This window comes from Ochrobactrum sp. AN78 (assembly GCF_029909885.1).
GTDB classification, from domain to species: Bacteria; Pseudomonadota; Alphaproteobacteria; order Rhizobiales; family Rhizobiaceae; genus Brucella; species Brucella quorumnocens.
Genome location: NZ_JASAMU010000007.1, coordinates 57,672 through 115,342, shown reverse-complemented (window position 1 = coordinate 115,342; position 57,671 = coordinate 57,672). Strand labels below are relative to the sequence as shown.

The following is a 57,671-nucleotide window of genomic DNA, read 5'->3' as shown; positions in this document are numbered from 1 at the left end:
GAAACCGTGGATCGGTTTACAAGGGCACAATGTCCCCTAGCAATGGAACGGCTGGTCATCAAGGGAATGGTGGACAGGGCGTCTGGCTGAATTCCGGGAACAGACTTCGCGTTGAGGTGGGGACTGGCGCAGTCATTCAAGGTGGTGATGGAGCCGTTGGCGGCGTTGGTATTGACGGGGCTGCTTCTCTATCGCTCACAAGTGTTGCGGGTACCGTATCGGGCGGGCTTGGCTCGGGTGGAGCACGCGCAGCAGCGGTCTCCATAAATGGCACGAGCAACGTGCTTCAGCTTCTCAATGGATTCAAGTTTATCGGTGGCGTTAATTTGGGTGCGGACGCCACGTTATCCTTAGCCGGTGTGGAGAATTCAGCGTTTGATCTTTCGCAGATCGGCGGGCAGTTTCAAGGTTTGAGCCACCTTCTTAAGATCGACCAGAGTACATGGACACTGAGTGGAAGAGCCAATGCACGTTTTAAAGATGTTGGTGTCTCAGGCGGTGTTGTAGCACTTGGCCCCGACCAATCAGAATTGCAATCTGATAATGGCTTTATCGACGGCGGAAAAGTCACTGTAACGGGTAACGGCACTCCCAGCTCTGCAAAATGGGCCGTAGAAAAGTCTCTCGTTGTTGGTAACATTAATACGGGCAGTTTAGAGATATCCAATGGCGGAATCGTAAAGGTCGGCAAAGATTTGGTCATCGGTGGCCAGAACTCAGTTTCAGGCACTGTAAATCTGACTGGTCCGCAATCAAACCTGACTGCGGATGGAATACTGGCCGTTGGCGATTCCGGCCAAGGTACCCTGACCATTACCAATGGTGCCCAAGTCCAGTCCGGAAAAGTGGCAATCGGGCGAAATACGGGTTCGACGGGATCGGTTTTTGTCACTGGAGCAGGTACGAAATGGACTGCGCGTGATATTTATATCAGTGGTGGCAATGCCGATAACGATGGAGGCCGGGGCTCGTTGACCATCGCGGATGGCGCAGTTGTTGGCGCGCCGCGTGGTATGATCAATATTGGCGATAATGGCGCTTATGGTATTCTAAATATAGGCGCTGCAGAAGGCGAAAGCGCTGTTGCCCCAGGCATATTTGTTGGCCGGGATCTGATGCTTTCGCCATTTACCGATGCAGTGTTCAATCATAATGCCATCGATTACAGCTTCGACGCTTCAATATCTGGCTTTGCGAACCTCAAGTTTCTTTCGGGCAAGACAAAACTGACAGGCGATAGCTCATTTTTTAACGGTAACGCGACTGTAACCAACAGCACGCTGGACGTAGCTGAAAGAGCAAAACTCAACGGCACATTGACTGTCAACAACGCAGGGCGGCTGGAAGGGTCAGGGCAGGTTGGTACGACCATCATAAATGCAGGTGGTGTCCTTGCTCCAACTGGCACGCGTTCATTGACACTTAATGGTGGGCTTACGTTGAATGGGGGCGGCTCCGTTTCGCCCAGCGACGCGGCTTCACTTATTGTCAACGGCAAGGTTACGTTCAACAGTGGCGGGCTTTATACGTACAATCTTGCTACGGGCGGTTCTGGTACGACGGCAGCGACCATTGTGAATGGTGACGTTGCGCTTAATGGAACGATGTTGAACGTAACGGGCTCACCTTCAATCGGCTATCATCGTATCATCTCATATACGGGTAATCTGACACAGACGAATGGCGGTCTGAATGTTGGTCAAACTCCCGATACGACTCCGTTCGGCTTCAACTATATGGTTGATACGACGCAGGCGCGGGCTGTTGATCTTCTCGTCAGTCCTCAAGGCTTAAATATTCTTCAGCAATGGGATGGTGGCGCGCCGGGTAGCAACAATCAGAATGGCGTATGGAATAACACGAACCAGAATTGGTTAAACCCTGTCGGCGGAACCGCTGACACTACATGGGGTCATGGCTACGCTATTTTCCGTGGGTTGGGTGGTACAGTTACAATTGATAGTACGCAGTCAGCTGTTGGATTGCAGTTTGCTGGCGGAAATTTCAGAATTGAAGGTAACCCCGGTGCGACGCTAAATCTGACTGGCTATAGTGGTTCTGGTATTGATATAGATGTCCCTGAAATACGTGTCCTTAATAACGAGGGAGCCCTGATAAGTGCCTCAATCAGCGGCACCTCGGGTTTTGAAAAGACCGGAGATGGGTTGCTGGTTCTATGGGGAGATAACACTTACTCCGGTAACACCTATCTCAGTGGCGGCATTCTTCAGATCGCGTCAATGCAAAATCTAGGTTCTGCAAGCAACACGCTGAATATCAACAATGCCACTTTGAGAACCGCTGATAGTTTCGATCTGACGCAGGCCGTAACTCTGGGCGGCGTGTCGACGATCAATGTTCTTTTTGATCAGGAGATGAAACTTACCGGCGGTGTTTCCGGTGATGGTATGCTGTTCAAGGATGGTGGCGGCACACTGTTGCTCAGCGGATCTAATAGCTGGTCGGGCGGCACCTGGGTAAATGAAGGCACACTACGCCTCGAAGCGAATAATTCTTCGGCGATAGCCCATAACTCCGATTATGTTCTTACAGGCGGAATTCTTGATCTCAACGGCAATAACCTGCAAATGCGTTCTTTGATCGGAACTAGTGGTGAAATATCGATTGATGGAGCGACGCTTACAATTGCGCAGGGCACCGATACGATTTATGCTGGCACAATAACTGGCAATAATTTCAACAGTAATTTGGTTAAAACAGGCAGCGGGATGCTGGTGCTTTCCGGCGCCAATAGTTATTGGGGAAACACCACCATCAATGGTGGATCACTGGCTATTTTTGATGCGGCAAATCTCGGGATCAATTCAAGTGCTGGAGCGCTTGAAATTCGCAATGCGGCGCTTTTGACGCTCGGCGATATTGATCTCAATCATCGTGTTAATCTGATTGGAACAGGAACAATCAATACGTTGTCTGGAACGACGCTTGAGTTGAGCGGCGCAATTTCTGGACCAGCGGGAGCATTGTATAAGGACGGTGCTGGACGGCTCATTATTTCCGGAAATGGTACCTATGCTGGTGGTACGAAGATTGCGGGTGGCATTCTACAGATAGGTGATGGCGGAACGACTGGCTCAATTACTGGTAACATTAGCAATGACGGTTTGCTGGCGTTCAACCGCTCAGATACTTTTAGTTATGACGGTTCCATATCCGGTGCCGGTGCATTGCTTCAGGCCGGCACCGGAACGACTGTTTTGACTGGCAATCACAGCTATACCGGCAATACATTCATCACAGATGGCACATTGCAGATCGGGAATGGCGGTGCAGCGGGATCGATTGGCGGTTACGTCCTCAACAAGGGTAAGCTCGCATTCAATCGCAGCGATGACTATACCTTTTCAGGTTTGATCATTGGTACGGGCGCGCTGGTAAAGGCCGGTTCTGGCACGCTTATTCTGGATGCTGACAACTATTATACGAGCGGGACCAACATCGAGAACGGCACACTCCAGATCGGCAGTGGCGGCACATCAGGCTGGATCACAGGCAATGTTGCCAACAATGGAACACTGGCCTTTAATCGCTCGGACGCGTTTGAATTTTCAGGCAAGATCAGCGGATCAGGCGGCTTTCAGCAGAAGGGTGAGGGCGCTGTTATTCTGACGGGCGACAGCAGCTATACGGGTGCCACCGATGTTTTGTCGGGACGGCTTGCAGTCAACGGTTCAATCGGCTCTTCGATGCTCACAACGGTCTACGAAGGCGCAGAGCTTGGCGGCGCCGGTATCGTGGGGCAGACATTCATTAATGGCGGCACGCTGGCGCCGGGCAATTCCATCGGCACGCTCAATGTAGCTGGAGATTTGCGATTCACAGCATCATCCCTCTATGAGGTCGAAGTTTCTCCTTCAGGTTCTGACCGCGTGAATGTTGCAGGGCAGGCTGATTTGGGCGGTGCCACAGTCCATGCGTCTTTTGATCCCGGCGCCTATGTGATGAAGCGCTATAACATTCTCAATGCACAGGGCGGCTTGGCTGGGAGTGCATTCGGCGAAGAGGTGACGACAAATCTACCAGAGAATTTCGTCTCACTCTTGCGGTACGATGCCAGTAACGCCTTCCTTGATCTTGAAATGAATATTGGTGGCTTGAATGTGAACCAGCAGAATGTGTCTGCAGCGCTGGTCGGCTACTTCGACGAGAATGGTCAAATCCCATTTGCTTTCGGTGCATTGGATGCCGATGGTTTGACTGCTGCTTCAGGCGAATTAGCAACGGCGGCACAACAAACGACCATCGATGCCATGAGCCAGTTCATGAACATGCTCGCGGATCCTTTGGTTATAGGCCAGGCAGGACGTATCACACAAGCGCCAGCATCCGACACAGGCTTGTTTGAGAACCGCTGGAGCGTATGGGGCGCAGGCTACGGCAGCTCGCGCACAACAGATGGCGATACGATTATTGGATCACATGACGCGCGTGGACGTGTTTATGGCGTTGCTGTCGGCGCGGACTATCACGCATCGACCGATACAATTCTTGGCTTTGCCGTTGCCGGTGGCGGCACCAAGTTCGGGCTCGCTGATGGTATGGGCAATGGTGAATCCGATCTGTTTCAGGCGGGTATCTATGGCAGGCAAAATGTGGGCAATGCCTATATTACTGGCGCGCTTGCTTATGGTTGGCAGAGTATCGATACTGAACGCACGGTGTCGTTTTACGAAACTGATCAACTCAATGGCAGCTATCGGGCAAATTCCTGGTCGGGGCGGCTTGAGGCGGGCTATCGTTTTGAAACGCCTTGGCTGGGTGTAACGCCTTATGCAGCAGGGCAGTTTGTAAGCTTTGATCTGCCATCCTATTCGGAAAAAGCCTATGCGGGCAGCGACACTTATGCGCTCAGCTATGCATCACAGCACGAAACTGTGGGGCGTAGCGAATTAGGCTTTAGTCTCGACAAATCTCTGACACTCTCGGACGGCGTATTCACGACGCGCGGACGCCTTGCCTGGGCTCGCAACATCAACAATGACCGCAGTGTCTTTGCCGCCATTAATGCATTGCCGGGAGCGGGCTTTATCGTCAATGGCGCATCGCAACCGAAGGACGTTGGCCTGGCCAGCGTCTCGGCTGAGATGAGCTGGAACCATGGCCTGTCGCTGGGTGCTGCTTTTGACGCTGAGTTTTCTGGCGCTAGCACCAGTTACGCTGGTAAGGGCGTGCTGCGCTACAAATGGTAAAATGAAAGCTTGGGCTATCGTGGCCCAAGCTCTGCAGCAAGTTCATGAACGCTCGCCCGAATGTCATTGAACATTCCGAAATTTACGCGGTTGGCGACGACGAAGATTCCAAGCTTGCGATTGGGTGAGAGAACCACATAGGTCATAAAACCACCAAGGCCGCCGCTTTTGCCAAGAAGCATTGGAACGCCGTTGCGCGGCATGGTTATAACCCAGCCCAATCCCATGCCTTCACCCCCCGTTACTTCTGTGCCGACGATACGCTCAAGGCCGTCATAGGGAAGCCACATCGTATGATCCAGGGTATGTGCTTCTTGTGTTGAGGCCGTTGGAGTGAGATGCCATTGCATCCACTTCACCATGTCGTCGGCCGTCGAATACACGCCGGCACTGGCGTACATAATGTCTGGAACGACATTATTCGGGTCGTTCTTGTCGAATGGATCAAACCCGGTCATCAGTCGTTTTTTCTGCTCATCGCTCAGTGTCGTGGTAGTATCGTTCATCCCGGCAGGTTCAAATACACGGCTCTTTAAGAGCTCGGCAAAGCTGCTTTTGCCGGCCTTGGCAAGCGCATCGCCCATCAGTCCGTAACCGAAGTTTGAATAAAGCGTGGTGGTGCCGGGCGCATAGGCTGGAACGTTTGATCCGATCCACTTCCAGTAATAATCGCGATCAAAGGCATTGAAGGGATTGTCCGACGGTTTCACATTGGGATCGGGAAGTTCGCGTGGTAGGCCTGCCGAATGGGTTGCCAGATCGAGAAGGCTAATCGGTCTGCCTGTTTGCTTAACGCTAACACCGTCAGGCGCATAGCGTTCAAGCGGATCTGTCAGGTTCACTATGCCTTCCGCCGCCAGAGAGGTGAGGACATCGGTTGCAAAGACCTTGGAGATCGAGCCGAGGCGGAAAATTGATTTGCTGTTCGGTTCGGTGTCGTTACCGGGCACTGTTTCTCCAAAGCCCTGCACGACACTTTCATCACCACGGACGACGGCAATTGTCAGGGCTGGCGCACCAGAACTCAGGAACAATGCCATGCCGGTCATGGAGACAGCATCTTTTAAAGCCAGATCTTCTGCGCTTGCTTGTTGCGCCATCACCAAAGGCAGACTGCTGGCTATCAACAAGGCGCAGATGAAATTTGTGGGGCGATATTCAGGCGAATGGCTCGAACGCATGTTGATCCCTCAGTGCTTGATTTGGCGCGATTGTTATGTTGCCGAGAGCATTGAGAACAAGCCTTACACTGAGCAATAACAGAAGGATGAATCAACCAGCCGGTTGGATGAATGAACATGGGGTTTGGCTTGCGGGAAGTTGGACTGTCTTACACACCCAATCTTTCGCGCAAGGGTTTGCGATAGACGCGGGAAACCGGCCAGGACTGCTGTATGGCGCGCATCTTAATAAGCCATTTGTCCGGCTTGCTTCGATCCACATCGGAAACATGCAAAGCATTCACGAACGCTGTACGATGGACGCGGAAAAAATAACTTTCCGGTAAAATGCTTATCCAGATGCCGAGCGGCCGTGAATCAAGCAGCATCGAGCCGTCATTCAGCCAGATCTCGCTATAATTTCCTGCTGAACGCACACCGACGATTGTCTCGGGTACTACGCCTCGTACGACGCCGCGTTTGCGCAGATAAACGACCGGTTCAGTCTCTTCTTCTGGGTTGATGGTTATATGATTGTTGTTGCTGCCATATTGGGCTTGAGCAATCAGGTTGGCGCATTGAAACATCGCTTTGATTTCGGCACCGGACCACTGGTGATATTCGCGCGTTGTGTCGAAACCGATGATACCACGCAACCGTTCACCGTAAAACATCGGGATGCTCAGGATGCTTTTATTGCCCTGACGGACGAACTCGACCTGTATCGCACGAGCAGCGCGAGGCAAGCTATGCACATTGTTTACCGCTACGGCTTTTCCCGCAATCAAGTACCGATGCAGCCAGCCGATAAGCGTCGTTGGGGCTTCCTGCAATTCTTCAAGGAAGGAAGTCGTTCCGCCTTGGCACCATTCATATGTATTGCGAAAGCGAAGTAGGTCTTGGCCGTATTCAATTATCCATGCGCGGTCTGAGTTGGATGCATTGCCGACAAAATCAAGATAATTGGAAATGCCAGTATTGAGCGGATGCTTGAGCAAATCCATTGCGCAAACATACGGCCAGTCCATTGACGGCTCATCTGCGCAATCCTGTTCAGAACAAATCTGATAGGCTTCAACGATACGGTCCAAACCCCACTCCGAGTTTGTCTGAATTGGCTTTAGGTTGGATTTTACTAGCAGGTCTGGCCGGAACATTTCGGTATCTTGACCAAAATGCAAGTTAAAGAATTGGTTTCATATTATCCATTTCTGATGCCGAAGCACCAGAAAATAATGTGAGAAACTGAAGGTTTTTGCTGAAATTTAATCGAAAAGCGTGGGTTTCACGCCCGATCGAATATTTAGGACGGGATTTCTCATATTATCTCTTGCGGTACCATTATTTAATGTAATAACATTACATACGGAGATGATTTCCCGATCAATTTCGATCAATAAAAGCGCTGGAATCTATGACTGATGCATGTCTGACTTTTCGTGACCTGACGCTTGGCTATCACAGCCATCCGGCGGTCCATCATCTCAGTGGTGCTGTTCGCGCCGGCTCGCTGACGGCGGTTGTTGGTTTAAATGGTTCGGGCAAATCGACATTGATGAAAGGCATTGCGGGAATTTTGCGCCCTATGTCGGGTGCATGCATTGCGAATAAGACGCAAAGCCTCGCCTACTTGCCCCAGCAATCGGAACTGGACCATTCTTTTCCAGCGCGTGTCATTGATCTTGTCGGCTTGGGGCTGTGGCCAAGACGTGGATTGTTGGGTCGGCACAATGCCGGTGATCGGCAAACGCTGACTGATGCCCTCATAGCCGTTGGGTTGGAAGATTTTGAGAAGCGTCCCCTCGATAGCCTGTCGGGCGGACAACTCCAGCGCACATTATTTGCGCGCGTGATTGTTCAGAATGCAAATCTGATCCTGCTTGATGAACCGTTCAATGCGGTGGATGAGAAGACCGTTGTCGACCTGATTGGACTTATCAAGGACTGGCACGGCGAGAAGCGCACAGTGATGGTTGTTGCGCACGATCTTGATCTCGTCAGGGAACACTTTCCGGAAGCATTGTTGCTGGCGCGTCGTGCGGTTGCCTGGGGCAGCGTTAATAATGTGCTCACATCCGAGAATCTGGCACGTGCTCGGCACTTCCATGAAGCTTGGGATGAAGCTGCGCCCTGGTGCGAGACGGGACATAGTCTTCAGCATCCATCTGCAATTTTGCCAGCATTCGGTAAGGATGCAGCATGATGATGGATCTGCATCAATTCTTTGTCGCCCCATTTGCCGAATTTGCTTTCATGCAAAGGGCGTTGTTGGGGGCGATCTTCCTTTCGATCAGTGCCTGCCCTGTAGGGGTATTTCTGATGCTGCGTCGCATGAGCCTGACTGGTGATGCCATGTCCCATGCCATTCTGCCGGGCGCGGCTGCCGGGTTCCTGTTTTATGGGCTTGAAATCATTCCAATGACCATTGGTGGAATGCTTGCAGGCATAGTGGTGGCTCTGGGCGCAGGCGCAGTCTCACGTCTGACGATCCAGAAAGAAGACGCCTCAATGGCCGCTTTCTATCTGATATCACTGGCAATTGGTGTGCTGCTGGTCTCAATGCGAGGATCGAGTGTTGATCTGATGCATGTGTTGTTCGGAACCGTTCTGGCGCTCAACAATGATGCGCTATTCCTGATCGGGCTCACCACAATTCTCACATTGGTAACGCTGGCAGTATTTTGGCGTGCGCTGATTACCGAATGTCTTGATCCCCTATTTCTGCGTTCGGTGTCGAAGCTCGGTTCGCCGGTGCATTTCATCTTCCTTGGCCTTGTGGTCCTTAACCTCGTTGCTGGTTTTCAGGCGCTTGGCACGCTTTTGTCCGTGGGGTTGATGATCCTGCCTGCCACATCTGCGCGCTTCTGGACAAACCGTGTTGAAACCATGTGCGTTCTGGCAACGGTGTTTGGTCTTGGCTCCTCGCTGTCAGGCTTGTTGTTGTCCTATCACCTGTCGTTGCCGTCAGGACCGGCCATTATTCTCTCTGCGGGAGCGATTTATTTCATCTCGGTACTCGCGGGAACGCGCGGTGTGTTTGTGACACGCAGACCTAGAAGATCTCATAAAGTTGCCTAACAATCAGAAGGACTTATTGAAATGATGAGGCAATTTAAACTTGCCCTTGCATTGAGTGCCGCAACATTGGCTGTCAGTTCGCACGCAGGTGCGGCAGAACAAAAGCTCGATGTCATTGCCAGTTTTTCCATATTGGGTGACATGGCGCAGAAAGTGGGTGGCGATAGAATTACATTGCGCACGCTGGTCGGCCCAAATGGCGACGCACATGTCTACGAACCGAAACCATCGGACGCAATCGCAATGGCGAAAGCTGATGTTGTTCTGGTGAATGGTCTGCAATTGGAAGGCTTCTTGTCCCGGCTTGTCGAAGCTAGTGGGACCGAGGCCGAGATTGTCGAGGCGACTGAGGGGGCCGGGATTTTGCGCGACCCGCATGGCGGTCATTACCACTATTACGGCACCAAAGCAGTGTTCCATGAAGCGCCGTTTGATCCCCATGCCTGGCAATCTGTTGGGAATGCGAAGGTGTATGTACAGAATATCGTATCGGCTTTCTGCAAAGCCGATACGAAGGGATGCGACGCATACAAGCAGAACGCGGCTATCTATCAGCAGCAATTGGACAAGCTCGACGCTGATATAAGAAGCACGATTGCATCCATTCCGCAGGATCGGCGCGTCGTGGTCGTCGCCCATAATGCATTTCGCTATTTTGAAAATGCCTACGGCGTGAAGTTTTTGTCACCTCAGGGCGTTTCAACGGAATCTGAAGCATCTGCTGCTGATGTCGCTGGCGTCGTACGCGATATCAAGGAAAACCGTGCTGCAGCTGTTTTCGCCGAAAATATTGCCGATGCGCGGCTTGTCCAGCAGATCGCGTCTGAATCTGGGCTCAAGCTTGGCGGTGTTCTGTATTCCGATGCGCTGTCTGCGGCTGATGGCCCTGCCGCCTCTTATATCGACATGATGCGCCACAATACTGAAACCATCCGCGCTGCTGTCGCCCCCCACTAAGCGCGGTGCATATCACTGCCGCTGTGACTTTGAATGTTATGTAATATCATTAATAGGAGAGTATGATGAAAAGATTGATGCTGACTGCTTCGGCCCTTGCTATGGCCGTTTGCATGACAGGCGGAAGTGCATTGGCAGATGAAGACAATGTGACCGCATGGCGGTTATTTGTGTCGGATCATGCAGAGCCAGTCGTCAATGTCATCGACGCTCTTGATGGCGATAAGCTCGACACTTTCAAGATCAAGGGACCTGCATCGCTTTATCGTAGTGAAAGTGGAAAGACCGTGTTTGCAGTGCAGGGCTCTGCTGGCGCAGTGTCGGCCATTTCTTCCGGCATTTCATTTCATGACCATGGCGATCATGCTGATATTGATGTTGATGACTCCAAAATTCTCAATGTAGAATGGACCGGTGCAAAGCCCGCACACTTTGTCGAACGTCAAGGCAATATCGCACAATGGTTTGATGGTGAAGATGCGGCGCGGTTCATCACTGAAAAAGCCGCGCTTGACGGGAAGTCCGACGTGAAGACAGCCAATGTTGTGGCAGCACATCACGGCGTCGCTGTTCCCTTTGATAATTATGCAGTCGTGACGATTCCAAACCCGGACGACGCCTCCAAACGGCCAATAGGCGCGCGCATCGTTGACTTCAAGGGCAATAAGTTTGGCGACGATGTTGCATGCCCCGGCCTGCATGGTTCTGCGGGATCAGGCAGCATTTATGCGCTTGCCTGCGATACAGGCTTGCTGCTCATCACGCAGGACGGCGACAAGCCTGTTATTAAGCATCTTCCTTACGGAAAATCTTTGCCAGAAGGTAGTTCTTCCACTCTAATCGGTGGCAAAGGGCTGCAGTATTTCATCGGCAATTATGGCCCGGATCGTGTTGTTCTGGTCGATCCTTCAGAAGCGGATGGTGGCTTCCGTTTGGTGCAGCTTCCGACGAGACGAGTGCATTTTGCCGTTGATCCAGTGCGGCCGAAATTCGCCTATGTCTTTACTGAAGACGGCCAGCTTCATCAGCTCGATGTTCTAAAGGGTGAAATCGTCAAGTCGATCAAGTTGACCGAGCCGTATTCGATGGACGGTCACTGGAGCGATCCGCGTCCGCGTATTGCAGTTGCAGGCGACAATGTCGTTGTGAGTGATCCGCTGAAAGGTCAGCTGCATCTCGTCAATGCGGTTTCATTTGAAAAAGCGGGCGATATCGAAGTCGCTGGCAAGCCTTTTAACATTGTTGCAGTTGGCGGCTCCGGTAAGGTCCATGCGGACGAAGCTGGTCATAGTCATGAGGGACACAAACACGAGGAGCATAAGCGCGACTGATAATACTTCTATCTCCATCCGTCGTGAAACTTGGCCCGATCTTTTTAGGTCGGGCTTTTTTAACGAGTTCTAGTAATTGATGGTTACGACAACTGTATCCGTATAGGTGCCTGAAGCGGGAGTGGGTTGTGGTGCAACACGGCCATAAACCGGTACATTTTCTATTGATCCAGTGCCGGTTCTGGACACAATCTGACCGGCCGTATTGCCCCATGGGACGGTGCGTGTGCTGTTGGAATAAAGCCCGTAAATAATCGCGGTTGTGCCCAGTGTCATTCGGCGTTGGGTCGGTTGAGTATTACTGAGGCCACCATTTAGCGAAATGCTGTATGGCAGACCCAAGGTGCAGTTGATTGTTAGGGTGCCATTAGCGTCAATATTCGAGGTCATCGCGCTGTGGGTGCCAAAATTGACTGCGCTCGCCGAGACCGTGCAGCTGCGGTTGACAATTGCCTGCACGTTGAAGCTTGGCTGGATCGGATTGTCGGCGATTGTCGAGCAGTCAGGTGGTAGGAGGAGATAGCGAATGTAATTTATGCGCGCCTGCCCACCAGAAAAGACTGACAAATAGGTTCCTGCGAGTTTTGATGCTTGGGAACCGAGTATGCGACCATAAATGGTGCGGGTTGCAGTACCTGGTCCCAGAATAGGCGCTATTACATCAATTGGTTGTACGGTGCCCAATGTTGCGTTTGTTGACGATCCCCATGGGACTGTGCGGTTTGCGTCCTGATAAAACTGGTAGGATAAAGTATTAGCGCCGCTTGTCATCAGGCGGGTGCTGCCAGAGCTTCCCCCGCTACCCGCCTCGAGATTAGGGCATACCCGCATAAGCAACTGAAGATTGAGAGAGCTTGAACAGGTAACACTGAGTGTTGCGGTAGTGTCGATAGCCCCACCCGCTTGAAGGTTTACCGTACCAAAATTCATGTCTGTAATGCTGGCAGTGCAGGTTTGAGCAATAGCCAAACTCGCGCCGGTGAGACTCAAGAAGATTGCAGCGATGAAACTTAAAAAATGTTTTGTCATTGGTGTTTCCGGCATATGGCATCAGGTATCGTTGTGCGTTCGTGGGTATGAGCAGGAGCGGTGAACGTGACGGTGCAGCTTTCACCGTTTGATTGCTGTATGATCAGTAAATTCCTGTCGGCAATCTTCTCAGCATAGACCTGACCGTCATAGCCAACGATCATATTTTCACTACCATTGAGCTGAGCTGTGGCACCTGTTTCAACATAGTCACCCACTTCAGTGCGAATGGTTATCAATGCGGGCCTGGTTTCGGCTAAGACATTGAAATCGACAACCGCGCCACTGCGATCACCCGGGCGTACAATCTGGCGGGTAGTGCTTACACTTGCATCAAGCGGCAGGTTTGAAGGATCAATGGAAATGGAGTTGCTTTCATAAGAGCGAAGATCAGATACAAGCAGCTTGCCGCGCGTGTTGGTCTTGCCAATTGGGCGATTTTCATAAAACACTTCGACATTAGGCGCGCCAACATCCACCACGCTAAAGGCATCATCGACACGATTAGCGAGAAATGCGCCACCACCCGCCACGATAAGTGAGCCCTCAAATTGTGCGGTCCCGCGAACATTATCATTGAACTTTTCGACGCCTGCCTCAATACGTCCGATTGAACTGCGGTAGCTGCCACTGGCGGCAACGATATCATTTTGTCCATAAGAGCCGCGGATACGCCATCCGGTGCCGCCCACAACTGGCTGCTCGGATTTCATGATATCTGCGGTGATACTCGTGCCTGTATCATCAGAAGAGATGCCGCTGGATGCAGTGATATTGCCATCCATCATCCAAGACAGACCAGCGAAAACACCAAACGAACCTTTGCGCTCAAGATCGGTGAAGGTTGAAAAAAACACATTGCCCTTCTGTCCGATGGGCTTTGTTGCAGTCATGCTGACAATGCGGGATGTTTCGAAATTCGCCGTTTCTAATTGTGCATATGAGAAGTTGAGATTGAGATTTTCAAGTATGGGCGGCAGGGAAATGGAGGCTTGATCAAGCGACCGTGGGGGCTTTGCGTTGTAGATCGTTGAAGGAAGTCCGAATTTGGCGATGTCGGCGGTTACAGAAGCCATGTCGTTAAAATCGCCGAAAGTCCGCTGCGTTCTTGCGAAAAACTTGATGTTCCAGAGCTCAGCTTCGAGACTGGCTGCAACTTGATAGCCAGTCTCATCGCCAAAGCGGCTGTTAGATGCCGCCACGGAGCCAACGCCGAAAGAGCCAATATTGAAGACGCTGCCAGCGCCTGCATTGTAGAAATTTTCGGCACCTTCGGCATGGGCTTCGAGGGTGAGGTTATTCGTCAGACCATAGCGAAGTGTGGCGGAGCCTATCGGACGCTCATCATAGTTATTCGATTCAACGCCATAATAGCGCCGGGCAAAGCCCATCTCAGCCGAAAAATCGGCAAGTCCCTTAGCCAAAAGATTAGACGATGCGTAAAAGGGTGTCTCAGACACTGTTTCTCTGCCAAGCGCATCGCGAACCACCAGACGCGCTGTGCCAGCGCCGGTGACTATCGGCAGATTGGTGATCGAGAACGGTCCAGACGGAACCGAACGCGAGGCGCGTTGAGCGTTATCGACATAGACATCGACGGTAGAAGGTACTGCAGCCGAACCAGAAAGCTCTGGCAACGGCATCGTAACCAGATCGGGGCGCAGGTTGAAATTGCGGCGTATTTGTATGCCACCCAAACGAGTTGGGCGCGTCCACGATAGGCCGCCAGAAATTATATCGCCAACATTATATGTCATCAGGCGGGTCGGATCGGAATAGGACCACCGGGTATCAAGTCGCGTTGAACCAAAGTTGTCTGCATCCGAGGAACTTAAAATCTGCGATGAAGTCAGTACTCCATATGGACCAAACAGACGCCCTTCGAGCAAGCTGGAAACACCTTGGAATGAAGTCAAATCGTCCCATTTCGGACCGCCGGTCGAGCCGTAGACCGTATAATTGATCAACCCTCCCAGATTGCTCGTTACGACAGGTTCCTCCTCTTCAGTGTCTTGTGGTGTTTCATCGGCTTGCGCATCAATGACACGAGCCGCGCGGCTATCCTCCACAGCATCGAAACCTACAGTCTGGTTTTCTTCATCATAGGTTGCCACCACACCGGGCAGTCGGCCGATATCGACCCAGCCATCCTCCCTTGTCGCTTCCTTTGCAGGCTTGATGCCTACATTTTTCAGTTGCTCGGGCTCTATCAACAGAAGCCCGTCGGATGTTTGACGAAAGGCAGCAATCAACTCCGAAGATGAACCATTCACGAAGACTTCGAGTTGCAGCTCTTGAAATTCATCGTCAGGACTAGTTATTCCTGCCGACGGGGGTGGCAAATCTTGAGCTGCAGCCTTCGGAAAGGCTGAGAAGATCGTCAGACAAGCAATCGTCAAAACAGCAAGGTCAACCGCCCCTGACGTTCGCTTGCGCATTAATCGGGCCAGCTTCGCTTTGTGCTGAGATCATCAGCGAGCCACCACCTCGATTATTGCGTGTACCGGGGATGAACCAGGAAACACTCGATTTCCCAAGAACATAGCCCACAAGCCCTTTCTGTTGTGCGACTGGCGCTCCACCTTTACTTTGCAAAGCCAGATCGGAGACGCGCATACGCTTGTCGCCGCGATTATTGACAGTGACTTGATAGCCTCCGGATTTTTTCTGCACGTTCCAGGCCACATCCGCGCCGCTGTTGTCCTCGGGCGAGAAGAAGACGGGGATAGAATGTCTGATGATGAGATTTACAGTCCCTGACTTTTGCTGCGAAGAACTTGGCAGTTCATCCACGATCAAGCGATAGCTTTCCTCTGCTTTGACAGGACGCTTGGATGTTCGCACGACACGAACCATATTTTCGCCACCAGGCTTCAGTTGCGAGATCGGCGGACTTACTGCGACATCTGTGGCCGGAGTATAGCTATCAACGCCATTACTTTGGCTCCAACGGAAAATTCTAACCTGTACGTTGATGGGGCGTTTTGCATCGTTCCAGATCCGAACGCTGGATGCAGCGGCTGGGGCACTAAGGTCTATAAGAACCGGAGACACTCTCAATGATGCTGCGTTTGATTGCGCAGAAGAAATATGCAGACCAGCAACGACGAGCGCTGCGAGTATGAGAATACGCATGCAATTCTCCCTTTACGTTCAATACGTTATTGTCGCAGTAACCGTATCGGTATAAACGCCCGGGGCTGGCGTGTTCTGAGGGAGGGCGCGACCATATACAGTATACTGTTGAGCCGCGCCTGTGCCCGTTCCTGAAACAGTGTCGGTTCCAACCGTGGTGCCCCAAACTGTGTCACGTGCGGCTGTCTGATATAGAGAATAGGCAACGGTTGCGCCGCCGGTTCCTGTCATCAGACGGTTGGCGACAGTTGCGCTTGAGCCGGAACCCGCACTCAAGCCAATATTAAAAGGGGTAGTGTTAGTGCATTGAACTGTGATGACGCTGGTGGCATCGCTGTTCGTAGCTAGCACTCCGTGGAGGCCAAAATCCATATTCGTTGCGGAGTTGATCTGGCATGCACCCGCGATCGTTATCTGAACTGTGAACTGTGCTGAAGGCGTCTGTGCGTTCACGACGGAGGGTATCAACAACCCGACCGAAACAACGCCTACAATCATACTAAACTTAATACACATAGTCCCTCCTGAATGCTTAAAGCGGGCCGATTATCAGTCGCCTTTCAAGGTGTTTTGCATTGCAAGTATATGTATTTGTTTTTCTTATTAGAAATTCAGTTTATGGGAATTCTCAATTCATATCAACGTCCATGGCGATTTTTTCCACCAAACTCGCACAATGTATAAATATAGATCAATATTTGTTCAGTTTTCGTTAAGTCGGAATAGGAGATATGATGACTTTATGAAATAAATAGTCAATTTTAAACAAAAAAAATCGATATTATACTATTTGTTGTGTTCGATATTAATTTGCAGATTCCTGAATCTAATGATTCTTTTGTTTCGTTTGTTGGCTTTTCCTCAAGTCCTTAAACGGTGCAGTTCCTGGCCATCTGAGTTGTGTCATCCCCTTGTCACGCACCCGGAATAAAAGCGCGCAAACCATACAGATTGCGCGCTTATGTTACATGAAACTAAAATACACGTAGACATTGCCGTTAGGGCTGAAGGGTTAAGTCTCGCCTATGGCAGCAGCACGATCCTCAAGAGCATCGATTTGACTCTGCAAAAGGGGCAGACGCTTGCGTTGCTTGGGCCTTCAGGATGTGGAAAGACAACGCTTCTCAGGCTGGTAGCAGGGCTGCTTGTCCCAACCAAGGGCTCCATAACGATCAACGGTATAAAAGTAGCTGATGCGACGAGTGGCACATTTGCGCCGCCGGAAAAGCGTCACCTTGGCATGGTATTTCAGGATTATGCGCTTTGGCCGCATATGTCGGTCTATGGAAATGTTTCGTTTCCGTTGGAGATGCGTGGCATCGGACGTGCGGAACGCGAAAAGCGGGTTAAATCGGCGCTTGATCGCGTTGGTCTTACAGGTTTCGGGGATCGCTCCATCAGCGATATGTCCGGGGGACAGCAGCAGCGTGTCGCCATTGCGCGTGCTATCGTTGCCGAACCGGGTCTGGTGCTTTTCGATGAACCGCTATCCAATCTTGATCGTGAGCTGCGAGAAAACATGGTTAGTGAGATTGGGCAGCTTGTCGCAAATCTCGGTCTGACAGCAATCTATGTAACACATGATCAGAGCGAGGCATTCTCGCTCGCCCATCAGGTGGCTATCATGCGGGCAGGGGTTATCGAACAGCTTGCGGCGCCCGAACTGCTCGTCTCACATCCCACAACACCGGCAGTAGCGGATTTCTTGCGTCTTGGCTGTGTTATGCCAGTAGAACGCGAAGATAGCTTCTACCGCATTTCGCAAACCGAAGTCCGGCTGAGCCACGCTGCCATGCCTGCCGATGCAACGCACGTCCTTCTGCCGTCTCGTTCGGTGCGAAGTGTTGCGATCGATGAGGCGGCAATTCCGGCAACGGTCTTGCGGACCCATTTTCGTGGGGACGGTCACCTGACGACAGTTCGCATTGGGGCACAGCATGTTGGCCATGAGCTGACCTATCTCGATCATAGCAAGCTTTCGCCTGGTATGCCGGTTGGCATTGCCATCGATACAGATCAGCTGCGCTGGTTCTCGTAACAATCACTTCACGTCACTGCATCTCAGGAGAGATTTATGAAGAAGTCCCTTATCGGTGCCACAATGGCATTCGCAGCAGTACTGCTGACCAGCACTGCAGCTTTTGCTGACATCACCGTTTATTCGGCAGGTCCGGGCAAGTTGATCGAAGGCCTTGCTGCAGGCTTTACCGCCAAGACCGGCACGAAAGTCAATGTCTTTCAGGCAACGACTGGCAAGGTTATGGCGCGTATTGAAGCCGAAGCTGCCAATCCTGTCGTAGATGTGCTGATTTCGGCTTCATGGGATACCGCAACCGACTTTGCAAAGCGCGACTGGCTCGTGGCTTACACAAGCCCGAACGCCGAAAAGGTTCCTGACTTCTTGAAGAATGAAACCGCTGTTGCACAGGGCGTTTCGGCTTTAGGCATCGCATGGAACCCGAACAACAAGACCCCGAAGCCAACCGAGTGGGCCGATTTGGCCAAGCCGGAATACAAGGATCTGGTCAATTTGCCTGATCCATCGCAGTCAGGAGCAACATTTGAGCTTGTTGCAGCGCTTGCAGAGACGCAGGGCTGGGATCTGTTCAAACATCTGCATGAAAACGGCGCAACTGCTGCTGGTGCCAATGCCGAAGCATTGAATCCTGTGCTTCAGGGTGCTAAGGCCGCAGTATTTGGTGCAGTCGATTACATCTCGCTCGCAGGCAAGGCAAAGGGCGAAGCCATCGATGTCATCTTCCCGGCATCTGGCACTGTTATCGCACCGCGCCCGGCCATGATCCTCAAGTGGTCGAAGAACCAGGACGAAGCCAAGCAGTTCGTCGACTACATGCTGTCGGATGAAGGTCAGAAGATGGTGGCTGACACCTATCTGATGCCTGCGCGTTCTGACGTTGCTGCAAACCGCCCGCTGATTAACGATCTGAAGATTTTGAAGATCGACGCCGCAGCTGTTTACGGCAAGCGCAATGAAACACTGAAAGAATTCAACGCGGTCTTTGGCGCGAAGAAATAATCAGATTGCGGCTCTTCCTGATTGTCAGGGAGAGCCGCTTACTTATTCTATTCAATAGATTATGAGCTGGCGGCTATATTGCGGTCGTTGCTCGACGACCACAGAGGCAATCATGAGTGCAAAGACCGCTAATGCTGCAAATCCCCTGGGCTTTGTGGCTGTCATCGGACTCGCGATTGTCGTTGCAGTTCCATTTATTTTCATTGTTCTGCAGGCAATTTTCCCGCAGATCGGCCAGGGTGTGCTGACCGCACCGTTTGTGCATCTGCCGGCACTTTTTGAAGATCCAAAACTCTTACGCATGACTGGGAACACTGTGTTGCTCGGCGTTTGCGTCGTCGCTTTGTCTGCGCTGATCGCTGTGCCTCTAGCGGTGTTCCGAGCGCTTTATAAGGTGCCGTTCGCGCTGGTCTGGGATGTGTTGATGCTGGTGCCTTTCATGATCCCGCCCTATATCGCGACGCTTGGCTGGATCATGACATTGCAGCCACGGGGTTATCTCGAACAGCTCGCAGGCTTCAACCTTGCACCATTCCTGTTTTCGCTTGCGGGCATGACATTCGTCATGGCGCTCAACACATTCCCGCTGGTCTATTTCGCTGTGTCCCGCACTATTGAAGCGGTCGGCGCGCGCTATTCGGATGTAGGGCGTGTTTTCGGTGCGTCGCCCTGGCGCTCGTTCTTCCGAATCACGTTGCCACTGGCAACACCGGGGCTAGCGGCAAGCCTGTTGCTCGTTTTTGCTTCAGCCATTGAGGAATACGGAACCCCGGCGGCACTCGGTAGCCGTTCTGGCTTTGAAGTTCTGGTTACGGAAATCGATCTTAGAATCTCCGATTGGCCGATTGACCTTTCGGGAGCTGCGGTCTTTTCGTTGGCTTTGGTCTGCCTTTCGCTTGCAGCGTTCATGTTTCAGCGCTGGATTTTGACGCGCAGGTCTTATGTTACGACCGGTGGAAAACCTCAGAACAAAGACAAGCGCGAACTTGGTACGCTCAAAATCCCGGTCGTGATCTTGTTTGCTGTGATAGCTTTCGCAGCAACAGGTGTGCCGCTTCTTGCAATTCTTGCGACCGCACTGTCAAAGACCATTTCTGGTGGTCTGACACCATCAAATCTTGGTTTCGACAATTTTGCTGATATCGCAGATAACAGCGCGGGAGCCATGCGCGCTTTGTTCAATAGCCTGTCGCTGGGCGTGGTAAGTGCTTTGCTGACTGGTTTTCTTGGTGCTGTTGCCGCCTATGCGGTGGTAAAAATGCGCTTCCGCGGACGCTTTTGGCTTGATGTGCTTACTGTTTTGCCCAATTCGCTGCCGGGTGTTGTGGTTGCTGTTGGCCTTATCCTCGCATGGAACCAGCCATCGCTGCTGATCTCGCCTTATAATACGCCGCTTATTCTGCTGCTTGCTTATTGCTGCATTCTTCTGCCGCAGCCAATACGCTATGCAACAGCCGCATTTCATCAGATCGGCGATAATCTCGAAGCTGCGGCACGCGTATGCGGTGCAAGCAGTTTCACGACTTTCCGTCGCATCATGCTACCGCTGATTGCGCCAAGCCTGATCACAGCGATGTTGCTGGTATTTGCTGTTGCGACACGCGAGTTGGTCGCATCAATTCTTGTTGCGCCTGTTGGTATGCAGACCATATCGATTTTCATATGGCGGCAGTTTGAGCAGGGCTCAGTTGGTCTTGGTATGGCGATGGCATTTATTGCGATTCTGCTGACAACACTGCTGCCATTGCTCTTGATGGGGCTCCTGAAACAGACGGGTTTGGTAAAAGTCTGACCCTGTCGACAAATTGCGTACAGAGTTTTATTCTTTCGGTGTGCCACAGAGTCTGTGGCAGAGGCTGAAAGGATTAAGCAATGTCTCTCACTACCCAACCGCCACGCATTTCCAATGAAGAGCGGCTGCAGCGTATCAATGTCTTGCGCCGTAATCTGAGCGAAAAAAAGATTGACGCTTTGTTGCTTGGGTCGACCGAGAGCCTGCTTTATTACACTGGTCTTGTCTGGCATTCGAGCGAACGCCTGCTGGGTGCCGTCATTACGCAAAACGAAATCGTCTATATCGTACCGGGTTTTGAGCAGAGCCGCGTAGCAAGCCTTCCTCATTTGCCGGGTGAAATCCGCACCTGGCAGGAAGAAGAGAACAGCGCCGCACTTGTCGCCACGCTGCTGTGCGCCGGTGAAACACTTGCCGTGGACGATGCAGTGCCGCTCTTCGTCTATAATGCCTTGCGCAGAGAGATCGATGCAGATCGCCTGGTTGACGCTGGCCCGATCATTCGCGAACAGCGCATAGCCAAATCGCAAGCCGAAATCAACATTATCAAATATGCCATGGGGCTGACACTTGAAGTGCATCGCCGTGCACATCAATTCATCCGTCCGGGCATTGCTGCATCTGATGTTGTGCGCTTTATTGATGAGCAGCATCGTGAACTGGGCGCAGGCCGAGGCTCGACATTCTGCATTGTATCGTTTGGTGAAGCAACGTCGCTGCCGCACGGCGCAGATGGCGAGCAGTATTATAACAACGGCGATGTCATTCTTGTTGATACAGGCTGCCGGATCGATGGCTACCATTCCGATTTGACCCGCACCTATATGCTGGATGAACCAACAGCTGAATTTGAACGTATCTGGACGATTGAGCGGCAGGCGCAACAGGCTGTGTTTGATGCAGCAAAAATCGGTGCTGCCTGTTCAAGCCTTGATGACGCCGCCCGCGCGGTCATGATGAAGCATGGTCTCGGACCAGACTATCAACTGCCTGGTCTGCCGCATCGCGCGGGCCATGGTCTGGGTCTGGAAATCCACGAGGCACCTTACATCGTTCGTGGCAATCACTTGCCGCTCGCGCCAGGCATGTGCTTTTCCAATGAGCCGATGATCGTCGTGCCGGGGCAGTTTGGTGTCCGTCTTGAAGACCATATTTACATGACGGCTCAAGGTCCTGATTGGTTTACGCAACCTGCAAAAGGGCCAACTGAGCCTTTCGTGTAATTTCCGACAGAAGGATAGGCTGATGACGGACAGTGAAACTACTCTTACGAATGAGCGCAAGCGCGGTTCAGGCGTTAAATTGGTCTATGATCTGCTGCGTGATGAGATTCTCGATCTGGTGCTGCCGCCCGGCAGCCCGATCGATGAAGTACAGCTTGCCGAACGGTTCAAAATGTCTCGTACACCGATCCGCGAGGCTTTGGTAAGGCTGGCAGGTGAGGGGCTTATTGATACATTGCCCAATCGCTCAACGATGGTGTCGAATATCGACTTCCTCAACATGCATACGTATTTCGACGCGCTGACGCTGATGTATCGCGTGACGACCCAACTTGCGGCCAAGAATCATCGACCGGAAGATCTGGAGATCATTGCCGCGCATCAGAAAGAGTTCGCAGTAGCGGTTGAAGCACAGGATGCGCTTGGCATGATCGCCACCAATGCGGCATTGCATCTCGCTATCGCGGAAGCAGGCCGCAATCCCTATTTCACCACGCTCTTCAAGCGTCTTCTTGATGAGGGGCGTCGCATTCTGCGGCTTTACTACCAGTCCTATAATGATCGCCTGCCCAGATGTTTTGTCGAAGAGCACGACGAAATGATCGCAGCAATTGCTGCGCGCGACATGAAATTGGCCGAGCAATTGGCGCATGAACATGCAGAGCAGATTGTGCGGCAGGTACAAAAACTGGTGATGCGTGACGACCGTTTGGAAATAAGTTTGTAGGCCTGTCTAATTTCTGTCGACAAATAAAATACAGACTGATATATCAGTTATAGAGAGCTGATACGAGGCAATACGCCACGACAGTTTCAACCGCGCTGTTTTTTGTTTTGTTGCATTGTCCTTCGCAAAGCTGCTCTGCAGTTTTACTGGAAATGCTCTGAGAGGAGTTTTAGATGGCTGCCAATATTTTCTCCGGCGTGATCCCGGCTCTGATGACCCCATGCAATGACGATCGCACGCCCGATTTCGATGCGCTGGTGCGCAAGGGCAAAGAACTGATCGCTGCTGGCATGTCGGCTGTCGTTTATTGCGGTTCGATGGGCGATTGGCCTCTGCTGACCGATGAACAGCGCATGGAAGGCGTGGCGCGTCTGACCGCGGCTGGTATTCCAGTTATCGTGGGAACAGGGGCAGTGAATACTGCCGTTGCTGCTGCTCACGCTGCGCATGCACAGAAGGTGGGGGCAAAGGGCTTGATGGTCATTCCGCGCGTTCTGTCGCGTGGTTCGGTGATTGCAGCACAGAAGGCTCATTTCAAAGCCATTTTATCTGCTGCTCCCGATCTTCCTGCTGTTATCTACAACAGCCCATATTATGGCTTCGCAACCCGCGCAGATCTGTTTTTTGCGCTGCGTGCAGAACATTCCAATCTCGTTGGTTTCAAGGAATTCGGCGGTCCGGCAGATATGCGTTATGCGGCTGAAAACATCACCAGCCGCGACGATGAAGTCACGCTGATGATCGGTGTTGATACGGCTGTAGTCCACGGCTTTGTAAACTGTGGAGCAACCGGTGCGATTACTGGCATCGGCAACGTTCTGCCGAAGGAAGTCATCCAGCTCTGCAAGCTTTCGCAGGCCGCAGCTGCAGGCGACGCCGATGCGCGCCAGCGTGCGCTTGAACTCGAACAGGCACTCGCTGTACTTTCGTCCTTCGATGAAGGTCCAGATCTGGTGCTCTATTTCAAGCATATGATGGTTTTGAAGGGCGATAAGGAGTATGCGCTGCACTTCAATGAGACCGACGCTCTTTCTGATAGCCAGCGCGGTTATGTCGAAGCGCAGTTCAAACTTTTCAATAGCTGGTATGCCGAATGGAGCAAGCTCCCAGGCGCAGTGCAGAAGTACAAGGCTTAACTTAGCTATAAATTAAAAGGCCCTCCGTTTGGAGGGCCTTTCTCTTTTAAAGACCAATCAATTGATCCGAGCATCATGGCGATATCGCTAATTTAAAATCCTTTTACATTGAAACGCTGCCCTCTTTGCGGCTATTAACAGATGCGTTGAAAGTTTGCGGAGTGGTGGGGTGATACGAATACTGTTTCTACTGCTGGGCCGCGAAATTATTCAGCGGCACTGGAGAACCTTGCTGGTAATCTCTGCGCTCTGGATTATCGGTGGCGCACTGATCGTTATCGATGCACTTGACGGAAAAACCGTCTTACCCGCTCGTGTTTTTGGTTATTTCCTCTTGCCTGAAGCCGCATTGTGCCTCTTTGCAGCCATCGCGAGCTATGGCACGGCGCGCAGAATGCGCATCGTACAAGGCGTGGCGCTTCTTGGCGTAAGTATTCTGATCATCAGTTCGACACCTGCGAGCAACTTCGCGCTTGCTGTCCTGTTCGGCCTATGTTTCCTCATCGACGGCATTGTACGCATCGGCAGCGCCTGGGTGGTGCGATATCCCCGCTGGAAAGTCGGTATGGTTGGCGGCATCGTCGAAGTCTTGCTCGCAATCGCGACACTGCAGCCTTGGCCCACATGGTATGAGGGGACAGTCGGTACAAATGTCGGTGCTGTTCTCATTCTAACTGGCGTTGGCCTGCTCAGCATAGCGTTTCGAATAAAGCGGTTGGGAGCAGATGCCTCTCTGACGAGTATTCTCAGCAGAAATCCCTTCAACCAACGCGCGGCAAAACTCTATCGAAAGCGAAGTGCCAGAAACCGCAAAAAGCTTATCGTTCATGTCTGGACGCCCACCGGCACAGCGATGACTTCGCTCCGGCAAAGAGCGATCAATCGCTATATTGCGGCGGTTGACAGCAATGGAGTTATCTCGACAGGACATGCGGCGCTGGAAATGGCTCCCGATATTTATATCAGTCATTACCCCGCAGCCGAAATCGACCGCAACCCAGATGAATTTAGTCGCACCTTGCGTGCCACAGCCGACAACAATGTTGCTGGTCGTTTTTTGCCGAGTTATGAGGTCGAGTCTGGCGAATGGTGTCCATCCACGGTGCAAGTCGAAATCAACAATATTGATGCAGCACGCCTCAAAACATTCTGGAAGCATTATCGTGCAAACGACACTTACAACCTGACCAACAGGAACTGTTCAAGTGCCGTCGCCGATGCATTGGATGCAGCACTTGAAGGCGTTTATCGCGAACACAGATGGCCTGTCTTCAAGGCACTTCAGGCTATCGTATTCCCTGAGCTTTGGGCTGCAGGCCTTATGCGCAAGCGCGCAGAATCTATGGCGTGGACGCCGGGACTTGTACTTGATTACGCACGCGCGCTATCAGCGTTGGTGGACTCCAACGGTCGCCCAACAACAAAACAGAGTTTCCGTCTTGTGAAGAAATATTCCCCTCGCAAGTCAAAAGCGACCATAAGCTAGAAATTCAGGTGCTCCGATAAGGCATCTGAATTAACTTGATTATTATACTCATATTAATTAGGCCTTCTTGATCAGTTCATGCCATCGAATGGATCAAGCAACCGTGTATTTCTCAAACGCTATCGGGGTCTACCCTCTTCGCAGCATCGAAAAAACCGTGCTCGCACTGATGCTATTTATTGGTCTCCAGCTTACAGCTCAATCGGCAGCCTTTGCGGAGAGCAGAAATGCACAACGCATTGTCTCGCTTGGCCCTGACGTCACTGAAATCATATTCGCGCTTGGTGCGGGCGATAAGGTTATCGCGGTTGATCGGAGCAGCAAATATCCTGCCGAAACCGCCAACAAGGCCAATGTCGGCTATCGTCGAAGCCTATCTCCTGAAGGCATACTTACGCTTAATACAGACCTGATCATTGCGTCTGAAGATATCGGCCCACCGGAAACGACTGATGTACTCAACCAGTCGGTAATCGAAATTCTCTATGTGCCGGTCGATAACAGCCGTGCGGGTCTGATCAAAAAGATTGAGCTCATCGCAAAGAGGCTTGATCTCGAGAAGCAAGGCCGCGCCCTAACGCAGAAAGTCGTAGAAGACTTCGATGTGGCAACAGCCTTTGCCAGCAAGATATCAGCGGATAAACAAAAGAAGGTGGTATTTTTCCACGGGCTGGCGCGTCTGAGCGGTGCCGGAAGCGACACGGCAGCCGATGCATTCATCCGCTATGCCGGCGGGATCAATCCTCTGTCGGTTTATTCAGGCTATAAGCCCGTATCCGAAGAATGGCTGGTCAAAGCTGAGCCCGATGTCGTGCTGATGTTATCTGATGGCAACGGCGGACCAACCCGCGAAGAGGTTTTCTCTGTAAAAGCCCTACAGGGAACTCCCGCCGCCAAATATAAGGCGCTGATCGTTCTGGAAGGACCTTACATGCTGGGATTTGGCCCAAGGACTGCGGAAGCAATCCGAAAATTAGCTGCAGCACTTTACGAATAATATAAAAAACCCCTCCGATGGAGGGGCTTTCTGTTTTCATCTGCAAGAAAGACTATTCAAAATCTTCCGGCAGCAGACCTTTCGGGAAGTTCTGGTAAGAAACAGGCCGCAGGAAGCGACGAATGGACATGGTGCCCACGCTTGTCGCGCCAAAGTTTGTCGATGCCGGATACGGTCCACCATGAACCATTGAATCAACAACTTCTACGCCGGTTGGGAAGCCATTCACCAGCACACGGCCTGCCTTGCGTTCCAACACTGGAAGAAGACGGCGTGCGTCGTCGAGGTCGCCAGCATCCATATGAATAGTGGTCGTCAGCTGACCTTCAAAGCCGCGAGCGAGCTTTTCCATTTCGTCAACAGAACCAACACGAATGACCAGACCGAGAGGACCGAACACTTCTTCACCCAGTGCATGATCAGACAAGAAGCGTTCGCCAGTCGTTTCAAACAGATTTGGTGAAGCCTGGCGACCCGATGACTCGGTTTCGTAAAGAGGCTTAACGGCATTGCGCGTATCAAAACGCTCCTTACCGTCGTGATACGCCTGTGCGATACCATCGGTCAGCATAGTCTGCGGACCAACCTTCTTGAGGCCTTCAACAGTCGCTTCCGTAAAGCGATCAGCGTCAGCACCGTCGAGAACAACGGCAATGCCCGGATTAGTGCAGAACTGGCCTGCGCCCATGGTCAGCGAACCGGCCCAGCCCTGTCCGAGCGTTTCGGCACGTACCTTCATTGCCTCTGGCAACAGGAACATCGGATTAACCGAACCAAGCTCACCGAAGAACGGAATTGGTTCCGGACGCGCTGCGCAAAGATCAAACAATGCACGGCCACCACCGAGAGAACCTGTAAAGCCTACAGCCTTGATGTTTGGATGCTGCACAAGCGCATGACCAACATTGCGACGACCGCCCTGAATGAGCGAGAACACACCCGGATGAACCCCGGTCTTGGCGATTGCAGCTTCAACGGCCTGAGCTACGATTTCGCCCGTGCCTGGATGAGCGGAGTGGCCTTTCACGACAACTGGGCAACCGGCTGCAAGGGCCGCTGCGGTGTCGCCACCTGCTGTCGAAAATGCCATCGGAAAGTTGGAGGCACCGAAAACGGCTACAGGTCCGATTGGACGTTGAACAAGGCGAATCTCAGGGCGCGGAGCAGGCTGACGATCAGGAAGCGCTGCATCAAAACGACGATCAAGGTAATCGCCTTTTTCGATATGATCAGCGAACAGACGAAGCTGACCAGTCGTGCGCCCAGTTTCGCCCTGAAGGCGTGCTTCCGGCAGGCCGGTTTCTTGCGATCCGATGACGACGATATCGGCAATGCGTGCTTCAATTTCGTCAGCGATTGCGCGCAGGAATGCTGCACGTTCGGCGCGAGTCGAATAGCCATAAGTCCAGAAAGCATCTTCCGCAGCTTCACAAGCGCGGTTCACCAGATCAACAGTTCCAACTGCGAAAGAATGGGCAGGCCCACTTGCTGGTACAGACTGAAATGTGCCGGCTCCGTCGAGCCATTCGCCAGCAACAAGGTGTTTTCCTTTGGGCGTGAATGCCATTCGTTCATCCTCCTGTAGAAATCGGCGTGCAATTAAGCCAGTATCCCACCGCATCTAGATTGCACTTGCCTAATGTTTGTATACATTATGTGCGCAGATATCAATTGCCTGTGGGCCCTCCCGTCAGGCATAGCCATGAAAGACGCATGATGAGCGAGACCACTATCCTGAGCATTGCAACGCTTCACGACCGCGTAGAAGCGATTTTTCGTAAAGCAGGTCTCAACGCTATACAGGCTGGAGCCGTCGCTCGTGTGATTGTTGCGGGTGAACGCGATCACTGCAAATCTCACGGCATATACCGTATCGAGGGTGCGCTTCGCACAGTCAAGGCCGGTAAGGTAAAAGCGGACGCAATTCCTGAAATCGTTACTCAGGAAGCCTCCAGTATTGTGCGCGTGAACGCAAATTACGGCTTCGCAAACCCTGCCTTCGAAATGGGTGTCCCAGCTCTGGCCGAACGTGCGCGCAAAAATGGCATTGCGGCACTCGTCATCAATGACTGCACGCATTTTTCTGCACTCTGGCCTGAAGTCGAAGCGCTGACAGCCGAAGGACTGGCCGCACTAGTCATGTGTCCGAGCTATGCAACCGTAGCACCAACTGGTGGGAACAAGCCGTTGCTCGGGACCAATCCTTTCGCATTTGGCTGGCCGCGTAAAGAAACATCGCCTTACGTTTTCGATTTTGCCACATCCGTTGCAGCGCGCGGCGAAATCGAACTGCATCGCCGTGCGGGCAAGCAACTACCTGAAGGCTGGGCGCTTGATGCTGAAGGCAATCCGACCACCGATCCTGAAACAGCGTTGGGTGGTGCCATGTTGCCATTTGGCGGTCATAAGGGTTCTGCGATCAGCACCATGGTTGAGTTGCTTGCCGCCATCATGATTGGCGACCTGACCAGCCCGGAAGTGCTTGACTTCCTCGGCACTACAACGCTTTCGCCAGTACACGGGGAACTTATTATAGCATTTTCACCTGAAGCATTCGCAAAAGGCCGCCCCGGCGACCCATTTGCCCGCGCGGAAAGCTTCTTCGAAGCAATTGTCGGTCAGGGCGCACGTCTGCCTTCGCAGCGCCGGTTCAAAGCGCGCGTTGAATCTGAAAGCGAGGGCATCAAGCTCACCAAGGCGGAAATCGATCAGCTTGATGTTCTCCTTGAAAAAGGCCTGGACGCAATTTCGTAACAAAGAAAAGCCCCGCTGAGCGGGGCTTTTCTTAACTGCTACGTCGGCGCTAACTTATCGCTCGCCCGACCCAGATCAAGATACATGCGCCGATGAAACCGGCCACCAGATAGCCGAGCCAGCCACCGAACGAGATGCCCAGAAAGCCAAAGATAAAGCTGGCAATTGCTGCGCCGATAATACCCAGAATGATGTTCATGAATATGCCAGTGTTGCTATTCATGAAGTTGGATGCAATCCAGCCCGCAAGACCGCCAATAATGATTGCAGCAATCCAGCCTACACCTGCTTCACCCATTTTAGTCTCCCTATCTAATTTGATGTATAAGGATATGTATCAGGCTACGGTTTCGACAAGGGGCTAGATCGCCGTACAACCGACTTCTCAGCCAGCCAGCCGATTTGTAAGCGCTTGTTCTACACTTGCGCGTTCAGAGGGGGGTAAATCCAGTCTTTCGAACCGATCGTCAATCAGCACAGGCAACGTATTATCAGCGCGCACCGCGACAAGGCCGAAGGTCTCATCGCTTTTCTCATCATAATGAAGATAAGGCACTTCATGTTTTGCAAAGCTGGCAAGGACCGTTCTCCTCTTTGGGTGTGTCACCAAAGGCGTGTAGCCAAGTTTTACCCGCCCCATGCTCTCGTTGCGTGAGGTAATTTTTGCCCAGCATAGTTGCAGCATTGAGGCCGCTTTTGAGGCGGAGATGGAGCTTGCAATCAGAACAAAACGCTTGATGAAGAGGATGCAGGTGCCAATCATGATGCCAACAAGTAAGACGCCGACCGAAAGACGGTTCCAAAACTCATCCAGCGCAAGTGTGAGGGTTGCATTATTTGGGTTCGATTTTTGAACCACAACATCAGTTTCATAATCGCTGCTGGAGAGGTTGAAGAAGGAAAATTCTACGGACTTGAGTTTGTTTTCACCTTCATATCGGTAGGAGAGGGTCGCTTTGCACTCGGTGATCATTTTCTTGGTACGGCAGTTTCCGTCGAAAATAGTAGCATCCTCAATGATCAGTGGATCATTCTTGATGAGGTAATCAGCGTATAAGCCTGGTCCCCACGCAACGATGACAACAACAGATATGAGCGCGAAGATTATTGCCAGAAACAGCAGTTTCCATTTATCCGCAAAACCATGCTTTTTTACTTTGATCGGGCGGACAGGAAGGACACCAGACAAATCTGGCAATGTGTAATGATCACTCATAGATTTAACATCTTTAGTTATTGATAGGGGAGGATGTGTCATCTAGCGGAGCATTAGGTGGTACTTAAATAGAATTATCGTCTTTCCAGTAACGTAAGGTTACGGCCCGTATATTTGAGAGAGTGGCCCCTCTTTCTAATAGGTGGTCAGTTGAGTCTTGTTCTCATAACAACACGCATATGTCGTCTGGTAAGCAGTTTTATCGGAACCAATATTCGACCGAACGCATTTTGATGGTGACAACCACGTCATAATGCCGTTCTGGAGAATCAATAATGCGTCGTATTATTCTAACTGCCGCTGCTGGTCTCGCAATGATTTCCTTTGCCAATGCACAAACCGCGACGATGACAGAGGAAACGCAAACGGAAGTATTTGTTACGGCGAAGCCCACCGATGTGCTCAGCTACAATCTGATTGGTCTTTGTATCCTGAATGGCGACAATACGAACATCGGCGAAATTAAAGATCTGATTATCTCGGAGGGCCAGCTAGCAGGATATATCGTGTCCGTAGGAGGGTTTTTGGGCGTGGGCGAGAAGTATGTTGTGGTGAGCCCTGAAGCTGTAGATATCACCTACTTCGATGATGAGAAAAAATGGTCTGCTGTGATGAACTCCACCAAGGAAGAAATTCAAAAAGCTCCAGAGTTCAAATATGAAGGCCGCTGGGCCAAGTAGCAATTCGCTCGGCCTGCGCAAAACACTAAGCTTATTATGCTGAAAAACGAGTGGAACGGTTCTCTGTTTCGCTTGTTTTCTTCAGGGAGTGGCGGTTGTGTGAACCGAACACGACGGTACTAGAAAACACGGGGATTTTTTAGGTTTCTTCCCGTCGCCAACGAATTAGCAGCTGAGTTTTTGTCCCGCCAGACTGTCGCTTTTTTTGTATTGATTCTTGATAAATTAATTATCGCCAACTCACAGTTTGACTAACGGATTGCGACGACCTACTGCGGAATTTTACTCATGGAATCTGCAATGAAATCCTATTTGATAAATCTTGATCGAAGTCAGGATAGGCTGGAGTTTATGGCCTCGGAGTTTGAGAGACATGGGATACTGTTCGAGCGTGTTTCTGCTGTCGATGGCAGGCAGCTGTCTGATGTCGAGCGTAAATCTCTTGCTTCATTAAGTGAGCGATGGCCTGCACCCTTGTCGCCTGTTGAGATCGGGTGTTTTCTTTCGCATCGCCGTTGCTTAGAGCGAATCGCTACTGGAGAGGATGAGTTTGCAGTTATTTTTGAAGACGATGTCAGGCTGAGCCAAGGAGCAGCCCGGCTGTTATCGACGTCTGATTGGATTCCTGACGATGCGGATATCGTGAAAATTGAATCACATGGAGCGCAGGTGCTGATTTCGCGGACGGTAAAGCTAGAAGGACCGTATTCGATTGCGCGCCTGCTTTCGCGACATTTGCTATCTGCGGGCTACATCATTTCGCGAAAAGCAGCGCAGCGCCTACTCCCGCTGATGGAGAAGACGCCAGCACCTCTGGACCATTTTCTTTTTGATCCAGATGACGGGCCGTTTAGCAATATGATTGTCTATCAGTGTTCGCCCGCGATATGCAGACAAGCGGGCCTTGAAAGCACTCTTGGAGTAAGAGGGAAATCTAAAAAACGTCCAACTTTATTCAAGCTGATCGGGCGTGAATTGCAGCGATCCATAAAGCGCAGCAAACGCAACGTTTTAGGCGCTTGGACCAATATCACAGCCAATGGGAAATGGGGACCAGTTCCTGTCGACACTGATATCATATGATTCATGTGCGCTGGGCTTAAATCTCGCGCAACCTATTTCCGAAATTCACGAATATGAATTGACCCACATAGGCTGCGATAGCTGCTTTGAGCAGATCACCAGGCACGAACACTAGGTCTCCGACGAGAGCTGCCAACGGAGATAAGCCAACATAGACGATGAGCCAAGCGACACCGAATAGATGGTCGATGAGGACGCCTATTGTCGCTGCAAAGAAAAAGCCTGCAAACGTTTTCCAGTCACCATTGGTACCTCGAGCTACTTTGTCGGAAATCCAGCCTGTCACAAATGCAGCTGGCAGGAAACCAACGAGATATCCAGCTGTTGGGCTTAGGAAAATACCGGGACCGCCTCGGCCTCCAGCCAGAACCGGTAGACCGATTGCAACGAGTGCGATCAGCAACAAGATCGAAAGTGCGCCTCCGCGTGCGCCAAGTACGACACCAGCGAGCAAGACACCCAGGCTCTGTGCATGGATAGGGACAGGAACGAAGGTGAGCATAATCGGTGGTATCAAACCTAGCACCACGATGATTGCTGTAAATAGCGCGATCATAACCAAAGATCTCGTTTGCACGTCTTGCACCTTCTTGTTGCCGCATATTGTTGTCTAAGCGGTTATGCGTTTTTCGTGTCTGTGCTTAATTTTGTTTGCGCTGTTCATTGCGAATGCACCTGGCATCAATGGCATTCGCAATTTCGTCTGCACTTTGTAAGGTGCCAATTACCATTGGTACAATCACCGTGGATAGCCGCATTTTCAGCCCCCGTGCGCGATGTGCCTCCGCCACTGATCTGTAGCGGGCGTTCACTTCGGGAACAAAGCGGATCACCAGCCCGATTGCCAGTCCGATATCGCGGGCATTACCTATGCCGATCGCCTCAAACGGTCGAGCGGCTTTGGTTATCGTGTCAATAAACTGACCAATCGACGTAGTGGCGGTAATCACGGCGGCGAAGAGGGTCAATGAGCCTAGCCGCATCAGAACAATGGAAGCTGCTTGAACACTATCTGCATAGGCGGTCCAAACGACAACCACACCAATCGTCAGGAGAAGCGGCCATGACTTAAGCCATTGGATAACAGCGGTTCGGCTCGAGACTAGCGAGCCAGCGACGACAAGTGAAGTTACAACTCCGAGATTTGCAGGAGATTTAAGGATAAACAGAACGACACTTAACCCGAAAAGGGCAATGAGCTTGACCGCTGGCGGTATTCGATGAACCGGCCCATCGCCGCGAACTTCATAAAAGTTCATGACGCGAGTGCCAGATAATGGGCAATCGTCTCGTCAGCTGGGCCGTCATCGATCAGCTTGCCTTGATGGAAGAGCAATACGCGGTCGAAGCCTGAAAGCAGGGTTAGATCATGGCTGACCACGATAACGTTCTCTTGAAGATCACGAATAGTGTGCTCGACGATATTCCTGTTTCTCAAATCGAGCTGATTGGTTGGCTCGTCCATAATGACAATATCGGGAGATGTAACGAGAACTGAGGCGAGCGCTGCAAGCTGGAGTTCGCCACCGGATAGCTCATGTGCCCTGCGTTCTGCCAGATGCGTAATTCCGACACGGTCCAGTACGCTTGAGACTGCGACGGCTGTTTCCTGCTTGCTGAACCCACGCGATTGAAGACCCAATGCAATATCGTCTTTTATCAGCGGTAGCACGATTTGGTTGGCGGGGTTCTGGAAGATATAGCCAACAGCAGCGCGAACCTTCGCCCCATCACTCGCGGTATCGTGGCCATTTGTCACGACGCGGCCTGACGACGGAAGAACAAGCCCATTTACCATGCGCGAAAAGGTGCTCTTTCCTGAACCATTCAAGCCGATGATGCCGATACGTCGTTCCGAGAGCTCGAGCGAAAGCGGCTCCAGCACTACCTTATCGGCAAATTTCGCTTCAGCTCTATCAAACAGAATGTTCAACTTTTGATCCCACACAATGCGACTTTGCTTTGCCCTTCGCAGAAGTGGCGGTCAAGGCATTCTATGCAAAAACACATGGCTAAAGCTGGCTATAGAGTGTTGTAATAAAGGCCTTTAGGTATTCAGCTTTCCATTTCTGAGTTGAGCTACCTTTGCAAAAGTTTCAACAAAACGACGGTGGTGTCGTCGATTTGAATAAAATACCCCCACAAAATTTGTCACATCAAAGGCTTGAACGGTTGATCCATCAGTGGAACTCTGATCATCTTCTATGAAGGCGTGACTTAGGGAGGGGATCGCTGAATGTCTGTTGTAATGCCCGAATTGCGTGCTGATACCATTATTTATAACGGCACGATCTGGTGTGGATACGAAGAGGGCACGGTTGAAGCCCTGGCAATCTGGCAAGGCAAGGTACTTGCCGCTGGTAACAAAGATCAAATCTGGTCTCTCAAAGGCGACAAGACACAATTGATCGATCTGAAGGGGCGCTTTGCTACCCCGGGATTAAATGATTCTCACCTTCACCTGATATCAGTTGGGCTTACACTCAAATGGCTTGATGCGACGCCGAAGGCTGCGCCCACATTGGAAAGCCTGCTTGCTGCGATACGCGATATGGCCGCCTCCGTACCCCCAGGGACATGGATCAGGGCGCGTGGCTATGATCAGACCAAGCTCGATATAGGTCGTCATCCTCATAAATCAGAACTTGATGCTGTCGCTCCAAACCATCCAGTCATGCTGGTGCGTGCCTGCGGACACGTTTCGATCTTCAATTCGAAAGCTTTTGAACTGGCGGGTATTGATGAAAAATCACCTGTGCCAGATGGTGGTTTGATCGAACAGCAAAATGGCGTACTGACCGGGATGGTCGCCGAAAACGCACAGGGTGCGGTTCGAAAAGCGATCCCCAAAGCCACTACGGAAGAGATGATCGAGGCCATTGAGGCTGCTGGCAATCTGCTGCTTTCATATGGCATTACAAGCGTTATGGATGCAGCCGTCGGACAGGTTGCGGGCTTTGATGAAATTCGCGCTTACAATTTAGCGAAACTTCAGAAACGATTGCCGGTACGCACTTGGCTGGTGTTGCTGGGCGATCCTGGGCCGTCGATCGTACAAAAATGCTACGAGGCAGGACTGGTATCTGGCGCTGGCGACGATATGCTGACAGTTGGTGCTGTCAAAATATTCCTTGATGGTTCGGCAGGTGGCCGCACAGCATGGATGAGCAAGCCTTATCTGGGTGACGATAACAATATCGGCGTACAGATATTGCCTGATGCAGAACTGGAAGCGCTTGTTCTGGATGCCCATAAAAAAGGTTATCAGCTTGCATGTCACGCGATTGGCGATGCCGCCATCGGTCAGCTCATCACAGCCTATGAAAAGGCGCTTGCCGCTCATCCTGATCCTGATCGCCGCCACCGTATCGAGCATTGCGGCTTCTCTACGCCTGAACAGCATGAACGGATGAAAAAGGCCGGCATCTATCCGTGTCCGCAGCAGGTTTTCATCTACGACTTTGGCGATGCCTATATTTCAGTGCTCGGGGAAGAAAAGGCGTTGTCGAGCTATCCGCTCAAGACGTGGAAGGACCTCGGGTTCAAACCAGCAACAGGCAGCGATGCGCCGGTTTGCCATCCCAACCCTTACCCTAATATCTATTCGATGCTGACGCGCGAAACAGGTAAGGGAACGGTCATGGATGCGCGTGAGCGCGTTTCCATTGAAGAGGCACTCCAGGTCTATACCGAGTATGGTGCATTTTCGCAGAAGCTCGAGAAGGTGAAGGGTAAACTTATACCGGGGCAGGTGGCTGATATCGCAGTCTTTTCGCGCAATATGCTCACGGCAAAACCAGCGGAAATTCTCAACGATACGCATTGCGTGCTCACCATTCGTGAAGGCGAAGTGGTGTTCGAACGTTCGTAGGGAGGCCAGGCAGCGAAGCTTTGGCCAATCTGCCTGAAACGTTCATTCGATAACAAAAACAAAGTAAAAAAGGGGACAACTATGAGAAAATTTACATTGCTTGCAGCGATGTCCGTTGCATTGATGGCGGGAACCGCAACTTACGCTGCTGACGAGCCACGTTCTGGAGGCGTCATCAATTTTGTTGCGCCTTATGGGGACAGCTTCTCGACGCTGGATGTTCAATCGTCGCCAGCGACACAGGACGAATTTTACGCGAAAGCCATTCATCGCACGCTTTATGATTGGGATGCGGATCAGAACAAGCCTGTTTTGGGCCTCGCAACAGATGTGAGCGTTTCGGAAGATAAGCTCGTCTATACTTACAAGCTGCGTCAGGATGCATTTTTCCATGACGGTAAACCGCTGACAGCAGATGATATTATCTGGAGCTATACCCGGATAATGGACCCAAAGAAGGCATTCCCACCCGCGCGGTACATTGCGGAGATCAAGGGAGCGGAAGAATACACGCAGGGTAAGGCCAAGGAAATTTCCGGCCTGAAGAAGATCGATGATCATACGCTGGAAATCACACTCAAGCAGCCAATTGATCCCGGCTATCAGTTCATGCGCAACAATACTGCAATCTATCCAGCGGGTCAGGGCGACAGCGACGAATTCCAGCGGCATCCGATTGGTCTAGGACCTTACAAGTTTGCTCAGTATGTGCCGGGATCCCGTCTGACAGTTGAAAAGTGGGACAAATATTACGAAAAAGGCAAACCTTACGCCGACAAAATCAACATCATGATCATGGGGGATGCCTCCGCACGCGACGTTGCGTTCCGTAATAAGGAAATCGACGTGGCGGTGCTTGGACCGGCGCAATACACCGCTTATCTCGCAGACCCTGAGCTTTCCAAGAACATGGTCGAGGTTGCCGAGGTTTACACTCGCGCCGTTGGCTTTAACCCGGATTTCAAACCGTTCCAGGATAAGCGCGTCCGTCAGGCGATCAATTACGCCATCGATAGCGATCTGATCATAAAGCGTCTGGTCAAAGACAAGGCTTACCGAGCGGTTGGTTGGCTCCCGAACTCATCACCTGCTTTTGACAAGGATGCGAAGCCATATCCATATGATCCTGAAAAGGCCAAGGCCTTGCTTGCAGAAGCTGGTTATCCAGACGGGTTTGAATTTGAGCTGACCGCAACACAGAATGAAAGCTGGGGTCTGACCATTGTTCAAGCTATTATTCCGATGCTGGACAAGGTCGGGATCAAGGTGAAAGCCAAGCCTGTGGAAGCGTCAGTGCTTGCTGATGTGGTTCCTGCCGGTAATTTCCAGGCTTATATGTGGTCGCTTGAAAGCGGCCCAGATGCCTTGACGGCAATGCAGTGTTTTTATTCGACGACACCGCAATCAGCATGCAACTACCAGAAGTTCGCTAATGCTGAATTTGATAAGATTGTCGATGAAGCAAAACTGGCTAAAACCGAAGAAGAGAAAAACGAGCTTCTGAAGAAAGCCAACAATCTGTTGCAGGAAGAAGCACCAGTCTGGTTCTTCAACTACAATAAGGCCGTCATGGCACATCAGCCTTGGCTACATGGTTTGCAGCCAAACTCGGCAGAGCTCGCGGTTCAGTCCTATGAAAAGCTTTGGGTGGACGACACGGTTCCGTCCGGTCGTTAGAGCGCTTTTCGATCTGATTGAATCAGATCGGTGCACTAACCGTTTGTTTTAGCGTGCATCTTTTCGAAAACCGTTTCATATTTTTCGGGATACGCTCTAATTCAAGCTGATCTGGATCGGCCCGCTCGTTTCCGGGCGGGCCACTGATCCCCTTTGCTCCAGCGTGTTTCACGCTGATCCGAAAGGAGGACCGTGTGCTCTATTTTATTGTGCGCCGCGTTTTGCAGATGATACCGACAATTATTGCGGTATCACTGCTGATCTTTGTCATTTTCAGTGTTGTTCCTGGAAGCATCGCGACCAGCCTTGTTGCCAATGGCAAGGGTATGAATGACCCGAAAATGGTTGAAAAAATCACACAGGAGTTTGGGCTCGACAAGCCCGTTCATGTGCGGTTTGGCAACTATTTGGTTCAGTTGGCACAATTCGATCTCGGCACCTCCTACCGGTCAAGGCAGCCGGTTGTTTCGCTCATTCAGGAACGTATGTGGCCGACGCTTAAACTAGCCTTTGCTGCCATGGGCTTTGCTATTTTGTTCGGTGTGCCACTCGGGTTTCTGGCGGCGCTCAAGCCCGGAAGCATTCTTGACAGCGTAACGATGATAAGCGCGGTGTCCGGCCTCTCGCTGCCGCAGTTCTGGCTTGGCTTGCTTGCCATGTACCTCTTCGCTCTGACGCTCGGGTGGCTGCCAAGTTTTGGCTATGGAGATGGCGGCATACGCAACATCATCCTGCCGGCTCTTACATTGGGCGTTGCACCACTTGCATTGCTGGCACGGACGACACGTGCGGCAGTGCTTGAAGTCATGGGTGCCGATTTCATCCGCACTGCACGTTCGAAAGGCATGAACAGTTTTCGCCTTGTGAAGTGGCATGTCATGCGCAATGCGCTGGTGCTGATCATCACGACCATCGGCCTGCAGTTCGGGTCGATGATGGGGCAGGCCGTAGTGGTTGAGAAGCTGTTCTCCTGGCCGGGGCTCGGTTCGTTGCTTATCGACAGTGTTTCGATGCGTGACATTCCTGTTGTTCAGGGGGCAATTCTCGTGATTGTATTGTGGTTTCTCACCATCAATACGATCGTTGACATCCTCTACGCGGTCATTGATCCGCGCATAAGCCACGAGTAAGCCAATGAAATTCCGTTTCAATCTCGTATTCGGCGGCCTTGTATGCGCTATCATTATGACGGCTGCAGTGTTTGCGCCGCTACTGGCCCATTATAATCCGGTTCTCGATGCTGACCTGATGAATGCAGAACTGCCTCCAGACGCGCAGTTCTGGTTCGGCACTGATGCGCAAGGGCGCGACGTCTATTCTCGTATCCTTTATGGTGCGCAGGTCTCTTTGACCGTCGGTGTCGTATCGCAGTGCATCAACACAGTTATCGGGCTCTGCTTTGGCATTTCGGCCGGCTATTTTGGTGGCTGGTGGGATGATTTCGTGAACGGCCTCACCAATCTGATGCTGGCTATACCTTCGCTGATTTTTGCTCTGGCGATCATGGCAGTTCTCGGACCCGGTCTGCCGAGCCTCCTGCTTGCACTCGGTTTGACGAACTGGTCATGGACATGCCGCATTGCGCGTAGCTCAACGCTATCGCTTAAAAAGCAAGGCTATATTCAGGCGGCGAAGATGCTTGGCTACAGCGATGTTCGCATCATGATCACACAGATTGTGCCGAATATGATCGGACCAATCCTCGTCATCGGTACGCTTGGTATGGGCGACGCCATTCTGGCGGAAGCCGCACTTTCTTACCTTGGCCTCGGTATCAGTCCCCCAGAACCAAGCTGGGGTAATATGCTCACCGATGCACGTGAGCTGATTGTCAGCGCGCCATGGGCGGCAATTTTTCCCGGCCTTGCCATCTTTTTTACCGTGCTTGGGCTCAATCTTTTCGGTGATGGCCTGCGTGATTGGCTCGACCCGCATATGAGGACGCGTAAGGTATGAGTGAAAAAGCACTTCTCGAGGTGGAAAACCTTCGCATCGACATCGCTTCGGGTTCCGTCCGACATAACGTGGTCGAAGACGTGTCCTTTACAATTGGCGCTGGTGAAACATTTGGTCTTGTTGGAGAGTCCGGGTGCGGAAAGAGCATTACCGCTCTGTCGATGATTGGACTGTTGCGCAAGCCACTTTTGGTCACAGGGGGCGCGATCCGGTTCAAAGGGCAGGATCTGCAATCCATGTCATCGCGCGACATACGAAAGCTGCGTGGCAATCGGATCGCGATGATCTTTCAGGAGCCGATGACAGCTCTTAACCCTTTGTCTCCTGTTGGTCGGCAAATCGCAGAAATGTTCGTACTGCATCAGGGCGCAACATGGCATGAGGCCGAGCAAAAGGCAGTCGAAGCGCTGGGCAGCGTTCAGGTTCCTGCGCCTGAGCAACGCGTGAAGAACTATCCGCACCAGATGTCAGGCGGTATGCGCCAGCGCGTGATGATCGCCATCGCGCTGGCCTGTAACCCTGATCTATTGATTGCGGACGAGCCCACGACCGCGCTCGACGTGACTGTTCAGGCAGAAATTCTGCGTCTGATGCAGGAACTTTGCACAGCACGAGGCACTTCGGTGCTTATGATTAGTCACGATCTTGGTGTCATTGCCAAGATGTGCCGGCGCGTGGGGGTCATGTATGCGGGACATCTTGTCGAAGAAAGAGTAACCGCAGGCCTCTTTCATCATCCGACGCATCCTTATGCCCATGGTCTTCTTGCCTCGCTTCCACAGCTTGGCTCCCGCCAGAAGGAAGGTCAGCGCCAATTGCAGGAAATCGAAGGTGTTGTTCCCTCAATTTCGGCATTCCCGCAAGGTTGCAGGTTTGAGCCACGCTGTACGCGCGCGACAGACATCTGCCGGGCTGAAAAACCCGGATGGACGCCGTTGCAAGATGCAGGCTCAGTGAGGTGCTTTCATCATGAATGACATGCATTCGACAAAATTTGCAGAGCCTTTGGTCAGTATTGATGATCTTAGTGTTCACTTTCCTATAAGTAGCGGCATATTCAGCCGGTCGACACAATTGCTGCGTGCTGTCAACAATCTCAGTCTTACCTTGAACAAAGGTGAGTGCCTGTCCATTGTCGGAGAATCCGGCTGCGGCAAATCCACACTCGCACTCTCCATTGTTGGCTTGCAGAAGCCAACGAGCGGGCAAATTTACTTTGAAGGAAGACCTATCACAGACAGGGATGAGCCTTCACGATTAGAGCGCGCGAAAATGGCGCAAATGGTTTTTCAGGACCCTTTCGCTTCTCTTAATCCGCGTCAGACGGTTTATACGTCGCTTGCTGCCCCGTTGCGGCTTCATGGAGTGAAGTCTCGCAGCGAAGTGGATGGACGTGTTGAAGAAATCTTGCGTCTTGTCGGCCTGAAACCAGAGCAGGCAAAGCGTTACCCACATGAGTTTTCAGGCGGCCAGCGCCAGCGTATCGGGATAGCGCGTGCTCTGCTGCTTAATCCGAAAGTTATCGTGCTTGATGAACCCGTTTCCGCACTTGATGTTTCTATCCGCGCGCAGATCATAAACCTGCTGCTGGAACTTAAAGATCGGCTGGGCTTGTCCTATATTATGATCAGTCATGATCTGAGCGTCGTGGAGCACATGAGCGACCGTGTGGCTGTGATGTATTTCGGGCAGATTGTTGAAAGCGGCCCATGGGACCGGATATTTTCAAACCCGACGCATCCCTACACACGCCGACTGATATCGGCCATTCCAGATCCTATGACAGAATTGTCGGGTGCGCCTCTGATTGATGAAAGAAGTCCGCCTCAAGCGCCAGAAGGCTTCGGGTTTTATCCAGAAAGTTTTGGCACTCATGATGTGCATCAGTTGCCTCCGATCACGCAATTGGTCGACATCGGTGGTGGTCAGAGCGTTCGCGTCATTCAGAAAGCATAAAAGCGCTGGTGGGCCAGCGCTTTCGTCAGTTTTGGTGAGATACGAGCTCTACCGGCCTCCATCTCTTAAAGCTTCAGTCAGCCGTGATTATTTGCGCAATTCAGCTTCGATGTCGTCGAATGCTTTATCTTTGCCGATGCCGGTCAGGAAGGGTAGGCCCTTGATGACCGGCTTGGTAACTGAAGCCGAAATAGGCGTTGTGGAGACGATGAAATCCACATTGTCGGCAAGAGAAGGAACTTCCGTTGCTTTTGCCTGTTGAGCATTGAAGGTCAGCCCACGCTTTTTCATTTCTTCGGTAACGGCTGCATTCACTGCCGTAGATGTCGCAACACCTGTGCCGCAAGCGAAGAGAATTGTTTTCATTTTAGCCATGGTTTCCTCCAATTGGTGTTCGTGCATTCAATGAAATGCGCAAATATCGTATTTTTCTTGTCTCGAATTCAGTTGTAAAGACCTGCGCCCGTAGGATGGTTAGTCGTTATTGCAGTGCGGCCTCAACGTCTTGAATCGTGCGCGCTGCTTTCAACCTGTCGAGCGCATCAGCATCCTGAATGGTTGCCATGATCTGCTGCAAAGTCTCAATCTGTTTGTCCTTGTCATTGATGGCAAGCAAAAACACATATCCAACTGGGACAGCTTCTTCCGGATCTTCCATATTGGCAAACTGGATAGGCGATTTCAGCGTCGCGAATGCAATACCAGCATTGATTACATGCTCAGGATCGGTGTGAGGCACTGCAACGTTATCGTCCCGCTCAAGCGGCAATCCTGTCGGCATTATCAATTCGCGGCTGACGACAGCGTCGGCATAGCTTGGCTTGACATAACCCAGCTTCTCCAGCTTGCCAGCCAATATCCGGATAATCTCTTCGTTGGTTTTCGCTTCGCTCTGAAGCTCAATCGCTTGTGGGTCGAGATAATCAATCAGACCAGCAGCCATTCCATTCTCCGTTTGAAAAAGACCGCACGCCGAGATCGACGTGCGGCTTAGATTATATTGCAAAGGTGATTTCCACTGTTAGGTGGTTATCTCGTCCGCAGGTTCATCCTCTGCACCGGCCGCGCGTTCCCACGCCAATGTATTGCGGCGATAGAGCATGAAAAGTGCAGCAATAACAACGGCTATCACAGCGATACCAATAGCACCAAGCCACTGGATAGCTGAGATAATGATGTAAGGCACCCACAGGAATCCATCCACCACTGAAGTAATCTGCAGAGCGTTTTCAGGCAGCTTGAAGCCCGATGCAACTGCGGCACTGGTGAACAGTGGTGCAAGTGCATTGGCAACATAGAAGCCGATAGCCAAAGTGATCGTGCCCACCACGACCATGCGGAACACGTTTCCTTTCAGAAGCGGTGCAGTCATGGCAACGATGAACGGAATCACAGCGAGATCGGCAAACAGGATCACGCGGTTACCCGGCAAGATCACCGACAGAATAATCGCAATCGGCACCAAGATCAGCGACGACGAGATTGCCGCCGGATGGCCGATGAGGATCGCAGAATCGAGACCGACAAGAAGTTCACGGTCGCCAGTACGTTTACGCACGAATTCCTGCGCCGCATCAGATACTGGCAACAGGCCTTCCATGAGGATTTTTACCATGCGTGGCAGAAGCAGCATAACAGCTGCAAGCGTCATACCTGTGCCGAGAACCTTGGCGAGGATTGTGCCGAAATCGCCAGCATTGTAAAAAGCGATAAGACCAAGCACCAGACCGATAATCAGACCAAGAACAACAGGTTCGCCAAACACACCGAAGCGACGTTCAATGGTTTCGGTGCTGATATTGATTTTGTTGATGCCAGGGATGCGATCCATGATCCAGTTGAGCACGATGGCAATTGGCAGAATTTGTGCCGAAGCCAGATGCGGTACGGAAACCCCGGGTATGCCGTAGAATTGCTGAACAGCGCGCGCCGACCAGTCCGCAAACAACAAGGACAGTGCCGCAACCATTGCTGCAACGATGATGCCGTAAGCAAGGTTATCGGTTGCCGCGACAACTAGCGAGCCTACGAAAGCAAAATGCCAGAAGTTCCAAACGTCCACATTCAGTGTGCGCGTCCAGCGCAGCAGCAGAAGAACGATGTTGACCAGTATGCCGACCGGGATAACCCAGAGACCCACGGATGAACCAAAGGCAATTGCCGCAGCGGATGGCCAGCCAACATCAACGATGTCGCGCTTAATGCCGGTGTTGGTCACAATGGCTTGAGCCACTTCACCGATAGAGGTGAACATAAGGCCGAGTACCAGATTAATACCGATGAAAGCGACGCCAATGGTTATGGCGGCGCGAAAGGCTTTGCCAACTTTTGCCCCGAGTATCACTGCAATAATGAAAATTACGACAGGCAGCAGGACTGTTGCCCCAAGCGTATCGACTGCCGTTTTTAGTCCGCTCAGAAATGCGTCCATTCTAATCTCCTCCCCCCGGACACTTCCAAAGTGCGCCGAGCTCACAGAACGCCATTATTAGCTCGCACGTATCGACTGTTCAAAATGAGAATTGAGCGAAACGGCAGAACATTTGTATTCTATAGCAAACTAAAGTTGAATAACAAGACGGCATTTCGAGGAGGGTTGACGTCGCATAGAATGAACACTGGTATTGACTTAGAAACAAATGTTCATTAATCGATAGGTTATCAGAGGAGACTGCGAAAGTTTCGCAAGGACGTTCAGGAGGAAACGATGGCAACCAACGTGGCGTTGACAGGTTTGGCACGTGATATGCAGGCCCGGGCGGATAGTGGGCGACCAATTCGCATCGGACTGATTGGCTCAGGTGAAATGGGCACCGATATCGTCACACGCGTTGCGCATATGCCGGGTATCGAAGTCGGTGCTATCTCCGAACTGCGCGTTCCAAACGCCCTTAAAGCTGTCGATATCGCCTTTCAGGAAGAAGGTCATGGTCGTGAGGTTTCCACGGCTTCTGATCTCACCGCTGCGATGGAAGCGCATAAGGTTGCCGTAACCGATAATGCTAATCTGATTCTTGAGAACGATCTTATCGATGTTGTGATCGACGCGACGGGCGTTCCGGCTGTCGGTGCTGAGATCGGTCTTCGTGCAATGGAACATGGCAAGCATCTTGTCATGATGAATGTGGAAGCTGACGTCACCATCGGCGCTTATCTGAAAGCCGAAGCGGAACGTCTTGGCGTGACCTATTCGCTGGGCGCAGGTGATGAACCGTCATCCTGTATGGAACTGATCGAGTTTGTGACCGCAATGGGCCACCCGATTGTGGCTGCTGGCAAGGGTAAGAATAACCCGCTCAACATCGACGCTATTCCAGACGAGTATCTGGAAGAAGCAACGCGCCGTAATATGAACGTGCGCATGTTGGTTGAATTCGTGGATGGTTCAAAGACCATGGTCGAAATGGCTGCCATCGCCAATGCTACCGGACTGGTCCCCGATAAAGCCGGCATGCATGGCCCTGCAGCAACGCTTGATCAGCTCAATAAGACCCTGATCCCTGAGAAAGACGGCGGCGTGCTGTCGAAGGTCGGTGTCGTTGATTATTCGATTGGCAAGGGCGTTGCTCCCGGCGTCTTCGTCGTCGCTGACATGTCCCATCCGCGCATTTCCGAACGCATGGAAGATTTGAAGATGGGTAAGGGGCCATACTTCACATTCCATCGTCCATACCACCTGACTTCTCTAGAAGTGCCACTCACCTGTGCGCGCGTCGTGCTTTACGGAAAGCCGGACATGGTTCCACTTTCAACGCCTGTCGCTGAAGTGGCTGCCGTTGCCAAGAAGGACATGCAGCCCGGCGAAAAGCTCGATGCCATTGGCGAATATTGCTACCGCGCCTGGATAATGACCACCGGCGAGGCACTTAGTGCCCACGCCATTCCTTGCGGCCTTCTGCAGGGTGGCAGTGTAACCAAGCCGATCAAGAAGGGTGAACTCATCACTTACGATAATGCTGCAGTCGCCCCCGGTTCCAAGATTGCTGAACTGCGCGCGCGTCAAGACAAGCTCGTTTACGGAGCGTGAGGACAAAAAACCATGGTTCAAGCCAAAAAAGTCGAACCGCAGGATACGGGTGACCGTCACAACTTGCCTTATGCTTTCCGTACTTACTCCCCGGATCAGCTTAAGGAAGCGCTGCATAAAATGTATCTCATCCGCCGCTTTGAAGAGGGTGCGGAAGAAAGCTACACACGCGGTCTTATTCACGGAACGATGCATCTGTCCATCGGGCAGGAAGCTAGTGCAATGGGCTCGTGCCTGCCGCTGAATGATGACGACATGATCACCTCGACTCATCGTGGTCATGGTCATTGCATCGCCAAGGGGGCAGACGTGAAGCGCATGTTTGCCGAGTTTTTCGGCAAGGAAACCGGCTATTGCAAAGGCCGGGGCGGCTCGATGCACATTGCTGACGTGTCCAAGGGTAATCTTGGTGCAAATGGCATTGTCGGCGGTGGTATTCCGATTGCTGTCGGTGCAGCACTCTCTGCCAAGAAGCAGAAAAATGGCAAGGTTGTCGTGTCGTTTTTTGGTGACGGTGCGAATAATGAGGGCGCGTTTCATGAAGCACTCAATATGGCCTCCGTCTGGAAGCTCCCGGTCGTTTTCATCTGCGAAAACAATGGCTACGGCATGTCGACGTCGACGAAGCGGTCGACTGCGGTTGCAAACGTGGCTGACCGTGCCTCGGCCTATAATATGCCGGGCGTAATTGTCGACGGAAACAACCTGTCGGAAGTGGCAGAGGCCGTCAATAACGCCACAGAACGCGCACGGCGCGGTGATGGGCCAACGCTGATTGAAAATAAGACTTACCGCATCAGGGGGCATTCCAAGAGCGACCGCAACCGCTATCGCACCAAGGAAGAAATCGAACATTGGCAGAATGATCGCGATCCGATTGCGCATTTTGAGGCTGATATGAAGGCTTATGGCTTCATCAATGATGCCGAGATCGAGGCAATACGTGCTGAGGTCGAGAAGGAAATAGCTGACGCGATTGAATTCGCCAAGAACAGCCCTGCGCCTGATTTGACCAACCTGACCCGCGACGTTTACACGGACGATATTTGAAGATGGACACGACAATCCGTGAGTTGAGCTATTCGCAAGCCATCCAGGAAGCTATGGCAATTGCCATGGAGCGCGACGAACGCGTGTTTCTTATGGGTGAAGACATCGGCGTCTATGGCGGCGCATTTCAGGTGACCGGTGATTTGGTCCATCGCTTTGGCGAAGACCGCGTTATGGATACACCGATTTCCGAACTCGGCGGGGCCGGCGTTGCCGTTGGTGCGGCACTTACCGGCATGCGTCCGATCTTTGAATTCCAGTTCTCTGACTTTGCCGCTTTGGCGATGGAGCAGATAGTCAATCAGGCCGCAAAAATCCGCTATATGCTTGGTGGCGCGGTCTCGGTTCCGCTGGTCATGCGTTTTCCAGCGGGTTCGGGAACGGGCGCTGCAGCGCAGCACAGCCAGAGCCTTGAAGCATGGCTGGGCCATGTTCCCGGCCTCAAGGTTCTGCAGCCGTCAACGCCCTATGATGCAAAAGGCATGTTACTTGCAGCCGTTGAAGATCCTGATCCAGTCATGATTTTCGAGCACAAGCTCCTTTATAAGACCAAGGGTCCCGTACCTGAAGGATTCTACACTGTGCCGATCGGCAAGGCCGATGTGGTGCGCGAAGGCCGCGATCTTACCATCGTCGCCACCGCAATCATGGTTCATAAGGCGCTTGATGCTGCCGCAGAACTCGCCAAAGAAGGCATTGATGTTGAAGTGATTGATCTGCGCACCGTGCGTCCGATTGATCGTGAAACCATCATTAAAAGCGTGAAGAAGACTTCCAAGCTTCTATGCGTTTATGAAGCGGTCAAGACACTTGGTATTGGTGCTGAAATTTCCGCGATCATCGCAGAAAGCGATGCTTTTGATTATCTTGATGCACCGATTGTGCGTCTTGGCGGGGCGGAAACTCCAATTCCGTATAATCCCGACCTTGAACGCGCAACCGTTCCACAGGTGCCTGATATCCTGAAAAGCGCGCGTGATCTGGCTAAGGGAGTACGCTGACCATGGCTGTCGAAGTCATTCTCCCCAAGGTCGATATGGATATGGAGACGGGGCAGATTTCGCGCTGGTACGCCAAAGATGGCGATACTGTCACGAAGGGCCAGCTTCTCTTTGAAATTGAGACTGACAAGGCTGCGATGGAAGTCGATGCTCCGGCATCAGGAACTATTGCGGATATCAGTGCCGTGGAAGGCGCTGTTGTGCCAGTTGGCCAGACTGTCGCCTGGATTTATGATGAAGGCGAAGAGCGAGTTGGGACTTCAGCACCTGTTGTCGAAGAGAAGCCTGTTCCAGCTTCCGTCAACACCGTCATTGAACCAGCCGTCCAACAACAAGTTGAGCCTAAGTCCTCCCAAAACGATGCAGTTGACTCGGCTGATGGTGTACGGGCAACGCCGCTTGCACGTCGCCTTGCGCGTGAAGCGGGCGTTGATCTTGCAAGTGTCTTGGGTTCTGGACCCAAAGGTCGTGTCCAGAAAAAGGACGTTGAAAGCAATGTCGCCGTCACAAAGCCGTTGGCTGCAAAGACTAAATCGTCTGTACGCACAAACACAGATGGTGCTGCCATTGGTCAGTTAAGCGCAGTCTGGTTGCGTGAGGGTGAGGCCAATCGTTTGCCGATTGTTTTGATCCACGGCTTTGCGGCTGACCTCAACTCATGGCGTGGATTGTTTGCCGGGGCATCGCTCGGTCATCCGATATTGGCACTTGATCTTCCGGGACACGGCAATTCACCACGTGTCGTTCCTGAAAGCATAGATGACATTGCCGCTGCCGTCGAAACGACGCTTGCGGCCTTCGGTGTGACGTCATGTCTATTGGTAGGTCACTCGCTTGGCGGAGCAGTTGCCACAGTCACCGCTGCGCGTGGTGTTGTTGATGTGCGTTCTCTACTGCTGATTTCTTCAGGTGGTTTGGGGCCGCAGGTCAATGGTGCTTTCATAACGGGTCTTATCGGCGCGAAAAGCGAAGCAAGCATCGTTCCCTGGTTGAAGCTGCTCGTTGCCGATGAGAGTCATCTGACGAAGCCATTCATTAATGCAACGGTTGCGCAAGCTTCCGACGCAGAATTGCGCACCACGCAAGGCGCGATTGGCGACAGGTTCTTCGCGGATGGCACGCAGACTTTTGAGGTTCGTTCAAGCATTACGTCGCTGGCTATACCGGTGCGGCTCATCTTCGGGGCAGAGGATCGGGTTATTCCCGTTGCCCATGCACACGGCTTGCCAGGAAAAGTGGGCATCCACATTTTTGCAGGATGTGGACATATGCCACAAATTGAAGAGCGTGGTGCTGTGCTGCAAATCCTTAAAGAGTGCGCAATGGCTACCAATTGATGCTTAGTTGCGGTGATTGAAAAAGAAAGCACATCGTTTTGTGACGATGTGCTTTTTTGTTTTTAGTCTGATTGCGCTCTGTCTTTAAGCATCTGTGCAGCGCTTTCTTCATCGGTGATGAGAACTGTTGGCCTCAGAAGTTCGATTGCGCCAAGCAGGGCAGCGATCTTCTCTTTCCCGCCCGATGTGAGAATGCGTTGCGGTGATTTTTGAAGGCTTTCGATTTTGGCCGACATTACCCTGTCATGCACGGGATCATCCACGATCTTGCCACTCTTGTCATAAAAGTGGAAAAGCACGTCGCCAACAGCGCCATTTTCAATAAGCGAGAGCTTCTGCTGTTCGTCAATCAAACCGACACGATAAGATGTGCTGCTTGCGGTTTGAATGTCACCAACGCTAAGCAGAACCATGTCGAGCTCTTCAGCCATGTCGAGCACGGTATTGAGCCCACAACGCTCGATAAGGGCTATCCGCGTTTCCTTGCTATCAACCAATGCAGGCGCGGGGATCAAATATCCTTCACCCTGAAAAATCTGCGCGAACTGCCAGGCAAATTCCGGCGGGTTAGAACGGCGCGGTTGAACGATGCCACCGAGCAGAGAAATGACCTTCAGATCATTCAGCGGTCGCGCACCGATATGCTGAAGGGTGCTGGACAGGGTTCGGCCCCATCCCACTCCGATTGTCATACCATGCTGAACTTTTTCCGAAAGATAAGCGCCTGTCGCAGCACTGATTGGTGGAATAGGATCGATATCTGGTGATGAGAGCGGCGCTACAATAGCGCGCTCCAGACCGAAGGTCTTTTCCAGCTCCACTTCGAGTGCGGTCAAGCTTGCCAGCTTGCCTTCGATGGTAATCTTTACTTCATTGCGCGCACGAGCATCAGCAAGAAGGCGAACGATGGTCACGCGACCGACACCGAGCGCTTCTGCAATGTCGTTTTGGGTCATTTGTTCGACGTAATACATCCACGCCGCACGCGTTCTCAACCGGCTCGTGCGGTTTTCTGCGGCAACGCCTTCCGATCCAATGATGAGGTCAGCTGTCTCCAGATTCTTTTGAGTCTTCTTGCCGGCTTTTTTCAAAATAATCCCTCAAATTATTGGCGCATTACTGCATTATAGAAGTGATACTCTTAAAGCGAACCTATTGCTTTTCCATGTGAAGGCAAACAATAATTCATGCGCTCTGTCCATGCTATACTGATGGCGCTGCGGTTAAGGAAAATGAATATGTTACGCATTCTTTCGGAAGAAATTGCAGTCAATCTGAAGGACCGTCTGCGCGAGGTTCGATATATGATTCGTCGCAATCGTCATGAAAGTTTGCAAGGCGAACAGGCAGCTCCCCGGCCGGGTGAAATCGTGTCGCCGGAACTGCTTCTGGGTCATGCAGCAAGCATGATGGATAAGGCGCTGACGACGGCTGAAACAATCTCCATTTCGTTGATTTCGTCTAATCCGACTGTCCATAACAGGGCGCCCCATATCAAAAGTCTGGCAGTGTATTTTGGTAGTGGATCGGAAGGCGTGCGCTCTTTCCGCAAGGATATGTACTATCTCACGAAGGAGGTACTTCGTCGCAATCAGCTGCAGAATGTGCTGATCCAGGAGGCTGTGTTCGTCACGGTCCATGCAAAAGTGATGCGCAAGCATGGGGCTTTATTGAAGAGCGCATTTGCCGCCGAAGCGGGTGACAAAAAAATCAATGAAACTGCCAAGGCCGTCACGGCAATTTTCCTCCAGTTTCTTGCGGAAAAGCCGGTTCGCTTTATCTCACTCGATGGCCATTGCGACCCCCAAGCCTTGCGTAGATTTGAAACGATGTGTTTCGCTGCTGTCGGCTTGGCATGTGGTTTGGTGACGGCCAAAGCCGCCGATCTGGAGGGAATTGATCCGCTGGAAAGTGCCATTTTGGCTTTGGATGCGCGGGATGAGCGTCTGATGCAGGCTACCGAAGACCGCGATCAGGCGCAGCTTGAAAATCTTTTCAAGACCTTGATTGCGCACCTGCCATAAAGCAAAGCCCGGATACTAAGATCCGGGCTAGCTATGCAACCTAAGCGATATCCTAGTTTGCCAACATATCCGTAATAGCCTTTTTTGCGCGCGGAATTGAAGCCGGGCTCATACTGAGTTCTGTCAGTCCCATGCGCAGAAACTCGCCAATGAGTTCGGGCCTGCCTGCTGCTTCGCCGCACATGCCGACCATGATGCCAGCTTCGGTGCCCGCCTTTGCGGTCATCTCAATTGCGGCCATGACAGCCGGGTGGCTTACATCGTTTAGCTTGGCGACAGTAGGGTTTAGCCGATCAGCGGCCATCACATACTGTGTGAGATCATTGGTGCCGATGGAGAAGAAGGCGGCTTCCTTTGCGAGCTCTCTGGCAGCGAACACAGCTGCAGGCGTCTCGATCATCACACCCAGATCGAACTCCGCATAGGCTTTGCCTTCGCTTTTAAGTTCGCTGATGCATTCTGAAATCAGTCGCCTGGTTGCACGGATCTCTTCGACATCCGAGATCATCGGCAGCATCACCTTGAGATTGCCGTTGACGGCTGAGCGCAACAAGGCGCGCAGCTGCGGTTTGAACACGTCCAAACGATCCAGACACATGCGAATGCCGCGCCAGCCAAGGAAAGGATTTTCCTCTTCAGGAAACTCGATACCTGCAATGGGTTTATCGCCACCGATATCAAGAGTGCGGACAATAACCGAATACGGTGCAAATGCTTTGAGAAGCGCTGAATAGGTTTCAGTCTGCATGTCTTCAGACGGCAAGTGAATATGCTTCATGAAAAGCAGCTCGGTGCGGAAAAGTCCAACACCCATGGCACCGGCTTCAAGGGCGACGTCGATTTCTTCAAGCGCGCCCATATTGGCTGCGACTTCGATGATGGTCCCGTCTGCGCGTCGAGGGATTATCGAGCGATAAGCATCAAGCGCCTGCTTTTCCTGCAATGTTGCGGCAATACGTGCTTCGATGTCGTTGCGAGTGGCTGCATCCGGGTCCGAATGGACGATGCCGCTACTGCCATCAACAGCAACGATTTTAGAATTTTTGAGCTGCAGAACGGCGCTTCCGAGGCCCAAAACGGCGGGTATGCCATGCGTGCGGGCGATGATTGCAACATGCGACGTTGCACCGCCATGTCCGCAAACAACTCCTTTGATTTTTTTGAGCGGAGCGCGCGCCAAATCCCACGCACCAATGTCTTCGGCGATAAGTACGGACCCTGCCGGTAAGCTTTCCAGATTGATGTCTTCTTTGCCGAGAAGGGCGAGGCAAATTTGACGGCTGACGGCATGCACATCATCCGCGCGTGCATTGAGATAAGGATCGTCAAGTGCCGCAAATTGTCCGGCAACTGTGGATGCCGCTCCTAGCATTGCCGAAATTGCATCCATGCCCCCGCGAATGAGCGAGATAGCTTCTTCAGTCAGGCTGTCATCAGCCGCAATATCTTTCAATGCTGCAATGATGCCGCGATCTGTATCCGCGAGGTTTCCTGTGGTGAGCGATTCATCCATGCGTTGTTGCACAGTTGCGATTGCCGATTTGAAATGGGCAACTTCGTTTTCAATTTCAGAAGTTGCGAGCTTTCGACCGAGCGGCTTGATTTCTTCCGGGAAGAACGCAAACGCAGTGCCTAAAGAAACGCCTTCACTTGCACCGACACCCTTTATTTGGCCATTGGGTAACTTTGCGATTGTTGCTGGTAGAACAGTAGGCGCCGACTTCGGTTGAATGTCTGGTGCTGCAGCGCTGTTTTCTTCAAGGCCAGCTTGAGGGTTTTCCAGATAGCCTATCAGTGCTTCGATTGCTTCAATGGCATCAGCTCCATCGGCGCGTACTGTGACTTCATCAAGCTCTTTGACACCAAGAAGCATCAGCTTGACGGAGCTTTTGGCACTGACGCTTTTTCCTGCCTTGGCGATTTCGATGTCGCTTTCAAAACCCTTGGCCAGTTTAACGAAGCGGGTTGCTGGGCGTGCATGCAGCCCTTCGTGCACCCGGACGATAGTCGAGCGTTCCATTTATATAAGCCTCAAAGCGACACCTGAAACATTCCAGCAGCTTGTTTGCCGGAAGCTATTCCAATTATCTGTTTTAACACGCAATTTTGACGATATATTTGGCGAGGTCTTAGCCGCCAATAATGATAATCTGGCCTTCTTTCAGGACAGAAACAAGCTCTTCGCCGGCAATTTCGCTGGCGCAAATTTCACCCGGACGATCTGTGGACTGGGCGCCGGTAAACGAAATAACAACATGGCCAATTTCGCGTACTTTCTGCCATGCGCTGTCGCCGACGGCAGTAATTTCTGCGTTGAGCGAGCCTATGGTGATACGGGTTCCGACGGCAGGCGCGGAGGCTTCAGGCCCTTCTTCCACGACATGCATTACGGACACTTCTGCAAGTTCGGGTGGGGAGCCATCGGCGAAGAGAATGAGAACGCCGCCTTCGGCGAGATCCGCAACTTCCGGGCCGATCGCGGTGATCCGCGTTTTCAGATGTATCGACATAGAGGCGGTCCTTTCTTGATATTGTCGTTCGATGCCTTGGAAAATTGATCGGGAAACATCGCTATTGCACGAATTAGGGAAAGCCTGCCGCTGTTTTTGCCGCGGCAGGTTGAGAGTTTTAAAGCACTGCGAGACTGACTACCCAGGCGATCAGGACAGAAAGCGGACCCATGATCTGACGGCTGATGAGAACAGCGGGAACACCAATTTCGATTGTCTTGGGTTTCGCTTCACCGAGTGCCAGACCAACCGGTACAAAGTCGCAACCGACCTGCGTGTTGTAGGCAAAAAGCGCGGGCAGAGCCATGGCCGGGGCAATGGTGCCGTTTGCGATCTGCGGTCCAATAATTGCCACACCGACAACCTGTGCGATGACCGCACCAGGCCCCAAAATCGGCGACAGGAATGGCAAGCCACATATTGCAGAGAGCACCAGCAAACCGACAATGTTATTGGCAAGTGGTCCGAGTGGCTGTGCGAGAATGTCACCAATACCGGTATAAAGGATGAGGCCAATCAGCATCGTTACGAATGCCATGAACGGCAAGACGTTACGAATGACCTGATCGATTGTGCGGCGTCCGGCCTGGAAGAAAATACCAACCACACGGCCCATCACACGGCCAATGCTGCTGATAAATCCTACAAGTCCACCTTCGCTCGGCTGTTCCACCGGTTGATGCGCTTCTTCTTCAATAGATGCTGCAGCAGGGGCTGCGGCGGCTGAACCGTCAGCAAGAATAATATTCTCCGGCTTCACGCCAGAAACGTAGATGTCTTCAGTGATAAATTGCGCCAGTGGCCCGGACTGCCCGACCGGCGTGATGTTCACGGTCGGAATGCGCTTGCGCGGATAGACACCGCAACGGGCCGTTCCGCCGCAATCGACAACTACGACAGCCATTTCGCTTTCAATCGGAGGTGAGCGAAAACCGTCAACGGCTTCTGCACCAGTGAGTTCAGCGATCTGGCGCGCAAGGGGGTGAATGCCGCCGCCCGTGACAGATACAACTTTGCTGCGCTGCTCAGTCGGTTGAATGATAAGCGGGCCGCCCCAACCGTTGGAGCCGCGGGAAATCTTAACTGCTTTATAGGTCTTTACCATGTCGTCCTCCCCAATTCCCGCTTAAAGCTCAATGCCCTGACGCCGCGCCATAATGGCGGTGATGCGTTCGGTAAGCATGCCTTTGAGAAGGATCACGACGAGACCCACGATTGCGTACCAGATTGCCACGTTGATGTGGTAGCCGGTTGGTACAGCGCCTTTCTTCTCCAGTTCGAGAAGCGCGACGAGCACGCCACCCCAGACGAAATATTCGCCCGGATTAATATGCGGAAACAGACCCAGTGGTGGATGCACATAGGAAACCGCAGCATCATAGAAGGCGGGCTTGTATTTTTCATCCAGGAAAGACCCGAATGTATAAGCCATCGGGTTTGTCAGGAAGAAGACAGAGAGAACGGGCAGAACCGTATAACGGGTGAGGGCGATACGCCCCGCGCTACGCGCAATACCATGAACGCGCTTTTCGCCGACCAGTTCTGTTACGGCATAAAAGGCAGTCATCAGCACGACAAGCGTCGGGATAATGCCGGTTACAAACCCTGCGAAGACTTCGCCGCCTTTTTGGAAGACACCGATGAAATGCTTGCCGATTGAGGCAAGCCAGCCAAGCTGCTCTTCCTGTTGGACGTTCTGAAGGCGCTCTTTAAACTGATCTACAGTAATTCCGCTACTGCCTGCATCTGCGGGTCCAGTCGTTGTTGCTTGTGCCAGTTGCAGAAGATCGTTTCCTGCTTGGTCAGCGACATGTTTGCCATGCAGCGCAGCGTCAGAAATCATGCTGCCAGCCATATGTATAGATTGCATTGTTACGTCGGCATGTTGTGCCAACATCGTCACTATCGACATTGTTCCTCCTCGGTTGCTTGTTTTAGGCAAGCAACTCCTATGCTCCCACTGCTTTTAAACCCTCGAGTTCGAGCCCGTCGGACTGACCTCTTATACGGCCGATCTGTTCCATCGCCTGTTTGGCGGCAGTCACCACTTCAGGCGTGCCTTCTACGATTGAGGGATTGTCCTGCAATTCGCTGAGGCGCATTCCCTCAAAGCCTTCGCGACGGATAAACTGGGCAAAAACCGTCCGACCGCTCATTTGCAGGAAACGTCGCACCACCAAATCGCGGTCTACAACGAGCAAAACAATGACGCCTCTGCCGAAGCGTCCGCGCACATGGCCTGCGCCAACAAAGCCGTCAGAATATTTCGATGTGATGCCTTTCATCACATCGGAATAGTGGCGCATCTGGAACCAGACGCCCAAAGACTGAAAGCCCCAAAGCAAGGCGAGTGCCAGCAATGCCCATTGCCAGATAGCCATTTTTGTTCTCCTCCCACGAAGAACGAACCAGATATTTTCCAAGTTCGTCTTTCATCAATTAGAGAACATTTGTCTTCTAGAATGTCAATATGTATAATTTTGTCGATAAATAACGGCGAAAGACACCTGACTTTTGAATCGGTTTCGCATAATGTCATTTGCAAACGGGAGGCCGCTCGCAACATGGACTTGCTACTCAGAGAACAAATGGCATCGATGCCTGATTTGCGTCATCGGCTGCGTCAACTGCGTTGGTTCAGGGCCACATTTCGTAAGCATGCGAGCTTGCTGCATGAGCTTTATGGTGTCGAATATGAGATTGACGAAAAGAAGCTCACCGAAGCCTTTCTGAACTGGGTGGAACTCGTTGATCAAAACAAGCGCTTCGCCAAGGTGGATCGTAAGGATTTCATCGCCTTTGCTGCGGGTCTCGTGTTGCGAGAGTTGATCCGTTTGTCGCCCGCCAAGGTCGTTTCGCCACCCAAGCACGCTGCAGGAGATTCCGCTCGGCTTTACGAGATTGTTCGCTTCTGGCCGGAGGGATTTCTCTATACAAACTACTGTATCTGCGCGATTGCCGCTGTGCAGGAGCAAGAGTTTGGTACGGTGCCAGATATCGACCAATGTGCCGATGAGCTGCGAACGTGGTGGTCTTACAAGGAAAATGTCTCTGAAATGCCAGGTTATGCGATAGCATTTCTTGATAAATTTCTCGGTAGTGAACCAAACTGGGTTATGCCAGACTTGGCCTCGGCGCGCGCTGCCGTTAAACGTGCGCTTGGCGAAAACAGTCCTGTGACGAAGATTCAAAGCACGTAATCACCGACGATTTCTGATTGATTGCTTGTCCGTGTTAGCGCCACGGGTCGACCACTGGTGACTTCATTTCTGATCCAGTCCGTCAAATATTTCGCGCCGATAGTGTTATGGCTGTGCGCATGAAATACCCCAATAATCTCACTGAAGCATCCATTGTGTCACCTTTAGCAGGGGTTGTCTCTCCCAAAGTATGATGGCGTCTCTTAAAATTCTTACATTTTTCGATAGATGATCGACAAATGTAAGAATTTTTATTAACAATAGGGATGAGCGTAAGAGGAAGGCGCTCTCCGGCCAAGATCAATAAGCAGAAAAAGCCGAGAATCCGGGCTTTCGATGAGCTTTAAACAAAATGTGTTGACAGGCGACAACATACACTGACAAATGTCAGTGCGGGGTGGCATAGTTCAATTAGGCAGAATGTCTAGTGGATTTCCCGTTCATTTTGCGGGGTGGGAGCCTTGATACTGGGAGGAGATGACATGTCATCGTATGGCGTGGATAGGCAGACGGTTTTTCTGCTTTTGATCAATGGTGCAGTGCTGGCTGCTGGTGCGGCTTTTGCCGGCGCCAATTTCATGGACAGTTATAATCTGCAGTCTATGGCCGCTCAGGTGCCTGAACTTGGTCTGCTTGCGCTCGGCGTCATGCTCGCCATGATCTCTGGAAATGGTGGTATTGATCTTTCCGGTATTGCGCTTGCCAATCTCGCAGGAATTATAGCGTTTCTTGTTGCCCGCAGCATCATTCCGGTTGCTGATGCGCCGCTTCTGTTTTCATGGACATTTGCTGGATTAGCGCTCGCAGTTGGGCTGGTTGGCGGGTTGGTTAACGGGATCATGATCGCTTATGCGCGATTGACGCCGTTGATCGCAACGCTTGGCACGCAGTTGGTTTTTACTGGTATTGCCGTGTTTCTGACCAATGGTTCGGCAATCAGCCTTGGTTATATCGAGCCGCTGGATAATTTCGGCAATATGCCAATTCTCAGCATTCCGATGTGTTTTGCGCTGTTTCTCGCAATTGCTGCT

At 51.9% G+C, this 57,671-nt stretch carries 50 protein-coding genes (2 of these 50 cut by a window edge); 29 read left to right on the top strand and 21 right to left on the bottom strand.

Features of this window, described 5'->3' with window-relative positions; all coding sequences use genetic code 11:
- Positions 1-5,210 carry the 3' portion of an autotransporter-associated beta strand repeat-containing protein gene (locus QBD00_RS14690; protein ID WP_318579868.1) on the top strand. The gene continues 1,087 nt to the left of window position 1, outside the view, so 5,210 of the gene's 6,297 nt are visible here — the last part of the coding sequence; its start codon lies off the left edge, out of view; it ends in the stop codon at positions 5,208-5,210.
- A 14-nt stretch (positions 5,211-5,224) separates the two neighbouring features.
- Here the strand turns inward: QBD00_RS14690 and ampH are convergent, their stop codons facing one another.
- Positions 5,225-6,391, bottom strand: a complete 1,167-nt coding sequence (gene ampH, locus QBD00_RS14685) for a D-alanyl-D-alanine-carboxypeptidase/endopeptidase AmpH (protein ID WP_318579867.1) — start codon at positions 6,389-6,391, stop codon at positions 5,225-5,227.
- 149 nt (positions 6,392-6,540) lie between these two features.
- Entirely contained in the window at positions 6,541-7,461 is a 921-nt protein-coding gene (locus QBD00_RS14680) for a GAF domain-containing DNA-binding protein (protein WP_264231428.1), read from the bottom strand.
- Positions 7,462-7,784: 323 nt separating this feature from the next.
- Between QBD00_RS14680 and aztA the strand changes: the two genes are divergently transcribed.
- The 4 genes from aztA (at position 7,785) to aztD (ending at position 11,736) form a co-directional block, all read left to right on the top strand.
- Positions 7,785-8,573, top strand: coding sequence for a zinc ABC transporter ATP-binding protein AztA (gene aztA, locus QBD00_RS14675; protein WP_318579866.1), 789 nt, complete (start codon positions 7,785-7,787; stop codon positions 8,571-8,573).
- Between the two features lie 2 nt (positions 8,574-8,575).
- Positions 8,576-9,448, top strand: coding sequence for a zinc ABC transporter permease AztB (gene aztB, locus QBD00_RS14670; RefSeq protein WP_264231534.1), 873 nt, complete (start codon positions 8,576-8,578; stop codon positions 9,446-9,448).
- A gap of 21 nt (positions 9,449-9,469) precedes the next feature.
- Positions 9,470-10,405, top strand: a complete 936-nt coding sequence (gene aztC, locus QBD00_RS14665) for a zinc ABC transporter substrate-binding protein AztC (RefSeq protein WP_318579865.1) — start codon at positions 9,470-9,472, stop codon at positions 10,403-10,405.
- Positions 10,406-10,470: 65 nt separating this feature from the next.
- A complete protein-coding gene (gene aztD / locus QBD00_RS14660) occupies positions 10,471-11,736 on the top strand; it encodes a zinc metallochaperone AztD (RefSeq protein WP_264231533.1) in 1,266 nt (421 codons plus the stop codon).
- Between the two features lie 69 nt (positions 11,737-11,805).
- Here the strand turns inward: aztD and QBD00_RS14655 are convergent, their stop codons facing one another.
- Genes QBD00_RS14655 through QBD00_RS14640 form a run of 4 tightly spaced genes read right to left on the bottom strand, consistent with a single transcriptional unit; the run spans position 11,806 to position 16,416 of the window.
- Complete coding sequence (locus QBD00_RS14655; RefSeq protein ID WP_264231425.1) at positions 11,806-12,765, bottom strand: spore coat protein U domain-containing protein; 960 nt, start codon at positions 12,763-12,765, stop codon at positions 11,806-11,808.
- Entirely contained in the window at positions 12,762-15,203 is a 2,442-nt protein-coding gene (locus QBD00_RS14650; protein ID WP_318579864.1) for a fimbria/pilus outer membrane usher protein, read from the bottom strand. The genes QBD00_RS14655 and QBD00_RS14650 overlap by 4 nt, the downstream gene beginning before the upstream one ends.
- Positions 15,175-15,900 carry a molecular chaperone gene (locus QBD00_RS14645; protein ID WP_264231423.1) on the bottom strand — a complete coding sequence of 242 codons (726 nt, stop codon included), beginning with the start codon at positions 15,898-15,900 and terminating at the stop codon, positions 15,175-15,177. Before QBD00_RS14645 ends, QBD00_RS14650 begins: the two co-directional genes overlap by 29 nt.
- Before the next feature lie 18 nt (positions 15,901-15,918).
- Entirely contained in the window at positions 15,919-16,416 is a 498-nt protein-coding gene (locus tag QBD00_RS14640) for a spore coat U domain-containing protein (RefSeq protein ID WP_264231422.1), read from the bottom strand.
- Between the two features lie 445 nt (positions 16,417-16,861).
- Here QBD00_RS14640 and QBD00_RS14635 point away from each other — a divergent pair, with 445 nt between their 5' ends.
- From QBD00_RS14635 to QBD00_RS14600, 8 genes are all read left to right on the top strand, one after another.
- On the top strand, positions 16,862-17,938 hold the full coding sequence (locus QBD00_RS14635; RefSeq protein WP_318579863.1) for an ABC transporter ATP-binding protein: 1,077 nt from the start codon (positions 16,862-16,864) through the stop codon (positions 17,936-17,938).
- A gap of 36 nt (positions 17,939-17,974) precedes the next feature.
- Entirely contained in the window at positions 17,975-18,937 is a 963-nt protein-coding gene (locus QBD00_RS14630) for an ABC transporter substrate-binding protein (protein ID WP_318579862.1), read from the top strand.
- Between the two features lie 112 nt (positions 18,938-19,049).
- The gene (locus QBD00_RS14625) at positions 19,050-20,729 is read left to right on the top strand and encodes an iron ABC transporter permease (protein WP_318579861.1); all 1,680 of its coding nucleotides are present in this window, start codon (positions 19,050-19,052) and stop codon (positions 20,727-20,729) included.
- An 80-nt stretch (positions 20,730-20,809) separates the two neighbouring features.
- Positions 20,810-21,952 (top strand): Xaa-Pro peptidase family protein, encoded by a 1,143-nt coding sequence (locus QBD00_RS14620; RefSeq protein WP_318579860.1) that lies wholly within the window; start codon positions 20,810-20,812, stop codon positions 21,950-21,952.
- Positions 21,953-21,974: 22 nt separating this feature from the next.
- Complete coding sequence (locus QBD00_RS14615; RefSeq protein WP_318579859.1) at positions 21,975-22,679, top strand: GntR family transcriptional regulator; 705 nt, start codon at positions 21,975-21,977, stop codon at positions 22,677-22,679.
- Between the two features lie 173 nt (positions 22,680-22,852).
- On the top strand, positions 22,853-23,815 hold the full coding sequence (locus QBD00_RS14610; protein ID WP_318579858.1) for a dihydrodipicolinate synthase family protein: 963 nt from the start codon (positions 22,853-22,855) through the stop codon (positions 23,813-23,815).
- 169 nt (positions 23,816-23,984) lie between these two features.
- Positions 23,985-25,301, top strand: coding sequence for a protease (locus QBD00_RS14605; protein ID WP_318579857.1), 1,317 nt, complete (start codon positions 23,985-23,987; stop codon positions 25,299-25,301).
- 103 nt (positions 25,302-25,404) lie between these two features.
- Positions 25,405-26,298, top strand: coding sequence for a heme/hemin ABC transporter substrate-binding protein (locus QBD00_RS14600; RefSeq protein WP_318579856.1), 894 nt, complete (start codon positions 25,405-25,407; stop codon positions 26,296-26,298).
- A 52-nt stretch (positions 26,299-26,350) separates the two neighbouring features.
- Here the strand turns inward: QBD00_RS14600 and QBD00_RS14595 are convergent, their stop codons facing one another.
- Positions 26,351-27,865: an aldehyde dehydrogenase (NADP(+)) gene (locus QBD00_RS14595; RefSeq protein WP_318579855.1), complete on the bottom strand. Its 1,515-nt coding sequence runs from the start codon at positions 27,863-27,865 to the stop codon at positions 26,351-26,353.
- A 149-nt stretch (positions 27,866-28,014) separates the two neighbouring features.
- Between QBD00_RS14595 and QBD00_RS14590 the strand changes: the two genes are divergently transcribed.
- Positions 28,015-29,052, top strand: a complete 1,038-nt coding sequence (locus QBD00_RS14590) for an Ldh family oxidoreductase (RefSeq protein WP_264231532.1) — start codon at positions 28,015-28,017, stop codon at positions 29,050-29,052.
- Between the two features lie 49 nt (positions 29,053-29,101).
- Here QBD00_RS14590 and QBD00_RS14585 read toward each other — a convergent pair whose 3' ends face one another.
- Positions 29,102-29,350, bottom strand: coding sequence for a GlsB/YeaQ/YmgE family stress response membrane protein (locus tag QBD00_RS14585; RefSeq protein WP_095444706.1), 249 nt, complete (start codon positions 29,348-29,350; stop codon positions 29,102-29,104).
- A gap of 87 nt (positions 29,351-29,437) precedes the next feature.
- A complete protein-coding gene (locus tag QBD00_RS14580) occupies positions 29,438-30,268 on the bottom strand; it encodes a hypothetical protein (RefSeq protein WP_318579854.1) in 831 nt (276 codons plus the stop codon).
- A 275-nt stretch (positions 30,269-30,543) separates the two neighbouring features.
- On the opposite strand from QBD00_RS14580, the gene QBD00_RS14575 reads away from it, so the two are divergent.
- Both QBD00_RS14575 and QBD00_RS14570 read left to right on the top strand, forming a co-directional pair.
- The gene (locus tag QBD00_RS14575; RefSeq protein ID WP_318579853.1) at positions 30,544-30,948 is read left to right on the top strand and encodes a PRC-barrel domain-containing protein; all 405 of its coding nucleotides are present in this window, start codon (positions 30,544-30,546) and stop codon (positions 30,946-30,948) included.
- Between the two features lie 300 nt (positions 30,949-31,248).
- The gene (locus tag QBD00_RS14570; RefSeq protein ID WP_318579852.1) at positions 31,249-32,031 is read left to right on the top strand and encodes a glycosyltransferase family 25 protein; all 783 of its coding nucleotides are present in this window, start codon (positions 31,249-31,251) and stop codon (positions 32,029-32,031) included.
- A 16-nt stretch (positions 32,032-32,047) separates the two neighbouring features.
- Here the strand turns inward: QBD00_RS14570 and QBD00_RS14565 are convergent, their stop codons facing one another.
- From QBD00_RS14565 to QBD00_RS14555, 3 genes are all read right to left on the bottom strand, one after another.
- Positions 32,048-32,608, bottom strand: a complete 561-nt coding sequence (locus tag QBD00_RS14565) for a biotin transporter BioY (protein WP_318579851.1) — start codon at positions 32,606-32,608, stop codon at positions 32,048-32,050.
- Between the two features lie 64 nt (positions 32,609-32,672).
- Positions 32,673-33,290, bottom strand: coding sequence for an energy-coupling factor transporter transmembrane component T (locus QBD00_RS14560; RefSeq protein ID WP_318579850.1), 618 nt, complete (start codon positions 33,288-33,290; stop codon positions 32,673-32,675).
- The gene (locus tag QBD00_RS14555; protein ID WP_318579849.1) at positions 33,287-33,964 is read right to left on the bottom strand and encodes an ABC transporter ATP-binding protein; all 678 of its coding nucleotides are present in this window, start codon (positions 33,962-33,964) and stop codon (positions 33,287-33,289) included. Before QBD00_RS14555 ends, QBD00_RS14560 begins: the two co-directional genes overlap by 4 nt.
- Before the next feature lie 315 nt (positions 33,965-34,279).
- Between QBD00_RS14555 and QBD00_RS14550 the strand changes: the two genes are divergently transcribed.
- The 6 genes from QBD00_RS14550 (at position 34,280) to QBD00_RS14525 (ending at position 41,491) form a co-directional block, all read left to right on the top strand.
- Positions 34,280-35,902: an amidohydrolase gene (locus QBD00_RS14550; protein ID WP_412535034.1), complete on the top strand. Its 1,623-nt coding sequence runs from the start codon at positions 34,280-34,282 to the stop codon at positions 35,900-35,902.
- A gap of 81 nt (positions 35,903-35,983) precedes the next feature.
- Complete coding sequence (locus tag QBD00_RS14545) at positions 35,984-37,579, top strand: ABC transporter substrate-binding protein (protein WP_318579847.1); 1,596 nt, start codon at positions 35,984-35,986, stop codon at positions 37,577-37,579.
- 194 nt (positions 37,580-37,773) lie between these two features.
- A complete protein-coding gene (locus tag QBD00_RS14540) occupies positions 37,774-38,709 on the top strand; it encodes an ABC transporter permease (RefSeq protein ID WP_318579846.1) in 936 nt (311 codons plus the stop codon).
- 4 nt (positions 38,710-38,713) lie between these two features.
- On the top strand, positions 38,714-39,535 hold the full coding sequence (locus QBD00_RS14535) for an ABC transporter permease (RefSeq protein ID WP_318579845.1): 822 nt from the start codon (positions 38,714-38,716) through the stop codon (positions 39,533-39,535).
- Positions 39,532-40,512, top strand: a complete 981-nt coding sequence (locus QBD00_RS14530; protein ID WP_151091746.1) for an ABC transporter ATP-binding protein — start codon at positions 39,532-39,534, stop codon at positions 40,510-40,512. The genes QBD00_RS14535 and QBD00_RS14530 overlap by 4 nt, the downstream gene beginning before the upstream one ends.
- Entirely contained in the window at positions 40,505-41,491 is a 987-nt protein-coding gene (locus QBD00_RS14525; RefSeq protein WP_318579844.1) for an ABC transporter ATP-binding protein, read from the top strand. The genes QBD00_RS14530 and QBD00_RS14525 overlap by 8 nt, the downstream gene beginning before the upstream one ends.
- Before the next feature lie 87 nt (positions 41,492-41,578).
- On the opposite strand, the gene QBD00_RS14520 is transcribed toward QBD00_RS14525, so the two are convergent.
- From QBD00_RS14520 to QBD00_RS14510, 3 genes are all read right to left on the bottom strand, one after another.
- On the bottom strand, positions 41,579-41,866 hold the full coding sequence (locus QBD00_RS14520) for a PTS sugar transporter subunit IIB (RefSeq protein ID WP_024896488.1): 288 nt from the start codon (positions 41,864-41,866) through the stop codon (positions 41,579-41,581).
- Between the two features lie 106 nt (positions 41,867-41,972).
- Positions 41,973-42,434 (bottom strand): PTS sugar transporter subunit IIA, encoded by a 462-nt coding sequence (locus QBD00_RS14515; protein WP_318579843.1) that lies wholly within the window; start codon positions 42,432-42,434, stop codon positions 41,973-41,975.
- 78 nt (positions 42,435-42,512) lie between these two features.
- Positions 42,513-43,922, bottom strand: a complete 1,410-nt coding sequence (locus QBD00_RS14510; protein WP_151091740.1) for a PTS galactitol transporter subunit IIC — start codon at positions 43,920-43,922, stop codon at positions 42,513-42,515.
- Between the two features lie 276 nt (positions 43,923-44,198).
- On the opposite strand from QBD00_RS14510, the gene QBD00_RS14505 reads away from it, so the two are divergent.
- The 4 genes from QBD00_RS14505 to QBD00_RS14490 are packed head-to-tail and all read left to right on the top strand — an operon-like array spanning position 44,199 to position 48,906.
- Positions 44,199-45,518, top strand: coding sequence for an NAD(P)H-dependent oxidoreductase (locus QBD00_RS14505; RefSeq protein WP_264231402.1), 1,320 nt, complete (start codon positions 44,199-44,201; stop codon positions 45,516-45,518).
- 12 nt (positions 45,519-45,530) lie between these two features.
- Positions 45,531-46,568, top strand: a complete 1,038-nt coding sequence (locus QBD00_RS14500) for a thiamine pyrophosphate-dependent dehydrogenase E1 component subunit alpha (RefSeq protein ID WP_151091735.1) — start codon at positions 45,531-45,533, stop codon at positions 46,566-46,568.
- A 2-nt stretch (positions 46,569-46,570) separates the two neighbouring features.
- Positions 46,571-47,569: an alpha-ketoacid dehydrogenase subunit beta gene (locus tag QBD00_RS14495; RefSeq protein WP_151091733.1), complete on the top strand. Its 999-nt coding sequence runs from the start codon at positions 46,571-46,573 to the stop codon at positions 47,567-47,569.
- Positions 47,570-47,571: 2 nt separating this feature from the next.
- On the top strand, positions 47,572-48,906 hold the full coding sequence (locus tag QBD00_RS14490) for an acetoin dehydrogenase dihydrolipoyllysine-residue acetyltransferase subunit (protein ID WP_318579842.1): 1,335 nt from the start codon (positions 47,572-47,574) through the stop codon (positions 48,904-48,906).
- 62 nt (positions 48,907-48,968) lie between these two features.
- Here QBD00_RS14490 and QBD00_RS14485 read toward each other — a convergent pair whose 3' ends face one another.
- On the bottom strand, positions 48,969-49,997 hold the full coding sequence (locus QBD00_RS14485) for a sugar-binding transcriptional regulator (protein ID WP_318579841.1): 1,029 nt from the start codon (positions 49,995-49,997) through the stop codon (positions 48,969-48,971).
- A gap of 147 nt (positions 49,998-50,144) precedes the next feature.
- On the opposite strand from QBD00_RS14485, the gene QBD00_RS14480 reads away from it, so the two are divergent.
- Positions 50,145-50,930, top strand: a complete 786-nt coding sequence (locus QBD00_RS14480; RefSeq protein ID WP_318579840.1) for a hypothetical protein — start codon at positions 50,145-50,147, stop codon at positions 50,928-50,930.
- 52 nt (positions 50,931-50,982) lie between these two features.
- Here the strand turns inward: QBD00_RS14480 and ptsP are convergent, their stop codons facing one another.
- From ptsP to QBD00_RS14455, 5 genes are all read right to left on the bottom strand, one after another.
- Complete coding sequence (gene ptsP / locus QBD00_RS14475) at positions 50,983-52,950, bottom strand: phosphoenolpyruvate--protein phosphotransferase (protein ID WP_318579839.1); 1,968 nt, start codon at positions 52,948-52,950, stop codon at positions 50,983-50,985.
- Positions 52,951-53,059: 109 nt separating this feature from the next.
- A complete protein-coding gene (locus QBD00_RS14470) occupies positions 53,060-53,440 on the bottom strand; it encodes a PTS glucitol/sorbitol transporter subunit IIA (RefSeq protein WP_191792648.1) in 381 nt (126 codons plus the stop codon).
- A 118-nt stretch (positions 53,441-53,558) separates the two neighbouring features.
- A complete protein-coding gene (locus QBD00_RS14465) occupies positions 53,559-54,545 on the bottom strand; it encodes a PTS glucitol/sorbitol transporter subunit IIB (RefSeq protein ID WP_151091721.1) in 987 nt (328 codons plus the stop codon).
- Positions 54,546-54,566: 21 nt separating this feature from the next.
- Positions 54,567-55,352: a PTS glucitol/sorbitol transporter subunit IIC gene (locus QBD00_RS14460; protein ID WP_151091719.1), complete on the bottom strand. Its 786-nt coding sequence runs from the start codon at positions 55,350-55,352 to the stop codon at positions 54,567-54,569.
- 37 nt (positions 55,353-55,389) lie between these two features.
- Entirely contained in the window at positions 55,390-55,821 is a 432-nt protein-coding gene (locus QBD00_RS14455; protein WP_264231396.1) for a transcriptional regulator GutM, read from the bottom strand.
- A gap of 183 nt (positions 55,822-56,004) precedes the next feature.
- On the opposite strand from QBD00_RS14455, the gene QBD00_RS14450 reads away from it, so the two are divergent.
- Complete coding sequence (locus tag QBD00_RS14450) at positions 56,005-56,640, top strand: hypothetical protein (RefSeq protein WP_264231395.1); 636 nt, start codon at positions 56,005-56,007, stop codon at positions 56,638-56,640.
- A gap of 482 nt (positions 56,641-57,122) precedes the next feature.
- Positions 57,123-57,671, top strand: partial view of an ABC transporter permease gene (locus QBD00_RS14445; protein ID WP_318579838.1) — the 5' portion only. It continues 438 nt past the right edge of the window; 549 of the gene's 987 nt are visible here — the first part of the coding sequence; the start codon lies at positions 57,123-57,125; its stop codon lies off the right edge, out of view.

Bases quoted from the DNA above. Each gene is read 5' to 3' on its own strand.
- QBD00_RS14550 (WP_412535034.1), top strand. From the start codon at position 34,280: ATGCCCGAATTGCGTGCTGATACCATTATTTATAACGGCACGATCTGG.
- QBD00_RS14580 (WP_318579854.1), bottom strand. From the start codon at position 30,268: ATGAGTGATCATTACACATTGCCAGATTTGTCTGGTGTCCTTCCTGTC.
- QBD00_RS14590 (WP_264231532.1), top strand. From the start codon at position 28,015: ATGAGCGAGACCACTATCCTGAGCATTGCAACGCTTCACGACCGCGTA.
- QBD00_RS14640 (WP_264231422.1), bottom strand. From the start codon at position 16,416: ATGTGTATTAAGTTTAGTATGATTGTAGGCGTTGTTTCGGTCGGGTTG.
- QBD00_RS14520 (WP_024896488.1), bottom strand. From the start codon at position 41,866: ATGGCTAAAATGAAAACAATTCTCTTCGCTTGCGGCACAGGTGTTGCG.
- QBD00_RS14455 (WP_264231396.1), bottom strand. From the start codon at position 55,821: ATGGCTATCTGGCAATGGGCATTGCTGGCACTCGCCTTGCTTTGGGGC.
- QBD00_RS14635 (WP_318579863.1), top strand. From the start codon at position 16,862: ATGTTACATGAAACTAAAATACACGTAGACATTGCCGTTAGGGCTGAA.
- aztC (WP_318579865.1), top strand. From the start codon at position 9,470: ATGATGAGGCAATTTAAACTTGCCCTTGCATTGAGTGCCGCAACATTG.
- QBD00_RS14450 (WP_264231395.1), top strand. From the start codon at position 56,005: ATGGACTTGCTACTCAGAGAACAAATGGCATCGATGCCTGATTTGCGT.
- QBD00_RS14500 (WP_151091735.1), top strand. From the start codon at position 45,531: ATGGTTCAAGCCAAAAAAGTCGAACCGCAGGATACGGGTGACCGTCAC.
- QBD00_RS14570 (WP_318579852.1), top strand. From the start codon at position 31,249: ATGAAATCCTATTTGATAAATCTTGATCGAAGTCAGGATAGGCTGGAG.
- QBD00_RS14465 (WP_151091721.1), bottom strand. From the start codon at position 54,545: ATGGTAAAGACCTATAAAGCAGTTAAGATTTCCCGCGGCTCCAACGGT.
- QBD00_RS14535 (WP_318579845.1), top strand. From the start codon at position 38,714: ATGAAATTCCGTTTCAATCTCGTATTCGGCGGCCTTGTATGCGCTATC.
- QBD00_RS14530 (WP_151091746.1), top strand. From the start codon at position 39,532: ATGAGTGAAAAAGCACTTCTCGAGGTGGAAAACCTTCGCATCGACATC.
- QBD00_RS14560 (WP_318579850.1), bottom strand. From the start codon at position 33,290: ATGAACTTTTATGAAGTTCGCGGCGATGGGCCGGTTCATCGAATACCG.
- QBD00_RS14610 (WP_318579858.1), top strand. From the start codon at position 22,853: ATGGCTGCCAATATTTTCTCCGGCGTGATCCCGGCTCTGATGACCCCA.
- QBD00_RS14615 (WP_318579859.1), top strand. From the start codon at position 21,975: ATGACGGACAGTGAAACTACTCTTACGAATGAGCGCAAGCGCGGTTCA.
- QBD00_RS14525 (WP_318579844.1), top strand. From the start codon at position 40,505: ATGAATGACATGCATTCGACAAAATTTGCAGAGCCTTTGGTCAGTATT.
- QBD00_RS14630 (WP_318579862.1), top strand. From the start codon at position 17,975: ATGAAGAAGTCCCTTATCGGTGCCACAATGGCATTCGCAGCAGTACTG.
- ampH (WP_318579867.1), bottom strand. From the start codon at position 6,391: ATGCGTTCGAGCCATTCGCCTGAATATCGCCCCACAAATTTCATCTGC.
- QBD00_RS14585 (WP_095444706.1), bottom strand. From the start codon at position 29,350: ATGGGTGAAGCAGGTGTAGGCTGGATTGCTGCAATCATTATTGGCGGT.
- QBD00_RS14620 (WP_318579860.1), top strand. From the start codon at position 20,810: ATGTCTCTCACTACCCAACCGCCACGCATTTCCAATGAAGAGCGGCTG.
- QBD00_RS14495 (WP_151091733.1), top strand. From the start codon at position 46,571: ATGGACACGACAATCCGTGAGTTGAGCTATTCGCAAGCCATCCAGGAA.
- QBD00_RS14655 (WP_264231425.1), bottom strand. From the start codon at position 12,765: ATGACAAAACATTTTTTAAGTTTCATCGCTGCAATCTTCTTGAGTCTC.
- aztB (WP_264231534.1), top strand. From the start codon at position 8,576: ATGGATCTGCATCAATTCTTTGTCGCCCCATTTGCCGAATTTGCTTTC.
- QBD00_RS14545 (WP_318579847.1), top strand. From the start codon at position 35,984: ATGAGAAAATTTACATTGCTTGCAGCGATGTCCGTTGCATTGATGGCG.
- QBD00_RS14470 (WP_191792648.1), bottom strand. From the start codon at position 53,440: ATGTCGATACATCTGAAAACGCGGATCACCGCGATCGGCCCGGAAGTT.
- QBD00_RS14515 (WP_318579843.1), bottom strand. From the start codon at position 42,434: ATGGCTGCTGGTCTGATTGATTATCTCGACCCACAAGCGATTGAGCTT.
- QBD00_RS14625 (WP_318579861.1), top strand. From the start codon at position 19,050: ATGAGTGCAAAGACCGCTAATGCTGCAAATCCCCTGGGCTTTGTGGCT.
- ptsP (WP_318579839.1), bottom strand. From the start codon at position 52,950: ATGGAACGCTCGACTATCGTCCGGGTGCACGAAGGGCTGCATGCACGC.
- QBD00_RS14505 (WP_264231402.1), top strand. From the start codon at position 44,199: ATGGCAACCAACGTGGCGTTGACAGGTTTGGCACGTGATATGCAGGCC.
- QBD00_RS14480 (WP_318579840.1), top strand. From the start codon at position 50,145: ATGTTACGCATTCTTTCGGAAGAAATTGCAGTCAATCTGAAGGACCGT.
- aztD (WP_264231533.1), top strand. From the start codon at position 10,471: ATGAAAAGATTGATGCTGACTGCTTCGGCCCTTGCTATGGCCGTTTGC.
- QBD00_RS14490 (WP_318579842.1), top strand. From the start codon at position 47,572: ATGGCTGTCGAAGTCATTCTCCCCAAGGTCGATATGGATATGGAGACG.
- QBD00_RS14575 (WP_318579853.1), top strand. From the start codon at position 30,544: ATGCGTCGTATTATTCTAACTGCCGCTGCTGGTCTCGCAATGATTTCC.
- QBD00_RS14650 (WP_318579864.1), bottom strand. From the start codon at position 15,203: ATGCGCAAGCGAACGTCAGGGGCGGTTGACCTTGCTGTTTTGACGATT.
- QBD00_RS14595 (WP_318579855.1), bottom strand. From the start codon at position 27,865: ATGGCATTCACGCCCAAAGGAAAACACCTTGTTGCTGGCGAATGGCTC.
- QBD00_RS14510 (WP_151091740.1), bottom strand. From the start codon at position 43,922: ATGGACGCATTTCTGAGCGGACTAAAAACGGCAGTCGATACGCTTGGG.
- QBD00_RS14460 (WP_151091719.1), bottom strand. From the start codon at position 55,352: ATGTCGATAGTGACGATGTTGGCACAACATGCCGACGTAACAATGCAA.
- QBD00_RS14645 (WP_264231423.1), bottom strand. From the start codon at position 15,900: ATGCGTATTCTCATACTCGCAGCGCTCGTCGTTGCTGGTCTGCATATT.
- aztA (WP_318579866.1), top strand. From the start codon at position 7,785: ATGACTGATGCATGTCTGACTTTTCGTGACCTGACGCTTGGCTATCAC.